This is a genomic window from Bacillota bacterium, from assembly GCA_012837335.1.
Classification (GTDB): Bacteria; Bacillota; Limnochordia; order Darwinibacteriales; family DTU012; genus DTU012.
In genome coordinates this window covers 57,672-102,018 of sequence record DURM01000023.1, presented here as the reverse complement: position 1 = coordinate 102,018, position 44,347 = coordinate 57,672, and the positions used below count along the sequence as shown (strand labels likewise).

42 protein-coding genes and 1 other RNA gene (1 of these 43 running past the window's edge) are annotated in these 44,347 nt (G+C 46.5%); 37 read left to right on the top strand and 6 right to left on the bottom strand.

Annotated features, from left to right (window positions below; genetic code table 11):
- The 18 genes from GX019_03720 to ftsZ form a co-directional block, all read left to right on the top strand.
- On the top strand, window positions 1-903 hold a 903-nt coding region (locus GX019_03720; GenBank protein ID HHT36267.1), incomplete at its 5' end, for a LacI family transcriptional regulator.
- On the top strand, window positions 881-2,644 hold the full coding sequence (locus GX019_03715) for an ABC transporter ATP-binding protein (GenBank protein HHT36266.1): 1,764 nt from the start codon (window positions 881-883) through the stop codon (window positions 2,642-2,644). The genes GX019_03720 and GX019_03715, both read left to right, overlap by 23 nt.
- Window positions 2,645-4,426 (top strand): ABC transporter ATP-binding protein, encoded by a 1,782-nt coding sequence (locus tag GX019_03710; GenBank protein ID HHT36265.1) that lies wholly within the window; start codon window positions 2,645-2,647, stop codon window positions 4,424-4,426.
- A gap of 12 nt (window positions 4,427-4,438) precedes the next feature.
- Window positions 4,439-4,981, top strand: coding sequence for a hydrolase (locus GX019_03705; protein ID HHT36264.1), 543 nt, complete (start codon window positions 4,439-4,441; stop codon window positions 4,979-4,981).
- A 109-nt stretch (window positions 4,982-5,090) separates the two neighbouring features.
- Window positions 5,091-5,867 carry a Nif3-like dinuclear metal center hexameric protein gene (locus tag GX019_03700; GenBank protein ID HHT36263.1) on the top strand — a complete coding sequence of 259 codons (777 nt, stop codon included), beginning with the start codon at window positions 5,091-5,093 and terminating at the stop codon, window positions 5,865-5,867.
- A gap of 25 nt (window positions 5,868-5,892) precedes the next feature.
- Window positions 5,893-6,078, top strand: a complete 186-nt coding sequence (locus GX019_03695; GenBank protein HHT36262.1) for a hypothetical protein — start codon at window positions 5,893-5,895, stop codon at window positions 6,076-6,078.
- A gap of 55 nt (window positions 6,079-6,133) precedes the next feature.
- An RNA gene (gene rnpB / locus GX019_03690) (RNase P RNA component class A) lies at window positions 6,134-6,467 on the top strand.
- 159 nt (window positions 6,468-6,626) lie between these two features.
- Window positions 6,627-7,058: a division/cell wall cluster transcriptional repressor MraZ gene (gene mraZ / locus GX019_03685; protein HHT36261.1), complete on the top strand. Its 432-nt coding sequence runs from the start codon at window positions 6,627-6,629 to the stop codon at window positions 7,056-7,058.
- A 24-nt stretch (window positions 7,059-7,082) separates the two neighbouring features.
- A complete protein-coding gene (rsmH, locus tag GX019_03680) occupies window positions 7,083-8,018 on the top strand; it encodes a 16S rRNA (cytosine(1402)-N(4))-methyltransferase RsmH (GenBank protein ID HHT36260.1) in 936 nt (311 codons plus the stop codon).
- A 13-nt stretch (window positions 8,019-8,031) separates the two neighbouring features.
- Window positions 8,032-8,523 (top strand): hypothetical protein, encoded by a 492-nt coding sequence (locus tag GX019_03675; GenBank protein HHT36259.1) that lies wholly within the window; start codon window positions 8,032-8,034, stop codon window positions 8,521-8,523.
- Between the two features lie 61 nt (window positions 8,524-8,584).
- Complete coding sequence (locus GX019_03670; protein HHT36258.1) at window positions 8,585-10,597, top strand: PASTA domain-containing protein; 2,013 nt, start codon at window positions 8,585-8,587, stop codon at window positions 10,595-10,597.
- 40 nt (window positions 10,598-10,637) lie between these two features.
- On the top strand, window positions 10,638-12,116 hold the full coding sequence (locus GX019_03665; GenBank protein HHT36257.1) for a UDP-N-acetylmuramoyl-L-alanyl-D-glutamate--2,6-diaminopimelate ligase: 1,479 nt from the start codon (window positions 10,638-10,640) through the stop codon (window positions 12,114-12,116).
- Window positions 12,117-12,120: 4 nt separating this feature from the next.
- Window positions 12,121-13,476: a UDP-N-acetylmuramoyl-tripeptide--D-alanyl-D-alanine ligase gene (locus GX019_03660; protein HHT36256.1), complete on the top strand. Its 1,356-nt coding sequence runs from the start codon at window positions 12,121-12,123 to the stop codon at window positions 13,474-13,476.
- Window positions 13,477-13,481: 5 nt separating this feature from the next.
- Entirely contained in the window at window positions 13,482-14,456 is a 975-nt protein-coding gene (locus GX019_03655) for a phospho-N-acetylmuramoyl-pentapeptide-transferase (GenBank protein ID HHT36255.1), read from the top strand.
- Window positions 14,457-14,491: 35 nt separating this feature from the next.
- Window positions 14,492-15,592: a putative lipid II flippase FtsW gene (ftsW, locus tag GX019_03650; GenBank protein ID HHT36254.1), complete on the top strand. Its 1,101-nt coding sequence runs from the start codon at window positions 14,492-14,494 to the stop codon at window positions 15,590-15,592.
- Between the two features lie 84 nt (window positions 15,593-15,676).
- Window positions 15,677-16,942, top strand: a complete 1,266-nt coding sequence (murA, locus tag GX019_03645; protein ID HHT36253.1) for a UDP-N-acetylglucosamine 1-carboxyvinyltransferase — start codon at window positions 15,677-15,679, stop codon at window positions 16,940-16,942.
- Window positions 16,943-17,010: 68 nt separating this feature from the next.
- Complete coding sequence (locus GX019_03640; GenBank protein HHT36252.1) at window positions 17,011-17,673, top strand: FtsQ-type POTRA domain-containing protein; 663 nt, start codon at window positions 17,011-17,013, stop codon at window positions 17,671-17,673.
- Between the two features lie 100 nt (window positions 17,674-17,773).
- On the top strand, window positions 17,774-18,820 hold the full coding sequence (gene ftsZ / locus GX019_03635; GenBank protein ID HHT36251.1) for a cell division protein FtsZ: 1,047 nt from the start codon (window positions 17,774-17,776) through the stop codon (window positions 18,818-18,820).
- 22 nt (window positions 18,821-18,842) lie between these two features.
- Here the strand turns inward: ftsZ and sigE are convergent, their stop codons facing one another.
- Together sigE and GX019_03625 are read right to left on the bottom strand one after the other, a co-directional pair.
- Window positions 18,843-19,565 carry an RNA polymerase sporulation sigma factor SigE gene (gene sigE / locus GX019_03630; GenBank protein ID HHT36250.1) on the bottom strand — a complete coding sequence of 241 codons (723 nt, stop codon included), beginning with the start codon at window positions 19,563-19,565 and terminating at the stop codon, window positions 18,843-18,845.
- On the bottom strand, window positions 19,537-20,514 hold the full coding sequence (locus GX019_03625) for a sigma-E processing peptidase SpoIIGA (protein ID HHT36249.1): 978 nt from the start codon (window positions 20,512-20,514) through the stop codon (window positions 19,537-19,539). The genes sigE and GX019_03625 overlap by 29 nt, the downstream gene beginning before the upstream one ends.
- A gap of 165 nt (window positions 20,515-20,679) precedes the next feature.
- On the opposite strand from GX019_03625, the gene sigG reads away from it, so the two are divergent.
- The 11 genes from sigG (at window position 20,680) to GX019_03570 (ending at window position 32,246) form a co-directional block, all read left to right on the top strand.
- Entirely contained in the window at window positions 20,680-21,456 is a 777-nt protein-coding gene (gene sigG, locus GX019_03620) for an RNA polymerase sporulation sigma factor SigG (GenBank protein HHT36248.1), read from the top strand.
- Between the two features lie 13 nt (window positions 21,457-21,469).
- Window positions 21,470-22,156 (top strand): stage II sporulation protein R, encoded by a 687-nt coding sequence (gene spoIIR, locus GX019_03615; protein ID HHT36247.1) that lies wholly within the window; start codon window positions 21,470-21,472, stop codon window positions 22,154-22,156.
- Window positions 22,157-22,314: 158 nt separating this feature from the next.
- Window positions 22,315-22,872 (top strand): hypothetical protein, encoded by a 558-nt coding sequence (locus GX019_03610; GenBank protein HHT36246.1) that lies wholly within the window; start codon window positions 22,315-22,317, stop codon window positions 22,870-22,872.
- A 117-nt stretch (window positions 22,873-22,989) separates the two neighbouring features.
- Window positions 22,990-23,265: a YlmC/YmxH family sporulation protein gene (locus GX019_03605; protein ID HHT36245.1), complete on the top strand. Its 276-nt coding sequence runs from the start codon at window positions 22,990-22,992 to the stop codon at window positions 23,263-23,265.
- A gap of 45 nt (window positions 23,266-23,310) precedes the next feature.
- On the top strand, window positions 23,311-23,766 hold the full coding sequence (gene nrdR / locus GX019_03600; GenBank protein HHT36244.1) for a transcriptional regulator NrdR: 456 nt from the start codon (window positions 23,311-23,313) through the stop codon (window positions 23,764-23,766).
- Window positions 23,767-23,768: 2 nt separating this feature from the next.
- Window positions 23,769-24,542 carry a peptidoglycan editing factor PgeF gene (pgeF, locus tag GX019_03595; protein HHT36243.1) on the top strand — a complete coding sequence of 258 codons (774 nt, stop codon included), beginning with the start codon at window positions 23,769-23,771 and terminating at the stop codon, window positions 24,540-24,542.
- Between the two features lie 40 nt (window positions 24,543-24,582).
- A complete protein-coding gene (locus tag GX019_03590; GenBank protein HHT36242.1) occupies window positions 24,583-26,898 on the top strand; it encodes a DNA translocase FtsK in 2,316 nt (771 codons plus the stop codon).
- A gap of 10 nt (window positions 26,899-26,908) precedes the next feature.
- Window positions 26,909-27,304: a helix-turn-helix domain-containing protein gene (locus GX019_03585; protein ID HHT36241.1), complete on the top strand. Its 396-nt coding sequence runs from the start codon at window positions 26,909-26,911 to the stop codon at window positions 27,302-27,304.
- Window positions 27,305-27,314: 10 nt separating this feature from the next.
- Window positions 27,315-29,978 carry a UPF0182 family protein gene (locus GX019_03580; GenBank protein HHT36240.1) on the top strand — a complete coding sequence of 888 codons (2,664 nt, stop codon included), beginning with the start codon at window positions 27,315-27,317 and terminating at the stop codon, window positions 29,976-29,978.
- 47 nt (window positions 29,979-30,025) lie between these two features.
- Window positions 30,026-30,799, top strand: coding sequence for a hypothetical protein (locus tag GX019_03575; GenBank protein ID HHT36239.1), 774 nt, complete (start codon window positions 30,026-30,028; stop codon window positions 30,797-30,799).
- Window positions 30,800-30,881: 82 nt separating this feature from the next.
- Window positions 30,882-32,246 (top strand): UDP-N-acetylmuramate--L-alanine ligase, encoded by a 1,365-nt coding sequence (locus tag GX019_03570; protein HHT36238.1) that lies wholly within the window; start codon window positions 30,882-30,884, stop codon window positions 32,244-32,246.
- Here the strand turns inward: GX019_03570 and GX019_03565 are convergent.
- Both GX019_03565 and GX019_03560 read right to left on the bottom strand, forming a co-directional pair.
- Window positions 32,239-33,135 (bottom strand): hypothetical protein, encoded by an 897-nt coding sequence (locus GX019_03565; GenBank protein HHT36237.1) that lies wholly within the window; start codon window positions 33,133-33,135, stop codon window positions 32,239-32,241. The genes GX019_03570 and GX019_03565 overlap by 8 nt on opposite strands.
- Before the next feature lie 10 nt (window positions 33,136-33,145).
- Window positions 33,146-34,939: a DEAD/DEAH box helicase gene (locus tag GX019_03560; GenBank protein ID HHT36236.1), complete on the bottom strand. Its 1,794-nt coding sequence runs from the start codon at window positions 34,937-34,939 to the stop codon at window positions 33,146-33,148.
- A 171-nt stretch (window positions 34,940-35,110) separates the two neighbouring features.
- Between GX019_03560 and rimO the strand changes: the two genes are divergently transcribed.
- The 5 genes from rimO (at window position 35,111) to GX019_03535 (ending at window position 40,349) form a co-directional block, all read left to right on the top strand.
- On the top strand, window positions 35,111-36,454 hold the full coding sequence (gene rimO, locus GX019_03555; protein HHT36235.1) for a 30S ribosomal protein S12 methylthiotransferase RimO: 1,344 nt from the start codon (window positions 35,111-35,113) through the stop codon (window positions 36,452-36,454).
- Window positions 36,455-36,973 (top strand): CDP-diacylglycerol--glycerol-3-phosphate 3-phosphatidyltransferase, encoded by a 519-nt coding sequence (gene pgsA / locus GX019_03550; GenBank protein ID HHT36234.1) that lies wholly within the window; start codon window positions 36,455-36,457, stop codon window positions 36,971-36,973. It begins immediately after the preceding gene.
- Window positions 36,974-37,138: 165 nt separating this feature from the next.
- A complete protein-coding gene (locus GX019_03545) occupies window positions 37,139-37,609 on the top strand; it encodes a hypothetical protein (GenBank protein ID HHT36233.1) in 471 nt (156 codons plus the stop codon).
- Window positions 37,610-37,623: 14 nt separating this feature from the next.
- Window positions 37,624-39,117: an AAA family ATPase gene (locus tag GX019_03540; protein HHT36232.1), complete on the top strand. Its 1,494-nt coding sequence runs from the start codon at window positions 37,624-37,626 to the stop codon at window positions 39,115-39,117.
- Between the two features lie 101 nt (window positions 39,118-39,218).
- A complete protein-coding gene (locus tag GX019_03535; GenBank protein HHT36231.1) occupies window positions 39,219-40,349 on the top strand; it encodes a cysteine desulfurase in 1,131 nt (376 codons plus the stop codon).
- On the opposite strand, the gene GX019_03530 is transcribed toward GX019_03535, so the two are convergent.
- Window positions 40,329-40,775, bottom strand: coding sequence for a DUF441 domain-containing protein (locus tag GX019_03530; GenBank protein HHT36230.1), 447 nt, complete (start codon window positions 40,773-40,775; stop codon window positions 40,329-40,331). The two genes, GX019_03535 and GX019_03530, sit on opposite strands and share 21 nt — an antisense overlap.
- A 92-nt stretch (window positions 40,776-40,867) precedes the next feature.
- Between GX019_03530 and GX019_03525 the strand changes: the two genes are divergently transcribed.
- A complete protein-coding gene (locus GX019_03525; protein HHT36229.1) occupies window positions 40,868-41,317 on the top strand; it encodes a divergent PAP2 family protein in 450 nt (149 codons plus the stop codon).
- Between the two features lie 36 nt (window positions 41,318-41,353).
- Here the strand turns inward: GX019_03525 and GX019_03520 are convergent, their stop codons facing one another.
- Window positions 41,354-42,316 (bottom strand): fibronectin type III domain-containing protein, encoded by a 963-nt coding sequence (locus tag GX019_03520; protein HHT36228.1) that lies wholly within the window; start codon window positions 42,314-42,316, stop codon window positions 41,354-41,356.
- A 91-nt stretch (window positions 42,317-42,407) separates the two neighbouring features.
- Between GX019_03520 and GX019_03515 the strand changes: the two genes are divergently transcribed.
- Both GX019_03515 and GX019_03510 read left to right on the top strand, forming a co-directional pair.
- Window positions 42,408-43,649: a competence/damage-inducible protein A gene (locus GX019_03515; GenBank protein HHT36227.1), complete on the top strand. Its 1,242-nt coding sequence runs from the start codon at window positions 42,408-42,410 to the stop codon at window positions 43,647-43,649.
- A gap of 20 nt (window positions 43,650-43,669) precedes the next feature.
- A protein-coding gene (locus tag GX019_03510) for a metallophosphoesterase (GenBank protein HHT36226.1) crosses the window boundary here: on the top strand, window positions 43,670-44,347 show its 5' end (the start). It continues 783 nt past the right edge of the window; 678 of the gene's 1,461 nt are visible here — the first part of the coding sequence; its start codon is at window positions 43,670-43,672; the stop codon falls past the right edge of the window.

Below are 44,347 nucleotides of genomic sequence, written 5' to 3'. Positions count from 1 at the left end.
GCGAAAGAATTGGGTTATAAGCGCTGCAAACCTAACGCTAAAACCAGCATTTTATTTTTGATTCGCCGCCGCTATGTCGCTGACCACAGCAATTTCAGCCATTTGGTAGAAGGAATAGAGGCTAATGCTGCAAAGCACTGCTCGGAATTAACGATTGAATTTGTCGATTCAGAAAAACAGCAGAGCTTGACCCTTCCCCAAAATCTGTCCCGCGGCAAGCGCTTCGATGGGGTTATCCTTTTGGGTAAATTCGAAGATCAATATGCTGAAAAGGTGCTGGATGCTGTACCAAATATGGTAATGATTAATGGCGGTTACGATACGTTAAAATGCAGCTATATTTACTACAATTTCAGCCGAATCGGATATATGGCAGCGGCGTACTTAATCAGTAAGGGGCATACCAAAATCGGTTTTATCGGATCTGAACCATCGTACAGCCGCGAGCTGCGGTATTTTGGGATTACTAGAGCCTTGGCTGAGCATGATCTGAACTTGAACCCGCAGCATGTGCTCAACAGCCGAGTAGATTTTGAAGAGCAGGTAAAAGAACTGATTGACGGCAATAACCTGCCAACCGCGTTTATCTGCCAGTCTGACCGCTCTGCCCTCAGGCTGATCAAGATTCTTCATCAAAACGAGATTCATGTGCCTAAAGATACTTCCGTAATTGGCAGTGGTAACTCAGAGATGTCCAGTATATCCATTCCCGCACTTACTACTTTCGAGACCAATATCCCTGAAGTATGCGAAATTGCTGTCACCACGCTTTTGGACCAAATTAACGGTACAAGCGAAATCGGACGAACAATTTATGTAGAAGTAGAGCTGATCGAACGTGAATCGGTTCGTAGTATAAACAACGAGGAGGCAGAGCAGGGTGGACCTGAAACGACTAATTAAATATTCACGCAAGTACCTTAAGTTGAACCTATTAGGTTCGATTCTATGTATCGCAGCTGTTATCGCGGCATTGAATATTCCGGTCATCACCAAAGATATCGTGGACCGCGTTTTGCTCGGCGGAGAGTTTGACCTTATGGGCAAATTGATTCTGACCTTATTTGGGCTGACCGTGATTAGAATCGCAACAGAGTATTCTCGCACCTATATTTTTGAACATACCAGCCAAAGGGTTCTCTATGATTTTCGCAGTGATCTATACCGCAAGCTGCAGCAGCAGTCTTTTTCTTATTATGACACTGTGCGAACAGGCACTTTAATGAACCGCTTAGTTGGGGATTTACAGTCGGTGCGCCAACTTCTAAATAGTGGATATGTCAGCCTGTTTGAAGGTTTATTCCGCATTGTATCTACTTTGGTAATGATGATTTCTTTTAGTCCTTCCCTGACGTTGGCCTTAGTTTTGATTGTCCCAGTCACATATTTTGCGATGCGGGCAATGTCTAAGCAGCTGCGTCCCGCTTACCGGCAGGTAAGAGAATCATTTGAGAACTTATCATCTTCTGTTCAGGAAAACTTAACGGGGATCAGAGTTGTGAAAGCGTTTGGGCGCGAAGACTATGAGAAAGACAGATTCAATGAGATCTCTTCTGAGTGGAATCAGAACAATATCGCAGCTGCTGATATCCGCTCCGTTTATATTCCTGTGCGGAGATTAATTGAAGGCTTCAGCACAGTTATTATTCTTCTGCTCGGTGGTTATCTGGTGATGCAGGGTCAGATCACTATTGGTACACTCTTTGCTTTCAATACTTATGTGGTCATGCTCGCAGGACCAATTCAAGAGGCGTCCCACTTGGTAAACTTGTGGGAAAATGCTAAAGCCTCGCTGGAAAAAGTCTTTGAGCTGATGGATGAGGAGATTGTTCTCACTAACAAGCCGGATGCTCTTCCCATGCCATCCTGCAGAGGGGAAGTGGAATTCAGAAACGTGGATTTTTCCTACGGCGAGCAGCCTGTTCTTAAGAATATCAACTTCAAAATGGAACCCGGCACCACCACCGCCATTATGGGCAGCACAGGTTCGGGTAAATCCACTATCATCAATCTGATTGCCAGATTTTATGACGTTACCGGCGGTGAAGTTTTGGTTGATGGAATCAATGTTAAGGATTATGACTACAACGAGCTTAGGAAAAACATCGGCATAGTTTTTCAAGAAACACTGCTCTTTTCCGATACGATAGCTAACAACATCGCGTTTGCAGTACCTGATGCCACCGATGAGCAAGTTGAACAGGCAGCTAAGATCGCAGATGCGCACAATTTTATTCTTGATATGCCAGAAGGCTATGATACGGTGATTGGCGAGCGGGGTATCGGTCTATCGGGAGGACAGAGACAGCGCATAGCGATTGCTAGAGCTATCTTAGCCAATCCCAAAATCTTAATCCTTGATGACGCAACTTCTAGTGTGGATATGGAAACCGAGCATGAGATCCAACAGACGTTAAAACAGCTGATGGATAACCGCACAACTCTGATAGTTGCTCACCGGATCTCATCGGTAAAGGATGCGGATCAGATTATTGTTCTTGATGAAGGTAGGATTGTAGAGCAGGGTACTCATGATGAACTGCTCGAACTGCGCGGTAAATATTATCAGACATTTATCGAGCAGTACCGCGAATACAAGGATGGGGCAGGCAGCCTGAAATTAGTATCGGGAGGGATGGAGTAGGTGGCTAGAAGCAGTTATAGATCAGAAGAAGCTGTTGTAAAGGACCTAGATGTAGGGCAGCTGAAACGACTGCTGCAGTACCTTAAACCGTACCGCAAGCAGTTGTGGCTCACAATTGCTCTAATGTTTGGTGCTACTATCATTGATAGTTTCAGTCCATATATTGTTCAGATTTCAATTGACGATTACATTCCCAACCGCAGAATCAGTATGCTGGTGGCAGTGACCTTGCTGTATGGAGCAGCCGTTGTGTTCAGTTATATTTTCACTCGGTTGAAGATCAAGTATGCTAACCGCACCGGACAGAACGTGCTTTTTGACCTGCGCCGCGACTTGTTCAATCATGTGCAGAACTTATCGCTCAACTTCTTTGACAATAACTCAGCAGGAAGAATCATGGTACGGATCGTCAACGACGTGAACACGCTCAACCATCTGTTCACGAACGGATTTGTTAATGTTATTTCGGAGATCTCAGTTCTGATTGTAATTGCGATTGCCATGTTTGTTATTCATCCGAAATTGGCTTTAGTAACTCTTGCCTCAGCGCCGCTGTTTATGACCCTGCTGATCTTAACGCGCAATGAGATTAGGAGACGGTGGCGGGAAATGCGGAGAAAAGTATCGAATCTCAACGCATATTTAAATGAGAACCTGATGGGAATGAAGGTAATTCAAGCCTTTGTGCGGCAAGAAGAGAACAATCGCGTTTTTCACATCGCCATCGGTGATGTATTCAAGTCGTGGATGGATGCAATCCGTCTAAACGCTGCTTTTGGACCGGCGGTAAACTTGGTTTCTATAATCGGCACGATGATTGTTTATTGGTACGGATCCAAGCTCTTAAGGATTGATGGCGTTACACCGGGAGTTATTCTTTCGTTTTCTCTCTATCTGACGAAGTTTTGGCGGCCGGTGCAGATGCTCAGCAACTTCTACAACCAACTCTTAGTTGCTTCAGCATCATCAGAGCGAATCTTTGAACTGCTTGACCAACAACCGCAGATTGTCAGTTTGTCAGAACGCAGATTAGATAAGATTGAAGGCAGTGTTGAATTCCGGGATGTGTCCTTTCACTATGAGCCAGAAAAACCGGTTCTTAAAAAAATCAATTTTACTGCGAAGCCCGGGGAAACCATAGCTTTAGTTGGCGAAACCGGTTCAGGTAAAACAACGATTATCAATCTGCTAGCTAGATTTTACGATCCAATCGAAGGACAAGTGCTGATCGATGGTCAAGATATTAAGCATGTTGAACTGGATTCTCTGCGGGAAAAAGTCGGTGTGATGCTTCAAGATCCGTTTATCTTCTCCGGTACAGTAATGGATAATATCCGCTATGGCAAGCTTGATGCCACCGAAGAAGAAGTCATTGAAGTTGCCAAAGCTGTCCACGCCCATGATTTTATCGTGGAGATGGAAAATGGCTATTACACATCTGTTAATGAGGGTGGAACGCGGCTGTCCATCGGACAGCGGCAGCTGATTTGCTTTGCTCGAGTACTTCTGTCAGATCCGCAGATCCTAATTCTTGACGAAGCAACATCCAGTGTCGATACCCACACTGAGATCCTGCTGCAGAGAGCGATCGACAAACTTTTGGATGGCAGGACGTCATTTGTAATCGCCCATCGACTTTCAACAATTCGCAATGCGGATCGGATCATGGTCATTGATAAGGGAGAAATTGCGGAAGTTGGAACCCATGATGAACTGCTGGCCAAGAAAGGACTCTACTACCAGCTTTATACAGTGCAGTATGAATATCTTAATGCCGTTTAGGAGGGTGAGGCTGTGTTAGAGCGGAACAACTCAGTCTTGGTGCTGGTTGATGCCCAAACAAAACTGATGAATGTGATGGATGATGCGGAGCGCCTAATCCAAAATCTGAAACGGTTAATTAAGGGGATGCAGGTATTAGGCATCCCCTTAATTGTAACCGAACAGTACCCCAAAGGCTTAGGCCCAACAATTCCAGAGTTAACGGACCTGTTAAATCCGGAAACTAAAGTAGTTGAAAAAATTACGTTCAGCTGTACCGATGAACCAAAATTTATGAATGCGCTGGAAAAAACAAAACGCAAACAGGTGATTCTCTGCGGAGTGGAGTCTCATATCTGTGTCTACCAAACTGCATTAGGACTTAGGAGCAGAGGATATGATGTGGAGATTGCAGCTGATGCGGTTTCTTCCCGTAGTGCGGACAACCGTAAACTGGCTTTATTTAGACTAGCACAGATGGGAGTCGGGATCACTGGCACGGAGATGGTTTTATTTGAACTGCTGCGCCGCGGTGAAGGTGACCAGTTTAAGGCTATCAGTAAAATCGTAAAATAGCAGGAATACAGGTTGTGAAGGTCGAACAGTTAAGTAGATAATTATTCGAATTTCTCACAAATACAGATCTTGGCGAATAAGATCTGGGATGGCTGGAATAGGTGATTCGATGATAATTAAAGCTGAAACATGTTTTGCAGTAATAGAAGAGTTAGCACCCCTTAAGTATGCTTACGAATGGGATAATTCCGGACTGCAGGTGGGGTCTCCACTGCAGCCAGTAAAAAAAATACTGGTTACGCTGACGGTAACAGAAGCTGTTGTCGACAGCGCAGTTAAATCAAATGTTGATTTAATTATTTCTCACCACCCTTTGATTTTTCAGCCATTGCGTTCAATTCAAACTGATTCTCCGTGCGGGAAGATTCTGCAGAGATTATTGATCAATAATATCGTGGTTTATGCCTGCCACACTAATTTAGACCGGGCTCCATTTGGGTTGAATTATTGGCTTGCAGAATCGCTGAGCCTTAAAGACCATCAAGTTTTAGACGTTGAAACAGACGAAGGTGTGGGTATCGGTCGAATCGGATATATTGAACCGGTTACGCTGGCAGAATTAGCAGATCAGCTTAATAAGCTTTGGGATACCCAGGTGAGGTATGCTGGCGACCCTTTGGTACAGTGCAGTAAGATTGCTGTCTGCGGCGGTTCCGGAAGCGATTTAGTGCAGAAAGCTGTTGAACAGCAGGCAGATGTATTGATTACTGGCGATGTGAAGTACCATACTGCTCTTGACGCAAAAGCAATGGGTTTCGCAGTGATAGATGGCGGTCACTATGCGACAGAGAAAATAATGATCTCAAAAACAGCGCAGTATTTAAGGTCGAAGCTGGATATTGAAATAGTTGAGGAATCAGCTGGCGATAACCCGTTTCTATTTTGATTCCCAACCAAGGTGGTGAGAGATTATGGCTCCACGGAAATGTGTGATCTGCGGCAAGACCATCCCGGCGGAAAGACTAAAAGCTTTACCCCAGACTAAAAGGTGCGTGGATTGTGCCCGCGAAAAAGGGTCTGACATTGTTACCCGCAAGGTTGATATCGGTATGGATGCAGACACTTACAAAGATTTACTGGGAGCTACACGCAGTTAAATCACCCCAGCTAGTTGCACTGAGACATATTTTGTGGTATACTTTTCTATGCCGTTAAGTGAATCAGATGATCGCGGGAGTAATCCCGAGGAAAGTCCGAGCTCCATAGGGCAGGATGCTGGGTAACACCCAGTGGGGGCGACCCTAAGGAAAGTGCCACAGAAACATACCGCCTATAAAAGGTAAGGGTGAAAAGGTGAGGTAAGGGCTCACCAGCAATTAGGTGACTAATTGGCTAGGTAAACCCCATCCGGAGCAAGGCCAAATAGGGGAGAAGGAGCTGCCCGTTCCATCTGACTCCCGGGTTGGCTGCTTGAGGCATTAGGCAACTAATGTCCTAGATAGATGATCATCCGCGACAGAACTCGGCTTACCGATTCACTTAGCAGGCAATTTCATAATTCGATTGGAAACTCTGACAAAAGTCAGAGTTTTTTTATCGTTTTTTTCGTTTTGAGGAAGGAATAACCAATTTGACACCGAATAATGTCATCGAGTGGTAAATAGTGGGAGAAAGTGGGGGAAATTTCCGGAGAGGGGTTCGGCTCATGTTTATGGGCGAATATCAACACTCGGTGGACAACAAGGGAAGATTGATTATTCCAGCCAAGTTCCGTGAAGATTTGGGCGAAAACGCGGTGATGACACGGGGCTTGGATAATTGTCTATTTCTATTTCCCCAATCGGAGTGGAAAATCTTGGAGGAAAAATTAAAATCGCTTCCCCTCACTAAAGCTACTGCCCGCCAATTTGTCCGGTTTTTCTTTTCGGGAGCTACAGAATGTGATTTGGATAAGCAGGGACGAATTACCATCCCGCAAAATTTGAGGGATTACGCTGATGTAGATAAAGATGTGGTTGTGATCGGAGTGTCCAACCGGATTGAGATATGGAGCCGCGGACGTTGGGAACAATATATGCAGGAAGCTGAGGAAGCTTATGAGGAGATCGCGGAGAATATTGTTGAGCTCGGAATCTAGCTATTAATACTAAGGATGATTGAGATGGATTTTGTACATCAACCGGTTTTACTGAACGAAGTGATCGCAGGGCTTAACCTCAAGCCCAATGGCATCTATGTTGACTGCACTTTAGGAGGCGGAGGCCACACTCAGGCTGTTCTCGATTCTCAGCCCGATGTTACAGTTATCGGTATTGATCAGGATCCGAATGCATTGGCAGCTGCTCAAGCAAGACTGGCTCCGTATGGTTCCCGAGTAAAATACGTTCGCGATAATTTTCGCAATTTAGATCGTGTCTTGGCATCAGTAGACCATCTCCATGTAGACGGAATTCTAATGGATATTGGAGTATCTTCACCTCAATTAGATCAAAAAGATCGCGGATTCAGCTACCAGCATGATGCCCGTTTGGATATGCGGATGGATCCAATGGCCCAGATATCAGCTCATGATTTGGTTAACAGCCTGACAAAGCAGGAACTAACGCGAATAATTCGTGATTATGGAGAGGAGCGCTGGGCAAACCGCATTGCTGAGTTTATTGTGGAGCACCGCCGCGAAAAGCCTATCGACACCACCGGTGAACTGGTGTCGGTAATTAAAGCAGCAATTCCCAAGAAAGCAAGGCTAGAAGGACCTCATCCTGCCAAACGCACTTTTCAAGCTCTGCGGATAGCAGTTAACGATGAGCTGGGAGCGCTCAGCGAAGCAATAGAAAAAGCAGTAAATCATTTGAAGCCGCAGGGACGGCTCTGCGTGATTACATTTCACTCGTTAGAGGATCGACTAGTAAAGAATGCGTTTCGGGAGTTTGAAAATCCCTGTATTTGTCCACCCGGTCTGCCGATCTGCACCTGCGGTAAGGAACCGCTGGTAAAAATCATTACCCGCAAGCCGATCGCAGCCGGGCAAGAAGAACTTGCAGCAAATCCAAGGGCACGCAGTGCTAAACTGCGTGTATGTGAGCGTTTACCTTAAGGAGGATTTGACCATGGAACCCGCTTTGAAGCTGGAATACTATGAAGTGGAGAGTGTCGAAGAAATTCGGCCTACCTCTAAAAAACGCCGCAAAAAAAGAGTTCCGATCCCAGTCTTGATCTGCCTGACAGCAATGCTGTTTGTTGGCGGTGGCTTGTTTTATATTAATCAGCAGGTAATAACCATGCAGATGAATGTGAAGATTGGACAGCTGGAGACGCAGCTTGCAGATCTAAAACAAGAAAACGACCACCTTTTATTAACGCTGAAAGAAACCACCCGCCTTTCTACAATTGAAATAATGGCAAGGCAGGAATTGGGGATGATCGATCCGGTTGGAACTGAAATGCTGGTTATGAATCAGCAGCCTCACAGCGAGCCAGAAGCTGCGGGTTGGATTGATGCGCCGGCTTCAGAGACACAGAACTTGTTTACTGTGGTTGCCAACTGGATGAATCGACTGCTGCCGGTAGGAGGAGTTGAAGCTGGAAGAATTGGGCAATAAAAAGAGAATCTACCGAAGATATGCAGGGCTATTTATCTTTTTTGCTTTTTTTGTATCCGTTTTGATCGGACGTTTGATATATCTGCAGCTGTGGAGCAAAGCTCGCTATACAAATTTTGCAAAAGCACAGCGGCTCCAGCCAGCGACAATTGATCCGCAGCGAGGCAACATTTATGACCGCAATTATGAACTTTTAGCCAGAAGCGTTGATGCTTATTCAATTCATGTAATTCCCAGCAGCAGTCGTGATCACCGCCAGGCTGCTGAGCAGCTGGCGTTGTATGTGGATCTGAGCGCTGATGAAATCGAAGCCCGCTTTTTGGAGCAGGAGGAAAGCCAGACAAATTTTTGGTTGACTCGTAAGCTCAGTTATGAAGCAGCGGCAAAAATTCGTGAACTCAACATTCCCGGCATTCGTTTGATCACGCGACCGCAGCGTTTTTATCCCCAGGGCAGCCTCGCAGCGCATGTGCTGGGTATTGCCGGGATTGATAATCAAGGCTTGGAGGGCCTTGAATACCATTATGATGAATATTTGAGCGGCACTCCGGGTACGATGCAGGTCGAAAAAGATGCAGTGCAGCGCCGCATACCAGGTGGCTATGAAAACTTGATTCCACCGGTTAATGGGCATGATTTAGTTTTGACGCTGGATTCAGTAATTCAGTACATAGCTGAAAAGGAGCTAAAGTCAGCGGTCACTGCTTCGGAAAGTGAAGCCGGTGTTATCTTGATCATGAGACCGAAAACCGGTGAAATCCTCGCCAACGCAGTTTATCCTACCTTTGATCCCAACAACTATCAAAGTTACCCTACAACCTATCGCCGCAATATTGCGCTTACCGATCTCTACGAGCCAGGATCCACATTTAAAATCTTTACTGCAGCAGCAGCTATTGATCTAGGAATTGCCAACGCAGAGCGCGAATTCTACAGCGGACCTTCATGGTCGGTCGGCGGCGGCAGTGTTCGCAGTTCTAATATCTATGGGCATGGACGTATAAATTTCTTAGAGGCTGTTGAAAAATCGGACAATATCGCCTTTGCCCAGCTGTCTGTTGAGATGGGGCCCGAGCGTTTTTATCCGTATTTAGCAAATTTTGGCTTTGGCAAAAAATCTGGAATTGACTTTCCAGGAGAGGCTGTGGGAATTGTGCCTAAACCGGGGCAAATCGCCCACGGCGAGACACTCCAATGGGCAAACATAGGTTTTGGCCAAGGAATTGCGGTAACACCGCTGCAGATGCTGATGGCAGCCTGTGCTGTTGCCAACAATGGCACGGTGATGCGTCCATATTATGTTGCTCAGATTCGCGATGAAAATGGGAAAATTCTGAAGACAACCGAGCCGCAGGTGCTCAGTCAGGCCATTAAGCCTGAAACGGCTGAAACATTAACTGAATACTTGGTTTCTGCGGTTAATAATGGCTCTGGAAGTCGAGCTAGAGTGGTCGGAATTGAAATTGCCGGTAAGACCGGCACTGCGGAAGTGCCTACTCAAGGCGGCTATGGTGAAGACCGGGTGGCGTCATTCATCGGATTTGGTCCTGCTGAGGACCCGGAAATAGCTGTATTGGTAGTCTTGTACCGGCCGCAGATTGAAATTCGCTATGGTGGCGTGATTGCTGCGCCAGTTTTTCAATCTGTCGCTGAGCAAGTTCTTGACTATCTCGGCATTCCCCGCAAGCAGACTAAGGTTGCTGCTGACGGAATGGCAGTTGTGCCGAATGTGCGCAATTATCCCATCGCTGAAGCTGAGAAGATCCTAAAAGAACACAGACTGACCGCGAACTATGTTAATGAGGGAACGATAGTCAGGGATCAAATCCCAAGTCCCGGCAGTCGAGTACTGCCGCATACAGCAGTTAATTTAGTTTTTTATTCGGGTTCAGAGGCGGTCTTGGTAGAGGTTCCCAGTTTGACCGGAAAGAGCATGCGGGATGTTTCGACAATACTGAATGACTTAGGGTTGCAGTTTCGCGCGTCGGGCAGCGGTATAGCATCATCCCAGATGCCGGAACCGGGAGCCAGGGTTCCGGTGGGAACCGTCATTGAAGTTAAATTTCAGCCATAGAATGGGAATAATAGGTATATTAGTCGGTAGGGGGATCATCATGCGCATTTCACAATTAGCAGCAGGACTGGAGTGCGAAATAATTGGCGGAGACTGCCGGGTAACGGGATTAAGCTATGATTCGCGCCGTGTACAGCCGGGAGATGTGTTTTTTGCAATTCGCGGTTTCAAAACCGATGGGCATAAATACATTGAGCAGGCAGCTGCTAATGGAGCAGCTGCAGTGGTGGTTGATACTATCCAAGTTCTGGACTCCGACATTACTCAAGTCGTAGTAGCGGATACGCGGGTGGCGATGGCTGAAATGTCAGCCGCTTTTTTTCAGCATCCTTCACGAAAACTAAGAGTAATCGGCGTCACTGGCACTAACGGCAAAACAACTACTACATATTTAATTAAAGCCATACTGGAGCAGGCAGGTTTTAAAGTGGGATTAATCGGGACCATTCAAACCCTGATTGATCAAACTGTGATTCCTGCAGTTCGCACCACACCCGAGTCTTTGGATCTCCAGTCTCTTTTAGCAAGAATGGTAGCTGAACAGGTAGAGTATGTAGTGATGGAAGTGTCCTCTCACGCGCTCGAATTAAACCGCACTGCCGGACTAGAATTTGATACGGCTGTTTTTACCAATTTAACTCAGGATCATCTTGACTTTCATCATGATTTTACGCATTATTTTCAAGCGAAGGCCAAACTTTTTGTCAATCTGGCTGCAGCTGGAACCAAATCCAAGAAACTGGCAGTGATAAATTACGATGATTCTTATGGCTTGAAAATGGCTGCGCAGAGTTCTGCGCAGGTATTCAGCTATGGGATCGAGCAGCCGGCTCAGATTCGCGCCTGCGATCTGGAGATCTTCGGTGATGGAATGAAGTACCAGTTGGTCACTCCGTTTGGATGCACGGACTTAAACATGAATCTAACTGGTCGTTTTAATGTCTACAATACGATGGCAGCTGCTGCGGCATGTTTGGCAGAAGGGGTCAGCTTGGAGCAGATCAAAATCGGCCTAGAGAAAGTCCGGGGAGTTCCCGGCAGATTTGAACTGGTTGATGCGGGCCAAGATTTTACCGTAATAGTTGATTATGCTCATACGCCGGATAGTTTGACCAATGTACTCAAGACAGCACGCAGCTTTACGGAAAACCGGATTCTCGCGGTATTCGGCGCCGGTGGAGATCGGGACCGGGCTAAGAGACCTCTGATGGGGCAGGCTGCAGCAAGGCACAGCGATTATGTGATTTTAACGTCAGATAACCCCCGGAGTGAAGATCCGGAGCGGATCTGCTCCGAGATTGAGCAAGGGATCATTGCTGAGAAGGATAAAACACCAAACTTTGATTACACCATTGAAGTTGATCGGGGCAGAGCCATTGAAAAAGCGATTAGAATGGCGGTAAAAGGTGATACAATTATAATCGCCGGTAAAGGCCATGAAACATATCAAGAGTTTGCGGATCACACAATTGATTTTGATGATCGAGCCGAGGCGTTAAGGATTCTAAAGGAGCTGTAAGATCATGTATCCACTCACTTTTAAACAAGCTGCCGATCTTTTGGGTCAGCGGCGCAGTGATCAAAATCTAATCTCAAAGGTTATTATTGACAGCCGTGATGCGGAAGCGGAGTGTTTGTTTTTTGCCCTGCCCGGATCAAATGTTGATGGTCATGATTTTGTAGATGATGTTCTAAAAGCTGGTGGATACGCGGTGGTAAGGCGGGGTTATGGTCGCGGTGAACGGACAATTGAAGTCGATGATCCCCTTACAGCTCTCCAGAAACTAGCGCAGTATCAGCTGAAACAGATTGACATCCCTGTTGTGGCTGTAACCGGGAGCAACGGCAAGACGACAACCAAGGATTTTACTGCAGCAGTTTTGGAAGCCAAATATTCGGTCTGGAAAACCCAAGGAAATTACAACAACGAAATTGGAGTGCCCTTGACTATCTTGGCGATTGAACCGCACCATGAGATTGTTGTTCTGGAGATGGGTATGCGTGGACTGGGTGAAATTCTGCATTTAACAGAGATTGCTCCACCTCAGGTAGCAGTGATTACGAATGTTAATCCAGTGCACATGGAGCTTTTGGGAAGTTTAGACAATATTGCTCAAGCTAAAGCTGAGCTTCTCGAAGGGCTTAGGCCGGGCGGTACGGCGGTTCTTAACGGTGATGACCATCGGGTCCGCAACCACGCATCTAAAGCAGGTCGGGTGTTGTTTTTTGGGAAAAATGCCGCTAATCAGCTGCGGGCTGAAAACATCCGGGTTGATCAAGATGGCTGCGCTAGCTATGATCTGCTCTGGAATGATATCCGTGTATCTGTTTCGCTGCCGGTTCGGGGCGTTCACAATGTTTTAAACAGCCTTGCCGCTGTGGGCGTGGGTTTGCAGTTTGGAATACCCGTATCAGAGGCAGCATCCGCTTTGAAACACGTAGAGTTGACCGGAATGCGGTTTGAGAAGGAAGAGGGAAAAAGCGGGATCACGATCTTAAATGACGCTTACAACGCCAGTCCCGCATCGGTGCGGTCAGCTCTCGAAACGCTTGATCTGATGGCTTCCAGCGGCAGAAAAGTGGCTGTCCTTGGAGACATGTATGAGCTGGGATCAATATCCGAAAGTGCGCATCAGGAAGTAGGCCGGTATGCTGCTCAAGTCTGCGACTTTCTAATCTTTGTCGGCAGGTTTGCAGATTATATGCAGAAAGGTGCAGAATCTGCCGGGGCATCGCCTTCGCAATTGAAAATATATCATTCAGTTGAAGAACTGCTTTCTGAACTCGAGGGCCTGATTAATCCCCAAGATTTGGTATTAATTAAAGCATCGCGCTCGGTTCAGCTGGAGCGGGCAGCAGAAGTATTAAAAGTGAGGTAAGTTTGATGGAAAATGTTGCGATTTATTTACCGTTTCTCGGGGCTTTGATAGCATTTGCTGTCGTAATTTTGATGGGCCCGATGACTATCAAATTTTTACATGATCTGAAATTCGGCCAAAATGTGCGGTCAGATGGTCCTAAACGACATCTTCAGAAAGCCGGTACCCCAACGATGGGCGGAGTAATGATCCTAATCGGTGTCACCATCGCCGTTCTGTTCTTTAACAGGGGTAATAATCAAGTGTACTTTGCATTATTCGCTACGCTCGCTTACGGCGTTATTGGTTTTTTGGATGATCTAATCATAATTTTAACGCGCCGATCGCTTGGACTCAAAGCGCGGCAGAAGCTGTTCGGGCAGTTTTTTATTGGTTTTTTAGTGGCGTTGTATGCGATTTCCAGACCGGATATCGGCACTGACATTTTGATTCCTTTTACAGACATCGTGATTAGTCTCCCGAAAATAGTTTATGCGATTTTGGTACTGGGAGTTATGGTTGGAACTACTAATGCAGTAAACCTGACTGACGGATTAGATGGATTAGCCTCAGGTACAGTTGCGATTGCCGCGGCTGCGTATGGCGCTGTTGCCTATCTTTTGGGAAATCCCGAGCTGGCTCTGTTTGCAGGCGCTGTAACCGGAGCGTGTCTCGGTTTTGCCTGGTTTAACGCCCATCCTGCGGCGGTATTTATGGGTGATACCGGTTCACTGGCTCTGGGGGGAGCAGTAGCTGTTCTTGCAGTTTTAACCGGCACACCTCTTCATTTGGTTATCATTGGTGGGATTTTTGTGATTGAAGCGTTGTCAGACATTATTCAGGTTGTTTATTTCCGGTTAACTAAAGGCAAACGCTTCTTCAAAATGGCACCAATCCACCATCATTTTGAACTGCTGGGATGGGAGGAGCCTAAGATTGTCACCAGATTTTGGTTGGTTGGTCTCTTTTTCGCACTATTGGGGTTGTTAGCAGTCCTCTAACCGAATATAGATTTAGGGAAGGGGGGCGAAACCGGATGGCATTTTTTACGAAAGAAGGAAGTATTGATTTAATTGTCTTTACAGCTGTGATTGCACTTTTAAGTATTGGATTGGTAATGGTCTTCAGCGCATCATCAGTAATGGGAATAAACGATTTTCGCGATCCGTACCACTACGTGAAGCGCCAGTTGGTCTGGGCAGTACTTGGATTGATTAGTATGTACGCAGCTGCAAAGATTGATTATCATATTTATCAATATTTAGCCCTACCCGGGTTGATTATCGCCATAGCTTTGTTGGTTTTAGTCTTATTTATTGGCGATGATATCGGCGGATCAACCCGCTGGATCAGTTTGGGCTTCTTTAACCTGCAGCCATCTGAAGTCGCTAAATTGGCCATGGTTAATTACACTGCACTGTATATTTCGAACAAGCGCAGCAAGCTGAGGAAATTCTTATCCGGTCTGCTGCCTCTGCTGGTAATTCTGGGGATTCAATTTGGATTAATCATGATGGAGCCCGATTTCGGAACCGCTATGACTATGGTCTTTACCATCGTTATTATTTTGTTTGCAGGTGGTGCTCATCTTGGACAGATGGCTGTTTTGGGATGCTTATCCGTACCAGCCTTTTATTATCTGATCAAATATGAGCCTTATCGGGCGAAACGCCTGCTGGCTTTTTTGGATCCATGGGCTGATCCGACCGGTACAGGTTGGAATATCATCCAATCTTTAACAGCGATTGGTTCCGGAGGTTTGTTCGGGTTAGGTTTGGGCAACAGCAGGCAAAAATTTTCGTATCTTCCTGAGCATCATACTGACTTTATTTTCCCGATTCTCTGTGAGGAATTAGGTTTTATCGGCGGAGCTCTGGTCCTGCTGCTGTTCTTCTTGGTAGCCTGGCGCGGACTGAGAATTGCGCTTAACGCTCCGGATTTGTATGGGAGCCTTTTGGCTATAGGCCTTACCTCAACGATTGCTTTTCAAGCTCTTTTAAATATCGGAGTGGTGACTGGAGTACTTCCGGTAACGGGAATCACCCTTCCCTTCATCAGCTATGGCGGTTCGTCGCTGATCATTAGTCTGGCGAGTGTGGGGGTACTGCTGAACATTTCCCGGCAGCTTAGTTCATGAATTTATTTTCTGCATCCTTTCACCAAAACCTAGCTCCTGCATACTATGAACAGTGCTGAAGGAGCATGGAGCAGAGGTGATAGGATGCAAAAGTTATTGATCGAGGGTGGTTATCCACTGTCAGGCACCATCCGGATCAGCGGCGCTAAAAACGCTGTGCTGAAATTGATGGCGGCAGCGCTGCTGGGTAGGGGTAAATTTGTGATTCACGATGTTCCTGCAATTAAAGACGTGTATACCATGATTGGTGTGCTGACCGCTTTAGGGGTTAAGGCTGAACTTGCCGATTCGATTCTTACCTTAGAAGTAGATGAGATATCCGGCGAACCGCCGACCGATTTGGTGCAGGAGATGCGGGCTTCGATTCAGGTTATGGGCCCTTTATTAGCCCGTTTAGGCTGGGTAAAAATTGCTAAGCCCGGTGGCTGTGCTATTGGCGATCGACCGATAGATCTGCATTTAAGAAATCTTGAGCGCCTAGGAGCGGTGATTGAAGAGCGGCACGGTTATATTACTGCCCGCTGTTTGCGCTTGACTGGACAGGAGATTTCCCTCGATTTCCCCAGCGTCGGCGCTACCGAAAACTTAATGATGGCAGCATCATTGGCTAAAGGAAAAACCATTATCTACAATGCAGCGCGGGAACCGGAGATAGTTGATATCCAAAACTTTCTTAATCAAATGGGAGCTAAAGTATATGGGGCCGGTACCAGTGTAATAGTGGTGGAAGGCATCGATGCTGACCATTTAGGCAGTACTGAGTATACAGTGATTCCAGATCGGATCGAAGCTGGGACTTATTTATTAGCAGCAGCAGTTACTCGGGGCAGCATTACTTTGGAAAATGTTATTCCCCAGCACATTCAGGCTTTATTGAGCAAATTGGTTGAAACTAACGCGCGGCTCTCGATTGGATTAAATAAAATAACACTTGAATCAGGTAGAACAATCCAGCCGGCTAATATCATTACCCTGCCTTATCCCGGGTTTGCCACCGATCTGCAGCCGCAGTTTATGAGTTTAGTCACTTTAGCAGAAGGGAGTAGTGTGATTAAGGAAACGGTTTACTCCCGCCGCTTTGGGCATGTAGAGGAATTAAGGCGAATGGGCGCCAATATTCAGCTTGATACAAATTCTGCGATTGTGCGAGGGGTAAAACAGCTGACCGGTGCTTCGGTGCGCGCAGTAGATCTCCGGGCTGGAGCGGCCCTTGTTATTGCTGGTTTGGCCGCCCATGGGATAACTAAAGTGTCCGGTGTGGAGCATATCATGCGGGGATACGAAAAACTAGTTGAAAAGCTGCAGGGAGTCGGTGCAAAAATTGAACTAATTACTGAAGAGGGTAACTGACTGTAGTTAGTCAGTTACCCTTACCACAAGGTCCGTCCTATTTTTTTGGGCAGGGGAGGATGAGCAAGGTGCAGCGTAGAATTATATCAATTGTAATCATAATCCTTGTTTTATGCGCTTATGCATTTCTTAATTCCAGTTATTTCAGTTTGGATGAACTAGAATGGAGCGGCCTTACTTTTTTAGCTCCAAGTGATCTGCTTGCCGAGACAAGCTATGCCGGCCGAAATGTCTTTCGGATCGATAAAGGAGAATTGGCTGAGCAAATCCGAGGCCATATATGGATAAAAGACGCGGCTGTAGCCTGGAAGTGGCCAAACCATCTCAGTGTGAAGGTGACAGAACGCAAACCTGTGGCTTTGGTTGCAGGCAGTGATAGTTGGTTTGTTTTAGATGACGAGGGAGTAGTCCTGCCTCCTCCGCGGGGATTTAACTTCGGATCGCTGCCATTGGTCACGAATATTGATTTGGATGCTGGTGAGCAGTTCATTTCCATAGCCAGGCTGTTAGCTCAGCTGCCGACAGGATTGTATGAGAATGTATCTGAGTGGAATTCTCTGGAGCAGACGTTGATTACTAGAGCCGGTACTCAAATTCTCCTTGGCAATCTGCGGGATTTAGACCGCAAACTGGCAGCTTTAGACTTGATATTACAAGAGTTGGCTAAACGCAGTGCAGTTCCTAAGCGCATTGACCTGCGTGTTGCCAACAGTCCAGTGATTATTGAATAAAAAGGAAATACTGTTGATTATGTGGAACTAACAAATGAGGATTTTGCAGTATATGGATTAATGTTTGTTTTACATTTGTGGACCAGAGAAGGGGGATCTTATGTTTGAGTTTGATCTTGAGGGTGGTCAGTTCGCCAACATAAAAGTTGTCGGTGTGGGTGGAGGCGGCAGCAATGCTGTTAACCGAATGATTCATGCGGGTCTGCAGGGTGTACATTTTATTGCTTTAAATACTGATGCTCAAGCATTGATGCTGTCAGAAGCCAACGATAAGATCCAAATTGGTGCTAAGCTGACTAAAGGTCTAGGCGCAGGTTCAAATCCGGAGGTCGGTCAGCGTTCGGCAGAGGAAAGCAAGGAAGAAATCCGCGCTGTGCTGGAAGGTGCCGACATGGTGTTTATCACTGCCGGGATGGGTGGTGGCACCGGTACCGGTGCGGCACCGGTTGTGGCTGAAATTGCTAAAGAATGCTCAGCCCTCACAGTGGGTGTAGTTACTAAACCTTTTGCGTTTGAGGGACGCAGACGCCAAGCTCAGGCAGAAAAGGGAATTGAGCTTTTGAAAGCCAAAGTTGATACGCTGATTACAATTCCCAATGACCGCCTGCTGCAGGTAGCCGAAAAAAGAACCACCATGCTGGAAGCCTTTAAAATTGCTGATGATGTCCTGCGTCAAGGTGTGCAGGGAATATCTGATTTGATCACAGTTCCGGGACTTATTAACCTTGACTTTGCTGACGTGAGGGCAATCATGACAAATGCGGGTTCTGCCTTAATGGGCATTGGACAAGCTTCCGGTGATGATAGAGCTATCCAAGCAGCTAAACAGGCTATCTCCAGCCCGCTGCTGGAAGCATCAATTAAGGGTGCAAAAGGCATCTTATTGAGTTTGAGTGGAAGCTCCAACCTAGGTTTACTTGAAGTCAACGAAGCCGCGGGAATTGTCGCTGATACAGCCGATCCTGATGCAAATATCATTTTCGGAGCAGTGATCAATGAAGATCTCCAGGACGAGATTATTGTTACTGTAATTGCTACTGGGTTTGATGCTGCCGAAAGAACCCTACCTGGGGAGGAAAGTGAGCTTGACATCCGTCCGTTTACTAGTGAGGATTTGGATATTCCAGCGTTTTTAAGAAAGAAATAAAAAAGAGGCGAAGCCTCTTTTTTTAATTCAATCTTTGAATCTCCCGCTGGAGCTTTTTCAGGATTTTCTTTTCCAAGCGGGAGATATATGATTGTGATATGCCCAGCAGATCTGCTACTTCTCGCTGGGTTTTTTCTATGCCATTATTTAAACCGAATCTCAGCTCCATTATTTTCCTCTCCCGCCCGCTTAACCGTTCTAGGGCCTGTTTTAACAGGGCCTTATCCACTTCTTCTTCAATATATTTGATCACATCGCTTTCGCTTCCCACTACATCAGCAAGTACCAGTTCGTTTCCGTCCCAGTCCGTGTTTAAGGGTTCGTCGAAAGACACTTCTGCTCTAATTTTGCTTGTGCGCCGCAGATACATTAGGATTTCATTCTCGATGCAGCGCGATGCATAAGTGGCAAGCTTTATGTTTTTATCGGGATCAAAAGTGTTAACTGCTTTGATCAGGCCAATAGTCCCGATTGAAACTAAGTCTTCAATAAAGATTCCGGTGTTTTCAAACTTGCGGGCAATGTAGACTACCAGCCGGAGGTTGTGCTCAATCAATGGAGATTTTACTGTAAGATCTCCTGCCCGCAGTCTGTTTAAAAGTTCCGATTCTTCATCCGCGGTTAAGGGGGGCGGAAGGACCTCGCTGCTGCCCACATAGTGTACCGGAGGAGTAATCCGCAGGATGGTGAGCAGTTTAATCAGCAGTAATCTCAACTTAAGCCTCACGTTCTGACTGAGCTGCATGAGTCGGTTCTCCTCCCTGAAATGTTATTGGTGACGCTGCGGCGGGAACTGGACTATCCAAAAGTTCCGGCGGCAGCAGCGCTTGATATTCTCCGTCAGGATCTAATGTGTGCTGGTAGACAGCGATAATACCTGATGTATCACACTGTTCGCTGCTGTTTGTGATCTCTATCCGATCAGGGCGAAATCCTACTAACACCCCATTTTTTACACCGATGGCATTGAAGGGAATGATTCGTAAGCGTACTGCAACATCGGGTTCGGCGTGATCGATTGCACTGAGATTACCTGAAGATAAATCAGCAATTAACTGGGCTGTTTCTTCATCAAATAAGGGCATCAAGGCATTTTGCTCTACAACGATTACCGGTTGTTTGGTGAGGGGCTCTTTTAATTGGTTTCCAGTATCGATCAGGGCGGTTAATTCAACACTTCTTTCATTGAAAACGATTTTGATCGGCAGTTGATATACATGGTGGTAAATCCGCTTTTGGATTACTCCCCATCCAAGCTCAGCAGCTATTAAGATAACCGCAATTGAGACTAAAACTCCGGCTGTGAACTGAGGTTCAGCTGCAGAACCGAGCAAATAGGCCGCTGCCATACCGGCTCCGGCACTGATAAAACCAATACCGTAAAAGTAAGCTAGGACTCGGAATAGTTTCCTGCCTTTTGTGCGAGGATAGAAGCATACCACGATCATCAATAAGGATATTAGGACAAGTGTGGGAAAGAACCTCAGCAGTCCATAAAAGGGAATCAGACTATAGCTTGACAGCATGAACAGCAGATAATGCAGAGTTCCGATCAGCGCACCAAGAGCCAGTCTCGGGCGTGTAGTCGGTGACCGGGTCACTTCTGCAGCTGCCCATAAGAGGATGAACTCAAACAAAAAATTGGAAAACAACCGCAAAATCAGTGCGTCTATATAAATAATGTATCCCGGCATCGGCTCCCTCCTCTCGCTCAATTTCTATAGGGGAATATTTGTGGTTAAATTGGCAATTTCCTCCTTTGTCCTAATATATTTCATAAACATTGGAATTCCGGAATAGAACGTTCAATTCCTGGCAATACTTTTCTTGTGAGTGTCAAATAATCAGGGGAGGATCTTATGAACAAGGTTGAGATCTGCGGTGTAAATACATCTAAACTGCCTGTTCTCTCTAATAAGAAAATGCGTGAACTCCTTGCCAAAATAAAAGATGGCGACCAGCAGGCCCGCGAAGAAATGGTTCAGGGCAACTTAAGGCTGGTCTTAAGTGTAATCCAGCGCTTTAATAACCGCGGTGAGTATGTGGATGATTTGTTTCAAGTGGGATGTATCGGCTTGATGAAGGCTATTGATAACTTCGATCTCAGTCAAAATGTTAAGTTCTCAACATATGCTGTGCCTATGATCATTGGTGAGATCAGACGATATCTGCGAGATAACAACCCGATCAGGGTCAGCCGCTCTCTGCGGGATATCGCTTATAAAGCGCTTCAGGTAAGAGATTCTTTAGCTAATAAATATGCAAAAGAACCAACAATAAGTCAAATAGCTGAAGAACTGCAGATACCCAGAGAAGATATAGTTTTTGCGCTGGATGCAATTCAAGAACCCATCTCCTTATTTGAACCGATTTACCACGATGGTGGTGATCCGATCTTTGTTATGGATCAAATCCGTGATGAAAAAAATCTCGATGGCAATTGGCTGGAAGGAGTATCAATTAAAGAAGGGATGCAGCGGTTAAATGAACGGGAAAAGCTGATCTTGACTATGCGATTTTATGACGGGCGCACGCAGATGGAAGTAGCGGAGGAAATCGGGATTTCTCAAGCTCAGGTCTCCCGATTAGAAAAAGCAGCCTTAAAACACCTGAGACGGTTTTTAGCAACTTCTTAATGGAGGTAAGGATATGCTGAAAGAGCAGATTCAAACTCGAGTAGTGGTCGCTTTTCTTATTGTTGTCCTAGCAATAATTGGATATTATCTCGGTGCTATCATTACTCAACCTGGCCAAGTTTACGCCTACACAAACAAAAATCTTGTCCGCCTGCATGTTTTAGCTCACAGCAATAGTCCCCATGACCAGGACTTGAAGCTGAAAGTGAGGGATGCAGTATTAGCAGCAGCGAACGATCTGTTTGCTGGTGTGGCGGAGAAAGAACAGGCAGAACAATTAATTGCGGATAATTGGGACCTAATCCATGATACTGCCGCAGCTGCTGTTGCTGAAGCAGGTTACAATTATGATATTCGGATGGAGTATGATCAATTCCCGTTTCCGGACAGACAGTATGGATTGCTGTTTCTGCCAGCGGGTGAGTATCAGGCTTTAAGGATAATTATTGGTGAAGGACGCGGTGACAACTGGTGGTGTGTGCTGTTTCCGCCTCTCTGTTTTGTTGAGTCCGCCTCAGATCAGTCGGCTGATTCTGTAATTGCTCCTGCCCCTCATCTTAATGAAGGTGGCATTGAAGTTCGTTCAATGTTTTGGGAGCGGCTCAGACATTCCCGAGCAGTTCGCCGCCTAGAAGAGTGGTGGGTTGCCAGTTTGGATACAGCGAACTATTGGGCTCTGCCGCTGCTCAAATCTAAGTAAATCAACAAAAATACTTATCTCGATTCAGTTTTAAAGTGTCCACTTTTTGATTTTCAACATTTCTAGTAATTGTCATCTTGTTAACTTGAAATTAACAACTGGTTTGTGATACAATAAATAAGCAGGTAATTTGAATAATACATAGGGGAGGAGTTAAAATGAAAAAGCATTTAATGCTGGTACTGGCAGTTTTACTTGTTGGACTTATCAGCACTGCCGCATTTGCCCAGCCGCCGGAGAATCATGTGTTAATCGAGGATTTTGAGGATGCAACTCCGGAAACACTCGAGCAGTACTGGAGACCAGACTTCAGTTATCTGGAGGTTAATGAAGATCCTGAGTTTGCCAAGTCCGGCACAAAAAGCTTGAAAATGGTTAAAGATCTCAGCCATTTCCGTCAGGCTAACGTTTTGTTAAACTCGAATCATCCCATGTGGGGAGAGCTGCTTAACCATTTCAAACTTGGTTTCTGGGTGTATATCGCTGATCACGAAAATATCTATGAAAATGAGTGGGCTCTGTTCTTAGCTACTCACAGCGGTGGCGAGTGGAAGGAAGCTATTCTCAACATGAGACAATCCGATCTGCAGCCTGGCTGGAACTGGATTGAAACCTACATTCTTCTAGATGAGTCGATCGACGAGTTAATGTTCGGCTTCAACTACTATGGTGAGGAAGAAGTTCCGACTTACATTGATTACATCTGCGTATACTAAACTTTAAAGCAGTTACTAGATTTGCTTTTTCCGCACAAGCTGTTCCTTTATTGAGGAACAGCTTTTTTTCTCCCCCGCATATACATACAGTGACAGATTAAAAGGGGGAACCCCAAGATGTTTATTAAAACGAGTGAACTGCGCCGGCTTGATGTGATCAATCTTGCGGATGGTCGGATTTTAGGAAATGTGTGCGATGTGGACTTAGATCCTGATACTGGTGAAGTGCGCTATCTAGTTTTGGACAGACCTGAGTTTGGCTTCTTCCGCTTGTTTAGGCGGGATGACTTAGAAATTCCATGGCGAGATGTAGTATTGGTAGGAATCGATGTCGTGATCGTGCGGTCAAAATTAGAAACGTCATCGAAATATCGAGCGTGGCAGAGACAGTAGTATTCATGTATAATAAGTTTAAATAGGATAATTTGAGGTGAATTTATGCGCTGTCCTTTTTGTCTTCATAACGAAAGTAAAGTTTTAGATTCGCGCGCGACGGAAGAAGGCGCTTCAATCCGCCGCAGACGGGAGTGCACCAGCTGTCGGCGCAGGTTTACAACCTATGAACGCTTGGATGAGATCCCATTTATGGTTGTCAAAAAAGATGGAAGAAGAGAGCCCTTTAACCGCAATAAAATCCTTACTGGTGTGTTAAGAGCCTGTGAAAAGCGCCCCATTTCCATTGATGAAATTGAGAAGATGATTGACCAGATCGAGAGAGAGGTCCGCAATAACACGGAGCGGGAGATCTCGTCCGAGCAAGTTGGTGAGCTGGTTATGGAACGGCTCAAGGATTTAGACGAAGTTGCTTATGTGAGATTTGCATCAGTTTACCGGCAGTTTAAGGACATAAATAGTTTTCTCAATGAACTGCAGCAGCTCCTGAAAGGAGAATGACAATGTGGCACGTGACTCGGTTAGGTGAGTCGGCATTTTGGCAGGTAGATGCTTGGAAGGAGTATGAATGGCTCTGCCATGGTTTTACCACGAGAGATTGGGGCAATCTCGCGCTGCATGTAGATGATGAACCTGAGCTGGTTGTGGAAAACCGCAAGGAACTGGGCTTGATGCTTGGCTTTTCGGTTGAGAACTGGGTTACTGGAAATCAAGTTCACCAAACACGGATTGCGTGGGTACAAGCCGAGCATCGAGGGCGAGGGGCTTTGGAGATGTCCGACGCTCTGCCTGATACCGATGGGATGATCACTGATGTTCCCGGAATTTTATTGGCTACTTTCTACGCGGACTGTATTCCGCTTTTATTTGTGGTTCCAGAAAGAAAAATTGTCGCAACCGCCCATGCTGGCTGGAGGGGAACGTGTGCCGAGATCGCAGTTCAGGTGATTGAGAAGTTAGGAGCTGACTTTCAGGTTGAACCAAGGCAAATTCAAGCTGCCATTGGTCCCGGTATCGGCAGCTGCTGCTATCAGGTTGGCGAAAATGTTGCTTCCCAGTTCCCTGAGGATGTTCGCATTGAGCGGGAAGATGGCGTCTACATAGATCTAGCTGCGGCAAACGAGCTTCAACTGCAGGAGTGTGGTATCGACAAGAACAAGATCTATACCGCCGAAGTATGTACTAACTGCAATCAGCAGTTTTATTCGTACCGCCGGGAAGGGATCAAGGCGGGCAGAATGGCGGCTGTAATAGGGATAAATCGGATGCAGAAGTAAATTTAAGCAGGGTATCATTTGCAATTCGTCGAACAAGTTTATGAGGTGGTTGTCCTTGAAACCAATTAATTCCAGACGGCGTGAAATTTTTGGCATTTTGCTGTTTTCCTTCGCTGTTTTTTCGCTGATTTCTTTATATGTGGAGCCAACCAGTTGGGTTGGCTGGTTCGGTGAGGGGCTTCGCAGCTTGCTGCAGAAACTATTCGGAGAGGTCTCTTTTCTTTTCAGTTTTATTGTGCTGGTTATAGCTGTTAAGCTGTTTCGAGGGACTCTACTGCCAATTAAAATCCGCAAGGTTATCGGATGGCTGCTGCTGTTGAGCTGTTTAACCGCTTTGCTGCATTTAACTGCCGTTTACCAAGGTCGGGGCTATCAGCTGCCTCCATCAATGGCTGAGGAGCTTAAGTATGCTGATGGAGTCGGGGCGGGTCAAGCGGGAGCAGTGTTCATGGTTCTCTTTCTATCTGCTTTTGGCATTCCCGGAACCTATATCATGCTGGGCGGATTATCTTTAATCGGCATTATTTTGGTCTTTAATATCTCGTTTATCAGTCTGTTCAGCGCTGTTTTCGCTTTTATCGGCAAGTTGGTTAATGATGGTTTCAGCGCCGTTGTGGATCTATTTAATACACTTAAACATAAACTGCAAGTAGCAAAGGAAAAGCGCGCTTTGGCCCGCTTGGAGGCACTGGCCAATGCTCCTGCCGAGCCTCAATCTGAAGCATCCCAGCCAGCGCCGTCGTCAAAGCCACACTCTGCAAACGCTAAAAAGCCCAGACAGGCCAAGAAAAAGCGTACTAAAACTGCTGAATCAGCTTCTGAAACTGAAGAAGATGTTACTGCAGTGTTGGAACCAGAATTACCGACTGCTTCAGAATCAGGAGCAGAACAGAGTGAAGATGAGCCGGAGTTTATGCCCGCAGCTGCGCCCCAGCGAGCTTACCGACTGCCGCCAGTTTATTTGCTGAAAAAAGCTGCTCGGAGCACCAAACGGGGTGTTAGTGAAAATAAGCAGCAGTTGTTAGAAGAAACGTTTACCAGCTTCGGTATCGATGCTAGAGTAGTTAACATCTGCCAGGGGCCGGTGGTTACCCGCTATGAGCTGCAGATCGGTCCGGGTATAAAAGTGAGCAGAATCACCAGTTTAGCTGATGATATTGCCCTGGCGCTTGCAGCTACTGATGTGAGAATTGAAGCACCTGTACCCGGCAAGTCAGTGGTGGGAATTGAGGTTCCTAACGATGAGACGCAGCCGGTACTGCTGAGGGAAGTCGTTGAGCATCCTGATTTCAGCAATCATCAATCAAAAGTGGCGCTGGCTTTAGGAAAAGATATTGCCGGAAATCCGGTGGTAGGCGATCTCCGCAAATGGCTGCATTTATTAATAGCGGGGGCTACTGGATCAGGCAAGAGCGTGTGTTTAAACACAATCATTATCAGTTTGCTGTATCGAGCTACCCCTGATGAAGTTAAACTAATGCTGGTTGATCCCAAGCGGGTTGAGCTGTCTAATTATGACGGGGTGCCCCATCTAATATCCCCAGTTATTACTGATCCAAAAAAAGCTGCCGCAGCCCTAAGGTGGGCGGTAGCGGAGATGGAAAGGCGCTACAAACTCTTTGCGGATCATCAAGTGCGGAATATAGAGGCATATTATCAGCTTCTGGCTTCCAAGGCTGATGACAGTGATCCAGAATCCCAATTGGAGTTTCTACCCTACATAGTAGTAATTATTGATGAGCTGGCTGATCTAATGATGGTGGCAGCAGCAGATGTTGAAGAAGCCATCTGCCGCCTGGCACAGATGGCTCGCGCAGCTGGTATGTACCTGATAATTGCTACCCAGCGACCATCTGTTGATGTAATTACCGGTTTGATTAAGGCTAATGTGCCTTCGCGGATCGCATTCGCCGTCTCATCGCAGGTAGATTCCCGCACAATTCTTGACATGGGCGGTGCGGAGCGATTAATCGGCAAGGGAGATATGCTGTATTACCCGCTGGGGGCAAATAAACCGACCCGAGCGCAGGGAGCATTCATTTCCGACAAAGAGGTTGAAGCGGTAGTTGAGTTTTGGAAGAAGCAGGGTGAGCCGGAGTACCGCGAAGATGTTGTCGACGAAAAACCGACTTTATTTTCTCCAGAAGAAGATCATGATGAGCTGCTGGAGGACGCGATTCGATTGGTTGTTGAAACTGGACAGGCTTCCATTTCAATGCTTCAGAGGCGCTTCCGCATTGGCTACAGCCGCGCAGCCCGCTTGATTGACATGATGGAAGTTCGTTCAATTGTTGGCCCGCATCAGGGAAGCAAACCCAGGGAAGTTTTAGTTGACCGAGACAGCTTAGATCTATGAGGTGACTAGCATGAAAGAACTAGGTGATCTGCTGCGGCAGGCTAGGGAAGAGCAACAGATGACAATCGAAGAAATTTCGGAAAAAACAAAGATCCGCACCGCTTATTTGGAAGCTATTGAAGCCGGTGATCAGAGCGCTCTTCCCGATGAAGTTTATGTGCGTGGTTTTTTGCGGATCTACGCGAAGGTATTGAAAATTGATCCCGATGAAATTATTCGCCTTTATGATCAGGATGATCAGAAAATCATGGCCAGAATTCAGCAGCCGGATGATCAGCGGCAATCTGTGCTGGAAAGGCGCAGAGCGCGACGGCGCAAAAAGAGAATTAGGTTTTTTCTTTTTGTTGTGCTGGTTATCGCTGGTGTCGGATTGTATTACTACTATCTTAGTACAATAGGCAGATAGGAGCGGTGAGATGATCAAACGACTGAAATGGATTTTAGTTGGACTGCTGCTGGTTGTGCTCGTTGGTATCATTGTAGGAAGCCACTTCATAACGGACTATATGTGGTTTACCAACTTAGGGTATGCCAATCTGCTGACAACCAGATTGGTTTGGGAGTGGGGACTGCGTCTGGGAGCATGGCTTGGCTTTACACTGGTTCTTGCCATCAATCTGTTTATAATGAGACCAGTGTTTAAGCAAGCACTGCTGCACTTTTCCAATTCGGATCATGGATTAGAAAAGAAGCACCTCACGTGGGGCACTGTTCTTCTCAGTCTGGCTCTGGGTCTGATTTACTCTTCTGGATACGGGCGTTATTATTTCGAAGCAGCTCAGTTTTTCCACAAAAGCTCATTTGGAATTACTGATCCTGTTTTTAATAAAGACATTGGGTTTTATTTCTTCCAGCTGCCTGTATATCAGCTTTTGATAAGTGCACTAACCAGTGCGCTGATCTTAACTATAGTGGTGTGTGGGATCTTATACTTCTTATCCGGGAATTTTCGCTTTGAAGGATTTGGAATCAAGCTTTCCATATATGCCCAAAAACACTTGTCGGTTCTGGTAGGATTATTAATCCTGATAAAAGCTTTGGGGTATCATTTTCAAGCTTATGATTTAGTTTACAGCTCCGGAGGTGTGATTTTCGGAGCGGCGTACACCGATGTCAATGTGCGCTTAGTTGTATTCAGAATCTTAACCGTTATTGCTGCTGTTGTCGGTCTTATCTTCATAACCCGCCTTTATGTGTACCGCAAACTTTTAATCGGCTCCCTTGTCCTATGGCTGGGCATCAGTATTGTCGGCGGTGTTTTAGTGCCAGTATTAGTGCAGCAGTGGTTAGTTGCGCCTAACGAGTTTACGCGTGAGCGTCCGTATATCGAAAATCATATCCAAATGACCCGCTCAGCCTACGGAATCAACGATTTTCTAGAACTAGATTATGCCTTTAATGCAGACCGGGAGCTGACCCTAGAAGATTTGGAGGAAAATGCCAGCACAATTGCCAACATCCGTTTGTGGGATCCCCGGATGATCCTTCAAACCTATCGTCAGCTGCAGGAAATGCGGCCTTACTATGTATTTAATGACGCTGATGTGGGGCGGTATTGGGTTGATGGGGAATATCGGGAAGTGCTGCTGGCTGTTCGGGAATTAGATGTTACCTTAACGCAGAATCGCAATTGGATTAATGATCATCTCCAGTATACTCATGGATATGGCGTGGTGGTTAGCCCAGTCAGCGCGGTTTCTAGACAGCAGCTTCCGGAGTTTTGGATGGCTGATATTCCGCCTCGAGGAAGGGAAGACCTGAAGATTGAGCAGCCGCGAATTTACTACGGCGAGCGCACCCATAACTACGCAATCGTCAATACTTTAATCGACGAGTTTGATTATCCTACTGGTGACGGCAACGCCTATTATTCATACCAGGGCTCTGGTGGAGTCAAGCTGAGTTCTCCACTGCACAGATTGGTTTTTGCAGTTAGGTTCGGCACTACCAGACTGCTTTTATCCAGCGATATTACTTCTGATAGTCGAGTTTTATTCTACCGCAACATCAAATCCCGCGCAGAAAAGCTGGCGCCTTTTTTGCGCTATGATCATGATCCGTATATTGTAATCAGCGATGACGGCAGATTGTACTGGATTATCGATGCCTATACTGTCAGCAACCGCTATCCTTACGCTCAGCCGACCAGCTGGGGCAACTATGTCCGCAACTCAGTTAAGGTAGTGGTTGATGCGTATAATGGTTTTGTTGATTTTTATCAAGTTGAACCAGATCCGGTGCTTGATGTTTACAGCAGCATCTATCCCGGTTGGTTAAAGTCCATCGATGCGATGCCAGAAGGGTTGAAATCCCATCTGCGCTATCCGGAAGATCTTTTGGAGCTGCAGGCACAAATTTACGGAACATACCATATGACAGATCCGCGGATTTTCTATAACCGTGAGGACATGTGGGTATTTGCCAATGAGATTTACGCCGAGCGGGAACAGCCGGTTGAGCCATATTATGTAGTGATGCAGCTGCCTGGCTCAGATACACCTGAACTGGTTTTAATGCTGCCGTATACACCAATCCGGCGAAACAACCTGATTGCCTGGTTGGCAGCGCGCAACGACGCTGATAACTACGGCCAGGTATTGGTCTATCGTTTCCCAAAAGACAGTTTGACCCTTGGGCCTGCGCAGATTGATGCCACAATCGATCAGGATTCCGAGATCTCACAGCTCTTAAGCCTGTGGGGACAGCGAGGCAGCCAAGTAATTCGAGGTAACCTGCTTGTGCTTCCGATCAATGGTTCTTTACTGTATGTGGAACCACTGTTCATTCAGTCAGAACAAAGCGGTATGCCGCAGCTGCAGCGGGTGATTGTTGCTTACAAGGATCAACTTGTGATGGCCGAAACATTAGAGCAGGCTTTGAATCTGATCTTTGGTCAGCGGGAAACACCGCGAACTGGTTCCGAAGGGGAAGCTGCTTTTGATCTCGACAGTCACATTGCAGCAGATGCGTATGAATTATATCTTCAGGCGCAGCAGGCGCTGAGAGATGCAGATTTTAACACTTTTGGTGAAGCCTGGAATCAGCTAGAATCGGTTCTGAAGCAATTAATCGATGAATAATTCGGACCTCCTTCCGCATATATTTTCTGCGGAAGGGGGTATAAAACTTGGCAAGAATTCGGAGAAGAGAGAAAAATGGACCTGGTCTGCTGTTTGTCCTGGTAACACTAGTAGTGGTAGCCGTTGTTGGTGCGAGGTTTTTTGGCTTTTATCCCGGTGGAGAAGAAGAACAAGTGCCACAGCCTCCAACAGCTCAGGATGATCAAACTGGAAAACTGCCTGTTCCAGCGGTGCCGAAAGTTTTGGTCCTGCACAGCCACACCACTGAGAACTATCATCCCAAGGACAGCCATCAGCAGGATGGCGAGCCCGGTGATGTAGTACAGGTGGGAAAAGTATTTGTGCAGGCTCTGTTGGAAAAAGGGGTAACGGCAGTCCATGACCAGACCATCCATGATCGCCCGCGCTACAGTGACGCTTTTATTAATTCGGCTAAAGTTATTGAAAGGGCGCTGGCCGAGAATCCGGAGATTCAAATGGTACTGGATATTCACCGTGATGGTCTCCAGGACAAACCAGCAGGCTATACCACCGTACAAGTAAATGGTGAAGATGCAGCTCAGGTCTTGTTTATTATTGGCGATCAGGATAATACGAAGGTTGAAGAGAATATGGCATTTGCCAAAAGAATCAGTGACGCACTTGAGGCTAAATATCCCGGTATGTCTCGAGGTGTCCGGGTGTTTAAGTCAGATTACAGCGGCGATCTCCATCCCAACAGTGTAATGGTGGTGATTGGTGACTGGAAAGGCAACACTGTAGAAGAAGCTAACCGCAGCGCAGAACTGCTGGCCGAGGTAGTTGCATCGCTTGTCAAATAAACTATCCGCAGCTTATAATTTAGCAAGATCTGGGAAATGTTACAACTAAGGCACCACCACGCAGTAAAGGAGTGAATAAAGCATGAACCAACGCATCCATTTTATTGGCATTGGCGGAACAGGAATGGGCCCGTTAGCAAAAATTTTCTTGGAAATGGGTTGGCAGGTCAGCGGCTCTGACCTTAAAAAATCAGATACAACCCAATACCTTGAGCGCTTAGGGGCCAAGATCGCACTAGGGCATAAAGCAGAGAATATTAACGGTGCTGATCATGTTGTCTATTCCTCGGCAATTCCAAAAGATAATCCTGAGTATCTGGCAGCGGTAGAACAGGACCTGCGCATATATCATCGCTCGGAGATAGTGGCAAAGCTTTTAAACGAGCGACGAGGAATCGCGGTAGCCGGAGCTCACGGTAAATCTACAATTACATCGATGATTGCCTGGGTTTTAGAAAAGTCAGGACTGGATCCTTTGGTTATGATCGGGGCGCACTTTGAACCTTTTGGACCGGGAGCAAAGTTTGGTCATGGGGGAATTACTATAGCCGAAGCCGATGAATCGGATCGGAGTTTTCTGCGGTATCATCCAGAAATTACTGTGGTAACCAGTATCGAAGCAGATCATCTTGAAAACTACAATGGTGATTTTACTGAACTTGTGAGTACTTATCGTCAATTTCTTGAAAATACCAAACCGGGTGGTGTGCAGATTCTCTGTATCGATGACCCACAGGTACGCAGCATAGCAGAAGATTTTCCCCAGGCTGTCACTTACGGCTTCGCCGATGACGCCAAATGGCGAGCAGAAATTATCGATGTTACACCAAGCCGTACTAGATTCACGCTCTACAAAGATGGAGACAAATATGGAGACTTTTCGATCAGGGTCCCTGGTAAACTCTATGTTATCAATGCCTGCGCAGCCGTAGTAGTCTGTGATTTATTGGGTTTACAGCCGGAAATGATTGCGGAACATCTGGCAGAATTTAAAGGAACCCAAAGAAGGTTCCAGATCTTGTGTGAAACTGACCAGGGCATAACGGTTGTAGATGACTACGCCCATCATCCTACTGAGATTGCCGCGACTTTAGGGGCAGTTCGGGCTGGATGGAACCGAAGAGTAATCGCAGTGTTTCAGCCCCATCGCTACAGCCGCACTCAGTTTTTGCTGAAAGAGTTTACGACGGCATTCGCTGATGCGGATATTATCGTTTTAACGGATATCTTTGCACCGCCTCCGGAAAAGCCCATTCCTGGAGTCAGCTCGGAGATTATGGCAGAGATGATGCGAACTAACGGCAAAGAGGTGCATTTAATTCCAGAGCAGGCAGATGTTGCCGACTTTCTAGCTGAGATAGTCCAGCCTGGAGATTTGGTTATAACAATGGGCGCTGGGCCAATTTGGAAAACTGCGCATGAAGTTTGTGAGCTGTTAACTAGGTAAAATCGTATTGGCTGCTGACCGGATCATATGTGATCCGGTTTATTTTTTCTTCTTTATCTACCTGCATGATGCGGTACTCCAGCTTGGGCAGGTATAAAACCGCTGCTCTTAGAGGACGCACTTGAACCCGGGGGAGAGCGCGATTCATTAGTTCAGCAATTCTTAAACTGCGCTGTTCCGAATCGGGCATATCTTTAAAATACTGTTCCAGCTGGGTCTGCTCTTCTTTCAGCTGTGCGGATGCAGCGATTGCCCACGTTGGATCCATAAGTGCTAACTCAGCCGTTATGGCTTCCTGCAGCTTTTGGTAGGCTTTTTTATAACTTAAGCGGCGGCGAATGATCAGCTCAGGATCGCAAGTTCCCGGCTTGAGCAGATCGGCTGGTATTTTATAATTAACGACTCGGCCATTTACCAAATCTACCAGTGGTTTGCGCAGTTCTTCTCTTTTTTCATAAGCTAAATAGGTTAGGCGAAGAGTGATCCATAAGTAAGGACCGTACCGCAGCCGATAATCTAGGACGTAGAAACGGCTTAAAGGGTGCTGCATTTTGAGCCGGTCCAAGATTTTGCCCTGCACTGCCGGTTCATAAAAGACATCATGGGGCAGATGACCGGAAGCTAACACAGCCTGCTTCTGAATCAATCTTACGATCGTATCAAGGCGATAGCTGCCAGTGCTGATTAATTCAGCTCCATAGGTTTCAGCAAGCTTGCGGTCGAATGTGAATTGAAAAAGTCGGGCTTTAGCCCGCCAGCCATCAAGCTCCTTGGCCAATGCATCATCGATCTGGACTTGGTAGATTCCTTTTCTGATTTCTACCGGCTTCAGTTTGAGGAGTTCAAAGAATCTAAAGACTAAATCTGGAATGGCTGTTTGTATGTTCATAGCGGTGCTCCTAATAGATATTCCATTCTTGTTTCCTGATCTCTTTGCGAGTTTCAAGAATCTGATCGCCGAGCCGAGCCAGTTCACGCTGAATCTCTTCCCGGGACGAGTTTCTGATAAAGATGTCCATCAGCTGGCCTTCGAATGATTTATCCCATTTAAGATGCATCAGAATGGTATCCAGTTCACCAAGGATCATTTCGAACATATTGATTTTTTCGTGGAGCAGGAACATAATGTGTTCTTCAATGGTATCTTTGGTGACTAAATTGTAGATGTGCACATCTTTGGTCTGCCCCAAGCGGTGGACACGTCCAATCCGCTGCTCAAGCCGCATTGGGTTCCAAGGCAGATCGTAATTGATCACATGATTGCAAAACTGGAAGTTCAAACCTTCGCCACCGGATTCAGTGCTTACTAAAATTCCACCATCTTTTTGAAAGAGATAGCGAATCCACTGCTTGCGGCCGCGGGATAGCGAACCGTCAAATGCCAGCGTAGGAAAGCCTGCTTTTTCTAAGCGATAGCGAATGTATTCTTGGGATGCCCGGTATTCAGTAAAGATAATAATGCGATCCTGAATTTCTGCGGCTAGTTTTTCGACGATGTCACATTTGCTGTTGTGGCGGATTTTCACAGTTTCGTTCAGCAGCTGGATAATATTTGAGTCAGCGCCAAGGTTATACTTTTCGAACATCTTCTGAAGTGTCAGCCCCGCTGCGTAGAAGCTGGAACAGACCTCTCTCTGCAGTGTAATCAGAGGCAGAATATTGCTTTGAAAAGGTGTCATTGTACTCGAAGCTTTAATCAAGTTAGTGATTTGATCATACAGGGCCTTTTCCTCTGGAGACAGTTCCACGATGATGGGGTAGACATGGCGCTTGGTAAACTGCACTGTGCCTTCGCCGCGGCGGTTGCGGATCAAAACACCCGACAGCAGTTGGCGCAGCTCTTCCGGATTTTTCGGTGTGCGCAGATCCTGCATAAATTTCTGCTTAAACCTATGGTAAGTTCCTAACTGACCCGGCTTCAGCAGTGTAATGAGGTTGTAGAGTTCTTTGAGATTATTCTGTACCGGCGTTGCCGTCAGCATTAAGCAGTATTTTTTTTGAATTGAATTGACAAATTTCCAGGCTGCTGTGCTGCTGTTTTTTAACTTATGCGCTTCATCAATAATCAGTATGTCATAGGGGATATTCCTGATGATGTCACAATGAGGTTGGCGTTTGGCGGTATCGATGGAAGCGATTAGAATATCAGCGTGCTCCCAGTCCCATTCTGATCTCTGAATTCCCGCTAGGATATCGAATTTTTCGTAAAGCTCCTGATACCACTGCCAGCACAATGATGCCGGCGTTAAGATCAAAGCCCGCTTCACTAAACCCCGCAGCAGATATTCTTTGAGGATTATTCCAGCCTCAATAGTCTTACCTAAGCCGACCTCATCGGCGAGTATAGCTTGACCTCGCATTTCCTTTAATACCTTTTCAGCAGTTTTAATTTGGTGGGGGTAGGGAATGACACCGACCTGCTGCCAGCGCTCAGCTAAGTGGCTCACACAGAGGAGCTCAGAAAAGCCATGGGTCAGAGACAGCTCATCAGCAGTTTGAGCTAAGCGGTGCCAGTCAAGATCATCATAGCTGCGCTTGCGCAGTTCCCGCAGGATGCTGCGAAATCCCGATTTGGAAAACTCTACTGTAAAGTGGTCAAGCTGAATGGGATCGAGAAAAACCTCTTCGTTATCAAGCAAGTCTTGATTTGAATAGTTAAGGAGCGGAACAATGATTTGGGATGGATCGAGCAAGGACATTCCTCCTCGGAGCAGTGGTCTGTTATATTGTTGCCGGAACAGGCTGGCCTTATCCTGTTTTTCTCAGCTGAGTTAGTTTTTAAAACTTACGTCAAGAAGGAAAATACCCCTGTTAACGCGAAAGTTTGAATGATAATACAGGAGAAGATTTTGCGAGGTATGTGAATGAGTATTAAAGTAGGATTGGTATCACTAGGTTGTGCTAAGAATCTTGTAGATAGTGAAATTGCCCTTGGTTATCTGCATGATGATGGTTATGAAATTGTTTCTGATCCAAAGCAGGCGGACGTTATTATTGTAAACACCTGCGGTTTTATCGAATCTGCCAAAGCAGAATCAATCGATGCCATTTTTGAAATGGCAGCCTATAAAGAGAAAGGCAGCTGCCGCTGCTTAGTAGTCACCGGGTGCTTGTCTAAACGCTACCAACAGGAGCTGTGGAATGAGATTCCAGAAATAGATGCAGTGCTCGGTACTAATGAGATGGACCTGCTGCCGGGTATAATGAGGCGAGCCCTCGATGGAGAGAGAATAAGGCTGGTGCGCAATGAGTACTTTTCGTATGATAATCCTGATATTCCGCGCCTTATCTCAACCGGTGCGCACAGCGCTTATCTGAAGATTGCTGAAGGCTGCGGTCATCAGTGTGCCTTCTGCGCGATTCCAAGTATTCGTGGACAATATCGCTCGCGCAGCCCAGAATCGATCGTAGCCGAAGCGAACAAGCTTGCGGCATTGGGAATCAAGGAACTGAATATTGTAGCACAGGATACTACTCAGTACGGCCGCGATATAGAGCCGAAACAAACACTGGCTGTCCTGCTGCGCGATTTAGTTAAGGTGGATATTCCCTGGATTCGGGTTTTATACGCTTATCCAACTTCACTTAATCAGGAACTTCTTGATCTAATGGCGGAACATGAGAATTTACTGAGTTATATTGATTTGCCGCTGCAGCACGCTGCGAAAAGTGTTTTGAAGCGGATGCTGCGGCCGGGAGATTATGACAGCTATTTACAACTGCTGGAAAAAATCCGCCGTACTGTCCCGCAGGTTACACTTCGGAGCTCGTTCATTGTGGGTTATCCGGGAGAAACAGAAACGGAGTTTAACACTCTCCTGGATTTTCTCAAGGCTGCCCAGCTGGATCGGTGTGGGATATTTCAGTACTCACCTGAGGAAGGAACTAAGGCTTTTCAACTTGAGCCCCAAGTTGATGAAGAGATAAAGCAGGAGCGCTATCATGTGGCGATGGAACTGCAGCAGCAGATTTCACTCAAGAAGCAGCAGAAGCTGGTAGGTAAAACTTTAGAAGTTTTGGTGGAAGGTTCATCGGAAGAGAGTGATTTAGTACTGGTAGGTCGCCACCGTGGCCAGGCTCCTGAAGTAGATGGGGTTGTTTATATGGGCTTAGCACCGGTACAGCGGGGAGATTTGGTGAGGGTAAAGATTACCCAAGTAAATCCATATGATTTGGTGGGAGAAATAATAGAGGGAGATGTCATTTAGATGGGATTAGCTAATTGGATTACGATTATACGGATATTTTTTATACCCGTATTTATGGCAGTAGTACTAAGCGGAGCGCCGAGCGGGAAATATTTGGCGGCGGTTGTGTTTGGTATTGCTGCTGCTACAGATGGTTTAGACGGATATATTGCCCGTACCCGCAAGCAGGTGACCAGATTCGGCAAGCTGATTGATCCGATTGCCGATAAACTCCTGATCAGCGCTGCGCTGTTGACCCTCGTTGAGCTTGACCAGATCAGCGCCTGGATCGCTGTGATTATTATCGGCCGAGAGTTTGCTGTTTCGGGACTGAGAATACTGGCTGCAGCTGATCAGGTAGTGATCGCGGCATCGAAATGGGGTAAAGTTAAAACTTTGACCCAAATCATTGCGATCTTACTCCTGCTTTTGGAAATCCCTGGCGGAATGTGGGTAATGTGGCTGGCGGTGCTGGTAACAATTATCTCTGGTGTCGATTATTTCTATCATGCCCAGGATCTGCTGAAGAAAACAGACTAAGGATATGCTATAATAGCATTGTGCCTCTTAGAGGCACTCTTATTTAACGACAACGATGACTAACATAAGTTAGTTTTGTGCAGGCAAGGAAGGGTGAAAAGGTTGAAGCTTGAAGGAGTCCGCATAAAAGCTGTTCTCATCGTGTTTATAATTGTTCTCAGTCTTATGCTGTTGGGTCAGTATTTGATTCGTAAAAAGCTGGTTATTCAACCAATTTACGAAGCATTTGCCGGAATCGAATCAGTTTCTAGTGTCGCGCTGGTTGAAAATGGTGAGCAGCTCACCCTGACTTTAACCTTACAGGAGGTCGGCAGGCTTGATGATGCGATTAATGAGATTTTCCAAACTGCTGATCAGTTTTCGATGCCCTTTCAAATTCAAATTAAAGATCAGGCGGATGACAAACTTGAGTCTGTTTACCATCAGATGCATTATATGATTGAGCAGAGCATTACTCAGGGAAACTTTGTAGAGATGGCAGAAACTATTGAAGAGGTAGCTGAGAGCAACCAGATCTATCATCGCTTGAAGATTGACCGCAGTTATGTCTATCTCCAGCTGCATCATGGCAACAACTATTTGTATCAAGTTATCAGCAGACACGACCAGCCTCGGATCGTACGTTTAGATAGTTAGAAGAGGTGTTTTGGATGAAACTGGCACTAAAAGAAATAATATTAGGCATTGCGCTGGCACTTCTAGTGTTTTTGGCTTTCAGGGGATTTGATATTACTCCGGTTGTTTTCGTAGCTGCGATGCTGTTCATCCTGAAGTTTACTATGGATAGCCGCAGTCAGGGCAGCCGCTTTGAAATCATTGATCGAAGACAAACTGTCGGCACCTCGATACCAAAAGTGGATTTTGCTGATATAGGGGGGCAAGAGACGGCTAAACGTGAATTTATGGAGGCGTTAGATTTCATCAGAATGGATAAAGAGGTCAGGAATCTCGGTATCCGTCCGCTTAAGGGCATTTTATTGGTTGGTCCACCCGGTACCGGCAAAACGCTTATGGCGAAAGCAGCGGCCAGCTACACGAATTCTGTTTTTATTGCGGCTTCCGGTTCTCAATTCGTGGAAATGTATGCTGGTGTAGGAGCCAAAAGAGTGAGGCAGCTGTTTAAAAAAGCTTATACAGAGGCTGAGAAAGCGGGGAAGCAGACAGCCATTATCTTTGTTGATGAGATTGATGTCTTAGGGGCTAAACGGGGCAAGAACGTCAGTCATATGGAATATGACCAGACTTTAAATGAGCTGTTAACTCAAATCGACGGTATTACAGTCAATGAGCAGGTACGCCTATTGGTTGTGGGAGCAACAAACCGGGTGGATCTGCTTGATCCGGCTCTGCTCCGTCCCGGCAGATTCGATCGGGTTGTGAGCGTTGAACTGCCTGATAAAGACGGCAGGCTCCAGATTCTTCGGATCCATGCTAAGGGTAAGCCTTTAGCTGAAGAAGTTGATCTCGAAAAAGTGGCTCAATCCACCTTTGGCTTCTCCGGTGCCCATTTAGAAAGCATTATGAATGAAGCGGCAATTCATGCCCTGCGTCAAAAGCGCAGTCACATTACTAATGATGATCTGCGAGAAGCAGTTGAGAAAGTGATGCTTGGTGAAAAACTAGACCGAACGCCTACAGAACAGGAACGGATGCGGATTGCATACCATGAATCGGGTCACGCGATGATGTGTGAGAAGGTTAATGCTGGTTCGGTAGCATCTGTAACGATTGTCTCCAGAGGGAGTGCTCTCGGTTACATGCGGCAGCACGCAGAGGATGACCGCTATCTTTATACAAAAGATGAGCTCATGGGGCGGATTCAGGTCTGCATGGCAGGTGCCGTAGCTGAGGAACTGATTTTTGGCCAGCGCTCAACCGGCGCCGGTGGCGATATTGAGCAGGCGGTAAATATCGCCAAACAGATTATTTATTCCGGATTAAGCAGCTTAGGAGTAGTTACGCGAGAACTGCCGGCAGGCATTCTCTCCCGCACAATTACTAAGATCATTCAAGAGCAGGAGCACGCTGTTCGAGAATACCTAACTGCTAATCAAGAACAGCTGCATGCTCTAGCTGAAGAGCTCCTTCAGGAAGAAAAACTGTCAGGATTAAAACTGCGGGAAATTCTGAAAAAATCTGCATAAATGCTGAGCCTCTAGGTATCTAGGGGCTCTTTTTTGAGCTGTGTAAGTTGATCACAGGCGCTGCTCCAGCGGCATAAACTTCTATGGGGGTGAAAACAATCATGGAAGTAAATACTGTCTATTTAGACCATGCTGCCACAACGCCAACAGCATTTGAAGCAGCTCACGCTGTATGGTGGTGTTTAACACAGGGCTTTGGAAATCCTTCCAGCGTTCATTATCTAGGCGTAAGCAGCCGCGCGCTGTTGAATAAAGCTAGGGGACAAGTTGCGGCTCTAATTGGAGCTCAAGAGCATGAGATAATTTTTACCAGCGGAGGTACCGAGTCCAACAATCTGGCTTTACGGGGTGTACTGGAAGCGGCGCCGCCGGGAAGGCGCCGATTAATTGTTTCCGCAGTTGAACATTCATCGATTCTCAGTCCCGCTCGTCAGCTTCAAGAAGCGGGTTTTCCAGTGACGATCTTACCTGTTGACGATTTAGGGCGAGTCAGTTATCATGAACTAGTGCAGGCACTAGATTATGACACTGCTTTAGTCAGCATAATGTATGCTAACAACGAGGTTGGCACTGTGCAGGATATTAAAAGTTTTGCGGCCGTCTGCAGAAAATTTGGTGCGCTTTTTCACACCGATGCGGTTCAAGCAGTGGGGGTGAAGAAGCTTGATGTTAATGATTTGGGAGTCGATTTGCTGTCGATATCGGGGCACAAAATCTATGGTCCAAAAGGGATCGGTGCGCTCTATATTCGATCTGGGGTGGACATCGAACCTTTAGTCCGAGGCGGCGGGCAGGAGTTTGGGCTCCGGTCCGGTACTGAAAACCTTCCGGGCATAGCCGGTTTGGGTGCTGCGGCTGATTTAACTCTTAGACGTCTGAGTCAGATTGACTATCTGGAAAACCTCCGTGTTTATCTTGAAGATCAGCTGAGACAGATACCGGGTATCCAGTTTTATGGCGATCCGAACAGGAGAGTGCCGCACATTCTCTGCTTTGGCATCGAAGGCTTAAGTGGACCGGATTTGGTTTTAAATCTGAGTGTTAGGGGCTTCTGCTGTTCGAGTGGTTCTGCGTGTCAGCGTCAGCACCCATCCCATGTGCTGGCGGCAATGGGTGTTCCGCTTCAAAAGGCAAGGCAGGCGGTGCGGATAAGTCTCGGATGGGGCAATACGAATGAGCAGCTTGCTGCGTTTGCAGCAGCCGTCTGGGAATTAGCGGCGAAAAAAGGATAGCAGTACAGCTGTAATTCCGGCAGCCATGACTGGTCCGACAGAAACTCCACCAAAAAATGCTACGGAAATGATAATCCCAATCAGTATACCGGGAACGATTTCTGGTTTAAGCTGAATTAAGTCGATACCTTGAGCATTGAGATAAGATCCGATTAAGCCTCCGATCACTGCAAAAAGTCCGATGGGAGAGGCGGCAGTTTTAATTAAGTTGTTAGGCGATACTTGATCGGCAGCAAAAGGAACCAAAACCGCTATAGATAAAAACAGCAGTCCGGCTTCGATACCGCGCCGTTCCAGCAGGGGATAATACTGTTCTAATCGAAGCAGATTTAAGATGAGGACGATCCCGGCGGCCGCAGCTAAAATACGATTGCGGCTGATCAGGCTGATCAAAAATATGGTTAGAAGTGACCAGTTGATGTCCATACCAATCCCCTCCTTACGGCGCTTGTTTGATCGTATTCGGGAATTGGGGAATTGATTCATATGAGTAAACATGTCAGCAGGAGGCGATTGCCATTAAAGGATTTTTTGTTGAATTGGGGCAAAACTCAGTTCTGATTACGGCTTTTACAGCATGGGCGATTGCCCAGATTACCAAAGTCATAACATTTGCGGTGAAGGAAAAGCGGATTAATTTTCGTCGGCTCGTTGGCACAGGAGGCATGCCCAGTTCGCACACGACATTTGTGGCCTCATTAGCGACCGGAATCGGGATTAAAGAAGGCGTTAATACATCGATTTTTGCTCTAGCAGTAGTTTTTGCGCTGGTAGTTATGTATGATGCAGCCGGTGTTCGCAGGGCTGCCGGAAAACAAGCCCAGGTACTCAATCGAATTGTTGATGATATTTATAAAAAGGATTTTCATCCCGAAAGGTTAAAGGAGCTTCTAGGACATACTCCTGTGGAGGTTTTAGTAGGGGCAGTATTTGGCATAGCCTATGCTTTTTACTGTTTAGGTGGATGATAGGAATCGGCTGTGGGCTTCCGATTCCAATCCAGACTAGAGAAGTTCTGCTGTCGCAGGTATACTGCGATATCCTTCTAATGCTTCCGAGAATGCAGCGACTGCATATTTGGCCCGTGGTGGAAGTGATTCCAGCTCAGTTAAATCGTGGGTGAAGGAGAGTTCATCTTTTGCTGCAGTGCCGATTAGTGTGTAAGGTTCAAAGGGCGTAGGCTGCCAGTAGATGTTGTAACCTGCGAGGTCTGGAGATGGTGATGGCTCCCATTCTAAAATTAACTGATTGTCTGCGTATTCTGCGGTCAAATTCTGCGGTGCTTGGGGCATGGTAAAGATTTCTGCAGTGATTGTCAGCTTTTCAAGAGGGGGCTCCCAGATGACTGTTTGTTCGCTCAATGGTTCGATGTCGATTATTTCCCACATGCCCGTGTCGATCCTGTCTGTGACGCGGAATGATTCTGTGTAGAGGGCAACGTTGAAGTTGTAGCTTCCGGGTGGGAGTTCATATTCACCTTCAATTGCTGCATCTAAGGAATCGCGGACAATTTCTTTGTATTCTTCGTTAAAGTAAACGCGGGCACGCATGATGTAATCTGCGTGAGGGTGAGATCCTAGATCTACAACTACCTTGAGTGTTCCAGATGCAGGTTTGAGCTGAAAGTCGAGCCTGGTAGGAGTGTTTGGGTAGACAACTACATCAGTAACGCTGTCGGCGTAAGTAACTTGTCCGTTGCTGTCGATCAGCTGCAGAGTTACTTCCCATGTGCCAATGGGTACAGTAATTTCTGCAGTCAGACTGGTGTCTGTTAGAGCGAAGCACTGCTCGATTGCGTGCTTGCCTCGCGAACAGACAATTTTAGCTGTCCAACTTTGCCCAGCAGCTGACGGCAGGTTTAGCGCGCTCACGGTGATTGTGCCATCGTCTGCGGGATTTGGACCACAGCCTGCCAACAGCATCACAGCTGCCAACAGGATCACGACATTATGCAGTTGTTTCTTCACACTTATTCCCTCCAGAACTTCTCTGGGTGTGGAATGGGACACCTACATTATACCATAAATCTGAAAATTATCAAAGGGGGATACGGACTTTATGAAAGCTGAATTGGTGATTATCGGTACCGAGCTCCTATTAGGGCAGACTATCGACACAAATGCTACTTTTTTGGCCCAAGAACTAGCCAAATTAGGGATTGGCGTCTACTATAAATCGACCGTAGGTGACAACTGGCTGCGGATGATCGAAGTTCTAGCCAATGCTTTATCCCGCTCGGATTTAGTAATCACAAGTGGAGGTCTTGGCCCAACCATGGATGACCTTACCAGAGAAGCGATTGCTGCGGTTGCAAACCGCCCACTTAAGCTTGACAGCCAGGCTTTAGCTGCGATAGAGGATTATTTTCGGCAGACAAACCGCACTATGAGTGAAAATAACCGCAAGCAGGCGTTTGTACCGGAAGGGTCAGTGATCATTCCGAATCGCTGGGGTACTGCTCCGGGAATAATCCTGAATCTAGGCCAAAAGACCATTATCGCTCTTCCGGGTGTGCCGCGGGAGCTGAAAGGCATGGTTAAGGAGACCGTTATTCCATACCTGGCTGAGAATGCCGCAGAAGGTGTGCTGATATCCCGCACCCTCAAGTTTGCCGGCATCGGGGAATCACAGTTGGTTGAAATTATCCATGAGGAGCTCAAGCTGCAGTCAAATCCAACTATCGCACCTTATGCCTCGATGGGCGAAATAAAACTGCGGATAACTGCTAAAGCAGATTCAGAAGGAGCCGCCCAAGAATTGATTAAGCCGGTTGAGCAGAGATTGATTGAACTTTTATCCCCCTATTATTTCGGTGCTGATGAGGATACCTTGGAAGCTGTAGTAGGAGCAATGCTTCTTAAGAGATCAGAAACTTTGGCAGCGGCGGAGTCATGCAGCGGCGGCTTAATCGCTAACCGCATCACAAATGTACCGGGAAGCTCAGAGTATTTTGAACGGGGTTATGTCACCTACAGCAACGAAGCTAAAATTGAGCTGTTGGGTGTGGATCCGGAGCTGATTAAAAAGTACGGTGCCGTAAGTAGAGAGGTAGCGGTGCAGATGGCAGAAGGAGCGCGGAAAAGGGCAGGAACTGATTGGGCAGTAGCGGTTACCGGCATAGCCGGTCCCGGGGGCGGCACAGAAACTAAGCCGGTTGGACTGGTACACATTGCAGTTTCTTCAAAAGGCCATACTATAGCAGAAGAATTTCGGTTCAAAGGTACCCGCGAGGAGATAAAGCACCGTGTTTCGCAAGCAGCTTTAAACCTTCTGCGTCGGGAGCTGGACCAGAACAGCTAGACTTCGAGGAGGACTGGTTGATGGCAGAGCGTCTGTACCAGGAAAGAAAACGCTGTCTTCCTTACATATTTGCATTTTTGGGAGCAATAATTGTACTCAATTTAGTTGGGTCTGCTGTGTTTCGAATCGACCCATTAGAAGTCACGGTTGAGATTGATATCGGTTTTCCTGGCTACACTTTGGTGCGGGTACCGCCCATTGGCAGTATTCGCGCGCGAACTCATAATTACCAGCCGCTGCAGCTGGTTTTAACTCTAACTAATATCGACTTGGACAGCCTGCGCAGCGCTGCTTTTTCCACGGATTTAGGCACTCAGGCAGCTTTGGTGGAGTATTTCAGCAGTAAAATCAATCAGGTGATCGGCGCTGCGATTCTGAAAATGATGCTGATCGCCGGAAGCGGAGGCTTGCTGGGTGTTTTTCTTTTTGGACAGCGGCGGTTAATTGATTTACTTACTGGATTTGCGATCGGCAGTGTATTAATTTTGGCGATATTGACCTCAGTCTATTTTAGCTATGATATTCAAGCCTTTGCCAATCCCCAGTATATGGGCATTATTGAAGCCGCGCCCTGGATGCTCGGTTTGATCCAGGAAGGATTGGTAAAGGTTGATGAGCTCGGCGAGCAGATTCAGAGTCTAGCTGCAAATTTATATACTGTTTTTAATCAGATTGAAAACCTTCAAGATGTGAGTTTG

What these genes read in the sequence shown, in the direction of transcription:
- murA (HHT36253.1), top strand. Translation starts at nt 15,677, where the DNA reads ATGCAAAAGTTATTGATCGAGGGTGGTTATCCACTGTCAGGCACCATC.
- GX019_03585 (HHT36241.1), top strand. Translation starts at nt 26,909, where the DNA reads ATGAAAGAACTAGGTGATCTGCTGCGGCAGGCTAGGGAAGAGCAACAG.
- GX019_03675 (HHT36259.1), top strand. Translation starts at nt 8,032, where the DNA reads ATGGAACCCGCTTTGAAGCTGGAATACTATGAAGTGGAGAGTGTCGAA.
- GX019_03565 (HHT36237.1), bottom strand. Translation starts at nt 33,135, where the DNA reads ATGAACATACAAACAGCCATTCCAGATTTAGTCTTTAGATTCTTTGAA.
- GX019_03545 (HHT36233.1), top strand. Translation starts at nt 37,139, where the DNA reads ATGCTGTTGGGTCAGTATTTGATTCGTAAAAAGCTGGTTATTCAACCA.
- sigE (HHT36250.1), bottom strand. Translation starts at nt 19,565, where the DNA reads ATGCAGCTCAGTCAGAACGTGAGGCTTAAGTTGAGATTACTGCTGATT.
- GX019_03700 (HHT36263.1), top strand. Translation starts at nt 5,091, where the DNA reads ATGATAATTAAAGCTGAAACATGTTTTGCAGTAATAGAAGAGTTAGCA.
- GX019_03655 (HHT36255.1), top strand. Translation starts at nt 13,482, where the DNA reads ATGGAAAATGTTGCGATTTATTTACCGTTTCTCGGGGCTTTGATAGCA.
- ftsZ (HHT36251.1), top strand. Translation starts at nt 17,774, where the DNA reads ATGTTTGAGTTTGATCTTGAGGGTGGTCAGTTCGCCAACATAAAAGTT.
- GX019_03660 (HHT36256.1), top strand. Translation starts at nt 12,121, where the DNA reads ATGTATCCACTCACTTTTAAACAAGCTGCCGATCTTTTGGGTCAGCGG.
- GX019_03605 (HHT36245.1), top strand. Translation starts at nt 22,990, where the DNA reads ATGTTTATTAAAACGAGTGAACTGCGCCGGCTTGATGTGATCAATCTT.
- GX019_03580 (HHT36240.1), top strand. Translation starts at nt 27,315, where the DNA reads ATGATCAAACGACTGAAATGGATTTTAGTTGGACTGCTGCTGGTTGTG.
- GX019_03515 (HHT36227.1), top strand. Translation starts at nt 42,408, where the DNA reads ATGAAAGCTGAATTGGTGATTATCGGTACCGAGCTCCTATTAGGGCAG.
- spoIIR (HHT36247.1), top strand. Translation starts at nt 21,470, where the DNA reads ATGCTGAAAGAGCAGATTCAAACTCGAGTAGTGGTCGCTTTTCTTATT.
- GX019_03625 (HHT36249.1), bottom strand. Translation starts at nt 20,514, where the DNA reads ATGCCGGGATACATTATTTATATAGACGCACTGATTTTGCGGTTGTTT.
- GX019_03610 (HHT36246.1), top strand. Translation starts at nt 22,315, where the DNA reads ATGAAAAAGCATTTAATGCTGGTACTGGCAGTTTTACTTGTTGGACTT.
- ftsW (HHT36254.1), top strand. Translation starts at nt 14,492, where the DNA reads ATGGCATTTTTTACGAAAGAAGGAAGTATTGATTTAATTGTCTTTACA.
- nrdR (HHT36244.1), top strand. Translation starts at nt 23,311, where the DNA reads ATGCGCTGTCCTTTTTGTCTTCATAACGAAAGTAAAGTTTTAGATTCG.
- GX019_03530 (HHT36230.1), bottom strand. Translation starts at nt 40,775, where the DNA reads ATGGACATCAACTGGTCACTTCTAACCATATTTTTGATCAGCCTGATC.
- pgeF (HHT36243.1), top strand. Translation starts at nt 23,769, where the DNA reads ATGTGGCACGTGACTCGGTTAGGTGAGTCGGCATTTTGGCAGGTAGAT.
- rimO (HHT36235.1), top strand. Translation starts at nt 35,111, where the DNA reads ATGAGTATTAAAGTAGGATTGGTATCACTAGGTTGTGCTAAGAATCTT.
- sigG (HHT36248.1), top strand. Translation starts at nt 20,680, where the DNA reads ATGAACAAGGTTGAGATCTGCGGTGTAAATACATCTAAACTGCCTGTT.
- mraZ (HHT36261.1), top strand. Translation starts at nt 6,627, where the DNA reads ATGTTTATGGGCGAATATCAACACTCGGTGGACAACAAGGGAAGATTG.
- rsmH (HHT36260.1), top strand. Translation starts at nt 7,083, where the DNA reads ATGGATTTTGTACATCAACCGGTTTTACTGAACGAAGTGATCGCAGGG.
- GX019_03535 (HHT36231.1), top strand. Translation starts at nt 39,219, where the DNA reads ATGGAAGTAAATACTGTCTATTTAGACCATGCTGCCACAACGCCAACA.
- GX019_03570 (HHT36238.1), top strand. Translation starts at nt 30,882, where the DNA reads ATGAACCAACGCATCCATTTTATTGGCATTGGCGGAACAGGAATGGGC.
- pgsA (HHT36234.1), top strand. Translation starts at nt 36,455, where the DNA reads ATGGGATTAGCTAATTGGATTACGATTATACGGATATTTTTTATACCC.
- GX019_03540 (HHT36232.1), top strand. Translation starts at nt 37,624, where the DNA reads ATGAAACTGGCACTAAAAGAAATAATATTAGGCATTGCGCTGGCACTT.
- GX019_03695 (HHT36262.1), top strand. Translation starts at nt 5,893, where the DNA reads ATGGCTCCACGGAAATGTGTGATCTGCGGCAAGACCATCCCGGCGGAA.
- GX019_03665 (HHT36257.1), top strand. Translation starts at nt 10,638, where the DNA reads ATGCGCATTTCACAATTAGCAGCAGGACTGGAGTGCGAAATAATTGGC.
- GX019_03590 (HHT36242.1), top strand. Translation starts at nt 24,583, where the DNA reads ATGAGGTGGTTGTCCTTGAAACCAATTAATTCCAGACGGCGTGAAATT.